54 protein-coding genes (2 of these 54 only partly in view) are annotated in these 57,157 nt (G+C 67.4%); 31 read left to right on the top strand and 23 right to left on the bottom strand.

The window, feature by feature from the left end; all coding sequences use genetic code 11:
• Nucleotides 1–3,585 carry the 5' portion of a peroxidase family protein gene (locus ACZYZE_RS14490; protein WP_463908398.1) on the bottom strand. It extends 1,923 nt beyond the left edge of the window, so the window shows 3,585 of its 5,508 coding nt (coding positions 1–3,585); the start codon lies at nt 3,583–3,585; its stop codon lies off the left edge, out of view.
• 378 nt (nt 3,586–3,963) lie between these two features.
• Between ACZYZE_RS14490 and ACZYZE_RS14495 the strand changes: the two genes are divergently transcribed.
• Complete coding sequence (locus tag ACZYZE_RS14495; RefSeq protein ID WP_463908400.1) at nt 3,964–6,315, top strand: FdhF/YdeP family oxidoreductase; 2,352 nt, start codon at nt 3,964–3,966, stop codon at nt 6,313–6,315.
• A gap of 253 nt (nt 6,316–6,568) precedes the next feature.
• Here the strand turns inward: ACZYZE_RS14495 and ACZYZE_RS14500 are convergent, their stop codons facing one another.
• Nucleotides 6,569–6,886 (bottom strand): DUF6457 domain-containing protein, encoded by a 318-nt coding sequence (locus tag ACZYZE_RS14500; RefSeq protein ID WP_459318019.1) that lies wholly within the window; start codon nt 6,884–6,886, stop codon nt 6,569–6,571.
• Between the two features lie 126 nt (nt 6,887–7,012).
• Nucleotides 7,013–7,993 carry a LysR family transcriptional regulator gene (locus ACZYZE_RS14505; RefSeq protein WP_459318020.1) on the bottom strand — a complete coding sequence of 327 codons (981 nt, stop codon included), beginning with the start codon at nt 7,991–7,993 and terminating at the stop codon, nt 7,013–7,015.
• Between the two features lie 120 nt (nt 7,994–8,113).
• Between ACZYZE_RS14505 and ACZYZE_RS14510 the strand changes: the two genes are divergently transcribed.
• The 11 genes from ACZYZE_RS14510 to ACZYZE_RS14560 all read left to right on the top strand — a co-directional run bounded on the left by ACZYZE_RS14510 (nt 8,114) and on the right by ACZYZE_RS14560 (nt 19,140).
• Nucleotides 8,114–8,992 (top strand): FAD binding domain-containing protein, encoded by an 879-nt coding sequence (locus ACZYZE_RS14510; protein ID WP_459318021.1) that lies wholly within the window; start codon nt 8,114–8,116, stop codon nt 8,990–8,992.
• 5 nt (nt 8,993–8,997) lie between these two features.
• Nucleotides 8,998–9,552, top strand: coding sequence for a (2Fe-2S)-binding protein (locus ACZYZE_RS14515; protein WP_463908402.1), 555 nt, complete (start codon nt 8,998–9,000; stop codon nt 9,550–9,552).
• Entirely contained in the window at nt 9,549–11,942 is a 2,394-nt protein-coding gene (locus tag ACZYZE_RS14520; RefSeq protein ID WP_463908404.1) for an aerobic carbon-monoxide dehydrogenase large subunit, read from the top strand. The genes ACZYZE_RS14515 and ACZYZE_RS14520 overlap by 4 nt, the downstream gene beginning before the upstream one ends.
• Nucleotide 11,943: 1 nt before the next feature.
• Entirely contained in the window at nt 11,944–12,870 is a 927-nt protein-coding gene (locus ACZYZE_RS14525; RefSeq protein WP_463908406.1) for an XdhC family protein, read from the top strand.
• Entirely contained in the window at nt 12,854–13,495 is a 642-nt protein-coding gene (locus ACZYZE_RS14530; RefSeq protein ID WP_459318025.1) for a nucleotidyltransferase family protein, read from the top strand. Before ACZYZE_RS14525 ends, ACZYZE_RS14530 begins: the two co-directional genes overlap by 17 nt.
• Nucleotides 13,492–14,415, top strand: a complete 924-nt coding sequence (locus ACZYZE_RS14535) for an AAA family ATPase (protein ID WP_463908408.1) — start codon at nt 13,492–13,494, stop codon at nt 14,413–14,415. Before ACZYZE_RS14530 ends, ACZYZE_RS14535 begins: the two co-directional genes overlap by 4 nt.
• Nucleotides 14,416–14,449: 34 nt before the next feature.
• Entirely contained in the window at nt 14,450–15,658 is a 1,209-nt protein-coding gene (locus tag ACZYZE_RS14540; RefSeq protein WP_463908410.1) for a vWA domain-containing protein, read from the top strand.
• Nucleotides 15,658–16,419, top strand: a complete 762-nt coding sequence (locus ACZYZE_RS14545; protein WP_463908412.1) for an SRPBCC family protein — start codon at nt 15,658–15,660, stop codon at nt 16,417–16,419. The genes ACZYZE_RS14540 and ACZYZE_RS14545 overlap by 1 nt, the downstream gene beginning before the upstream one ends.
• Entirely contained in the window at nt 16,412–17,539 is a 1,128-nt protein-coding gene (locus ACZYZE_RS14550; RefSeq protein WP_463908413.1) for an XdhC family protein, read from the top strand. Before ACZYZE_RS14545 ends, ACZYZE_RS14550 begins: the two co-directional genes overlap by 8 nt.
• 52 nt (nt 17,540–17,591) lie before the next feature.
• On the top strand, nt 17,592–18,257 hold the full coding sequence (locus tag ACZYZE_RS14555; protein ID WP_463908415.1) for a DUF5134 domain-containing protein: 666 nt from the start codon (nt 17,592–17,594) through the stop codon (nt 18,255–18,257).
• Nucleotides 18,258–18,519: 262 nt separating this feature from the next.
• Nucleotides 18,520–19,140 carry an L-threonylcarbamoyladenylate synthase gene (locus ACZYZE_RS14560; protein WP_463908417.1) on the top strand — a complete coding sequence of 207 codons (621 nt, stop codon included), beginning with the start codon at nt 18,520–18,522 and terminating at the stop codon, nt 19,138–19,140.
• 28 nt (nt 19,141–19,168) lie between these two features.
• Here the strand turns inward: ACZYZE_RS14560 and ACZYZE_RS14565 are convergent, their stop codons facing one another.
• Entirely contained in the window at nt 19,169–19,456 is a 288-nt protein-coding gene (locus ACZYZE_RS14565) for a hypothetical protein (protein ID WP_463908419.1), read from the bottom strand.
• Between the two features lie 286 nt (nt 19,457–19,742).
• On the bottom strand, nt 19,743–20,681 hold the full coding sequence (locus ACZYZE_RS14570) for an AfsR/SARP family transcriptional regulator (protein WP_463908421.1): 939 nt from the start codon (nt 20,679–20,681) through the stop codon (nt 19,743–19,745).
• Nucleotides 20,682–21,105: 424 nt separating this feature from the next.
• On the opposite strand from ACZYZE_RS14570, the gene ACZYZE_RS14575 reads away from it, so the two are divergent.
• From ACZYZE_RS14575 to ACZYZE_RS14585, 3 genes are all read left to right on the top strand, one after another.
• Nucleotides 21,106–21,369: a hypothetical protein gene (locus ACZYZE_RS14575; RefSeq protein WP_463908422.1), complete on the top strand. Its 264-nt coding sequence runs from the start codon at nt 21,106–21,108 to the stop codon at nt 21,367–21,369.
• 565 nt (nt 21,370–21,934) lie between these two features.
• Nucleotides 21,935–22,441 carry an HtaA domain-containing protein gene (locus ACZYZE_RS14580; RefSeq protein ID WP_463908424.1) on the top strand — a complete coding sequence of 169 codons (507 nt, stop codon included), beginning with the start codon at nt 21,935–21,937 and terminating at the stop codon, nt 22,439–22,441.
• 237 nt (nt 22,442–22,678) lie between these two features.
• A complete protein-coding gene (locus ACZYZE_RS14585) occupies nt 22,679–24,160 on the top strand; it encodes a sensor histidine kinase (protein WP_463908426.1) in 1,482 nt (493 codons plus the stop codon).
• On the opposite strand, the gene ACZYZE_RS14590 is transcribed toward ACZYZE_RS14585, so the two are convergent.
• Together ACZYZE_RS14590 and ACZYZE_RS14595 are read right to left on the bottom strand one after the other, a co-directional pair.
• Nucleotides 24,108–24,818, bottom strand: a complete 711-nt coding sequence (locus tag ACZYZE_RS14590; protein WP_463908428.1) for a response regulator transcription factor — start codon at nt 24,816–24,818, stop codon at nt 24,108–24,110. The genes ACZYZE_RS14585 and ACZYZE_RS14590 overlap by 53 nt on opposite strands.
• A gap of 150 nt (nt 24,819–24,968) precedes the next feature.
• Nucleotides 24,969–25,217 carry a hypothetical protein gene (locus ACZYZE_RS14595; RefSeq protein ID WP_463908431.1) on the bottom strand — a complete coding sequence of 83 codons (249 nt, stop codon included), beginning with the start codon at nt 25,215–25,217 and terminating at the stop codon, nt 24,969–24,971.
• Between the two features lie 381 nt (nt 25,218–25,598).
• On the opposite strand from ACZYZE_RS14595, the gene ACZYZE_RS14600 reads away from it, so the two are divergent.
• Nucleotides 25,599–25,901 carry a DUF4193 domain-containing protein gene (locus ACZYZE_RS14600; RefSeq protein WP_056426952.1) on the top strand — a complete coding sequence of 101 codons (303 nt, stop codon included), beginning with the start codon at nt 25,599–25,601 and terminating at the stop codon, nt 25,899–25,901.
• Between the two features lie 120 nt (nt 25,902–26,021).
• Nucleotides 26,022–28,268, top strand: a complete 2,247-nt coding sequence (locus ACZYZE_RS14605; RefSeq protein WP_463908433.1) for a putative bifunctional diguanylate cyclase/phosphodiesterase — start codon at nt 26,022–26,024, stop codon at nt 28,266–28,268.
• Nucleotides 28,269–28,409: 141 nt separating this feature from the next.
• Here the strand turns inward: ACZYZE_RS14605 and ACZYZE_RS14610 are convergent, their stop codons facing one another.
• Nucleotides 28,410–29,405 carry a pirin family protein gene (locus ACZYZE_RS14610; RefSeq protein WP_463908435.1) on the bottom strand — a complete coding sequence of 332 codons (996 nt, stop codon included), beginning with the start codon at nt 29,403–29,405 and terminating at the stop codon, nt 28,410–28,412.
• 86 nt (nt 29,406–29,491) lie between these two features.
• On the opposite strand from ACZYZE_RS14610, the gene ACZYZE_RS14615 reads away from it, so the two are divergent.
• Nucleotides 29,492–30,163 (top strand): alpha/beta hydrolase family protein, encoded by a 672-nt coding sequence (locus ACZYZE_RS14615; RefSeq protein ID WP_463908437.1) that lies wholly within the window; start codon nt 29,492–29,494, stop codon nt 30,161–30,163.
• A 34-nt stretch (nt 30,164–30,197) separates the two neighbouring features.
• On the opposite strand, the gene ACZYZE_RS14620 is transcribed toward ACZYZE_RS14615, so the two are convergent.
• Nucleotides 30,198–31,481 (bottom strand): class I SAM-dependent methyltransferase, encoded by a 1,284-nt coding sequence (locus ACZYZE_RS14620; protein ID WP_463908439.1) that lies wholly within the window; start codon nt 31,479–31,481, stop codon nt 30,198–30,200.
• Nucleotides 31,482–31,683: 202 nt separating this feature from the next.
• Between ACZYZE_RS14620 and ACZYZE_RS14625 the strand changes: the two genes are divergently transcribed.
• A complete protein-coding gene (locus tag ACZYZE_RS14625; protein WP_463908441.1) occupies nt 31,684–31,977 on the top strand; it encodes a hypothetical protein in 294 nt (97 codons plus the stop codon).
• Between the two features lie 391 nt (nt 31,978–32,368).
• A complete protein-coding gene (locus ACZYZE_RS14630) occupies nt 32,369–33,265 on the top strand; it encodes an amidohydrolase family protein (protein WP_463908443.1) in 897 nt (298 codons plus the stop codon).
• A 15-nt stretch (nt 33,266–33,280) separates the two neighbouring features.
• Here ACZYZE_RS14630 and ligD read toward each other — a convergent pair whose 3' ends face one another.
• The 9 genes from ligD to ACZYZE_RS14675 all read right to left on the bottom strand — a co-directional run bounded on the left by ligD (nt 33,281) and on the right by ACZYZE_RS14675 (nt 40,484).
• Nucleotides 33,281–34,303: a non-homologous end-joining DNA ligase gene (gene ligD / locus ACZYZE_RS14635; RefSeq protein WP_463908445.1), complete on the bottom strand. Its 1,023-nt coding sequence runs from the start codon at nt 34,301–34,303 to the stop codon at nt 33,281–33,283.
• A gap of 82 nt (nt 34,304–34,385) precedes the next feature.
• Nucleotides 34,386–35,309, bottom strand: coding sequence for an ABC transporter ATP-binding protein (locus ACZYZE_RS14640; RefSeq protein WP_463908447.1), 924 nt, complete (start codon nt 35,307–35,309; stop codon nt 34,386–34,388).
• Nucleotides 35,310–35,314: 5 nt separating this feature from the next.
• On the bottom strand, nt 35,315–35,506 hold the full coding sequence (locus ACZYZE_RS14645) for a hypothetical protein (RefSeq protein WP_463908449.1): 192 nt from the start codon (nt 35,504–35,506) through the stop codon (nt 35,315–35,317).
• 10 nt (nt 35,507–35,516) lie between these two features.
• Nucleotides 35,517–35,957, bottom strand: coding sequence for an ABC transporter permease (locus ACZYZE_RS14650; RefSeq protein WP_463908452.1), 441 nt, complete (start codon nt 35,955–35,957; stop codon nt 35,517–35,519).
• Nucleotides 35,958–36,179: 222 nt separating this feature from the next.
• A complete protein-coding gene (locus ACZYZE_RS14655; RefSeq protein ID WP_463908454.1) occupies nt 36,180–36,629 on the bottom strand; it encodes an ABC transporter permease in 450 nt (149 codons plus the stop codon).
• Between the two features lie 42 nt (nt 36,630–36,671).
• A complete protein-coding gene (locus ACZYZE_RS14660) occupies nt 36,672–37,301 on the bottom strand; it encodes an extracellular solute-binding protein (protein ID WP_463908456.1) in 630 nt (209 codons plus the stop codon).
• 539 nt (nt 37,302–37,840) lie between these two features.
• The gene (locus tag ACZYZE_RS14665; RefSeq protein ID WP_463908458.1) at nt 37,841–38,614 is read right to left on the bottom strand and encodes a type 1 glutamine amidotransferase domain-containing protein; all 774 of its coding nucleotides are present in this window, start codon (nt 38,612–38,614) and stop codon (nt 37,841–37,843) included.
• 535 nt (nt 38,615–39,149) lie between these two features.
• Nucleotides 39,150–39,380 carry an ArsR/SmtB family transcription factor gene (locus tag ACZYZE_RS14670; protein WP_463908460.1) on the bottom strand — a complete coding sequence of 77 codons (231 nt, stop codon included), beginning with the start codon at nt 39,378–39,380 and terminating at the stop codon, nt 39,150–39,152.
• Between the two features lie 90 nt (nt 39,381–39,470).
• Nucleotides 39,471–40,484, bottom strand: a complete 1,014-nt coding sequence (locus ACZYZE_RS14675) for an isopenicillin N synthase family dioxygenase (RefSeq protein ID WP_459318057.1) — start codon at nt 40,482–40,484, stop codon at nt 39,471–39,473.
• A gap of 193 nt (nt 40,485–40,677) precedes the next feature.
• Between ACZYZE_RS14675 and ACZYZE_RS14680 the strand changes: the two genes are divergently transcribed.
• From ACZYZE_RS14680 to ACZYZE_RS14700, 5 genes are all read left to right on the top strand, one after another.
• Nucleotides 40,678–41,946, top strand: coding sequence for a 3-hydroxyacyl-CoA dehydrogenase family protein (locus tag ACZYZE_RS14680; RefSeq protein WP_463908462.1), 1,269 nt, complete (start codon nt 40,678–40,680; stop codon nt 41,944–41,946).
• A gap of 77 nt (nt 41,947–42,023) precedes the next feature.
• A complete protein-coding gene (locus tag ACZYZE_RS14685) occupies nt 42,024–43,205 on the top strand; it encodes an acyl-CoA dehydrogenase family protein (RefSeq protein ID WP_463908464.1) in 1,182 nt (393 codons plus the stop codon).
• 9 nt (nt 43,206–43,214) lie between these two features.
• Nucleotides 43,215–44,876, top strand: a complete 1,662-nt coding sequence (locus ACZYZE_RS14690; protein ID WP_463908466.1) for an AMP-binding protein — start codon at nt 43,215–43,217, stop codon at nt 44,874–44,876.
• 33 nt (nt 44,877–44,909) lie between these two features.
• Complete coding sequence (locus tag ACZYZE_RS14695; protein ID WP_463908468.1) at nt 44,910–45,593, top strand: TetR/AcrR family transcriptional regulator; 684 nt, start codon at nt 44,910–44,912, stop codon at nt 45,591–45,593.
• Nucleotides 45,594–45,674: 81 nt separating this feature from the next.
• Nucleotides 45,675–47,195 (top strand): CYTH and CHAD domain-containing protein, encoded by a 1,521-nt coding sequence (locus ACZYZE_RS14700; RefSeq protein WP_463908470.1) that lies wholly within the window; start codon nt 45,675–45,677, stop codon nt 47,193–47,195.
• A gap of 70 nt (nt 47,196–47,265) precedes the next feature.
• Here ACZYZE_RS14700 and ACZYZE_RS14705 read toward each other — a convergent pair whose 3' ends face one another.
• The 3 genes from ACZYZE_RS14705 to hrpB form a co-directional block, all read right to left on the bottom strand.
• Nucleotides 47,266–47,484 (bottom strand): three-helix bundle dimerization domain-containing protein, encoded by a 219-nt coding sequence (locus ACZYZE_RS14705; protein ID WP_459318063.1) that lies wholly within the window; start codon nt 47,482–47,484, stop codon nt 47,266–47,268.
• Nucleotides 47,485–47,577: 93 nt separating this feature from the next.
• Complete coding sequence (locus ACZYZE_RS14710) at nt 47,578–48,087, bottom strand: universal stress protein (RefSeq protein ID WP_463908472.1); 510 nt, start codon at nt 48,085–48,087, stop codon at nt 47,578–47,580.
• 215 nt (nt 48,088–48,302) lie between these two features.
• A complete protein-coding gene (gene hrpB / locus ACZYZE_RS14715; RefSeq protein ID WP_463908474.1) occupies nt 48,303–50,948 on the bottom strand; it encodes an ATP-dependent helicase HrpB in 2,646 nt (881 codons plus the stop codon).
• 157 nt (nt 50,949–51,105) lie between these two features.
• On the opposite strand from hrpB, the gene ACZYZE_RS14720 reads away from it, so the two are divergent.
• On the top strand, nt 51,106–51,465 hold the full coding sequence (locus ACZYZE_RS14720; protein WP_463908476.1) for a DUF1508 domain-containing protein: 360 nt from the start codon (nt 51,106–51,108) through the stop codon (nt 51,463–51,465).
• A 240-nt stretch (nt 51,466–51,705) separates the two neighbouring features.
• Entirely contained in the window at nt 51,706–52,611 is a 906-nt protein-coding gene (locus ACZYZE_RS14725; RefSeq protein ID WP_463908478.1) for an MBL fold metallo-hydrolase, read from the top strand.
• On the opposite strand, the gene ACZYZE_RS14730 is transcribed toward ACZYZE_RS14725, so the two are convergent.
• On the bottom strand, nt 52,608–52,811 hold the full coding sequence (locus ACZYZE_RS14730) for a hypothetical protein (RefSeq protein ID WP_459318068.1): 204 nt from the start codon (nt 52,809–52,811) through the stop codon (nt 52,608–52,610). The two genes, ACZYZE_RS14725 and ACZYZE_RS14730, sit on opposite strands and share 4 nt — an antisense overlap.
• A gap of 347 nt (nt 52,812–53,158) precedes the next feature.
• Here ACZYZE_RS14730 and arsB point away from each other — a divergent pair, with 347 nt between their 5' ends.
• Nucleotides 53,159–54,256 (top strand): ACR3 family arsenite efflux transporter, encoded by a 1,098-nt coding sequence (gene arsB, locus ACZYZE_RS14735; protein WP_463908479.1) that lies wholly within the window; start codon nt 53,159–53,161, stop codon nt 54,254–54,256.
• A gap of 33 nt (nt 54,257–54,289) precedes the next feature.
• Nucleotides 54,290–54,709: an arsenate reductase ArsC gene (locus ACZYZE_RS14740; protein WP_459318070.1), complete on the top strand. Its 420-nt coding sequence runs from the start codon at nt 54,290–54,292 to the stop codon at nt 54,707–54,709.
• A gap of 88 nt (nt 54,710–54,797) precedes the next feature.
• Here the strand turns inward: ACZYZE_RS14740 and ACZYZE_RS14745 are convergent, their stop codons facing one another.
• The gene (locus ACZYZE_RS14745) at nt 54,798–55,520 is read right to left on the bottom strand and encodes a DUF2306 domain-containing protein (RefSeq protein WP_463908482.1); all 723 of its coding nucleotides are present in this window, start codon (nt 55,518–55,520) and stop codon (nt 54,798–54,800) included.
• 108 nt (nt 55,521–55,628) lie between these two features.
• Here ACZYZE_RS14745 and ACZYZE_RS14750 point away from each other — a divergent pair, with 108 nt between their 5' ends.
• On the top strand, nt 55,629–56,369 hold the full coding sequence (locus ACZYZE_RS14750) for a TetR/AcrR family transcriptional regulator (protein ID WP_463908484.1): 741 nt from the start codon (nt 55,629–55,631) through the stop codon (nt 56,367–56,369).
• Between the two features lie 420 nt (nt 56,370–56,789).
• On the top strand, nt 56,790–57,157 hold the 5' portion of the coding sequence (locus ACZYZE_RS14755; protein ID WP_463908486.1) for a dienelactone hydrolase family protein. 277 nt of this gene lie beyond the right edge of the window; 368 of the gene's 645 nt are visible here — the first part of the coding sequence; its start codon is at nt 56,790–56,792; its stop codon lies off the right edge, out of view.

Consider the following 57,157-nt stretch of genomic DNA (forward strand, 5'->3'; position numbering starts at 1 on the left):
GTCCCGGACTCCGACCGTCAGGATGTCAAGCGGCGGGATCGGAAGAGCCAAGTCGGCGTCCTGCGGCTGGGGGTCGCCGAGGCCGATTTCCCAGTCGTAACCCGAGGCTCCGGCGACCTTCTCGACGCCAGGACCGGCCACGCCGACGTCGTCTCCGCCCTCCATGTCGTAGTCGTCGTCACCGCCCTGGCCGATGAGGATGTCGTGTCCCGGCTTCTGCGAGTCGTCCAGGAAGAACAGGTTGCTGCTGTCCCCGATCATGAGGTCCGGTTGATCCCCGCCCTCTTCCCAGTCGTCGCCGCTGTCGCCGAAGGCGGCATCGATGCCTTGGCCGAGGCTGATGAAGTCGTCACCGACTCCACCGAAGGTTTCGTTGGCGTTGGCCCCACCGTTCGTGAAGTCCTTGCCATCTCCACCCATGATGATGTCGAGGCCCGGTCCGGCGTCGATGGCATCGTTACCGGGACCGCCCTTGTGCACGTCGTCGCCGGCAAGGTCGGTGATGATGTCATTGCCTTCGCCGCCGAGCGCGACGTCGGCTCCGTCACCACCTTCGATGACGTCGTTGCCGAGGCCGCCCCAGAAGGTGTCGCTGTCGTTTCCACCGTAGACGCGGTCCACGCCGGCAGTGCCGTTGTAGACGCTCTGTCCGTTGATCCCGGAGGGATCGACGGTGTTCCGCGCACGATACTTGATCGTCCCGTCGGCCATGCGGATCAGCAGGGCCGGCTCGTCACACTCAGACGATGTGTCATTCGCGACGGTGTTCCCGAAGGACGCAAAGCCGGCAGCGGTGCCGGCCAGGTTCTTCAGCTCGAACTTGCAGTCCGCCGTGGCAAATGAGTCGGCCTTGAGACTGCGAGCGTTTGTGTTGCGCATCATCAGTTCGGCGAACGAGTTGCCCTCGAGCTGTGCCCTCAGGTTCATGCCCGGGGTGCGCGCCAGATAGTAGAAGCGGTCGCCGTTCTGCAGATCGGTCAGCTGGTTCTCGAACACGTAGTTGAAGGTGCTGCCCAGCAGGCCCCCGAACACCACCGTCTGCTCCGCGAGACCGCCGACCCAGAGGTCGACGTTGTCGAGGCCGGTGATCGACTGGGTGCCGTTGTTGGCCCAGGCGTCCGTGCTGTTCATGAACGCCGCAGCATCGGCGGGAGCAACGTCCCCGGCAAGGACATCAGGGCTGACAATCGCCCGTGCAGCCGCCCGCCGGGAGGCGATGGTTGCCGGTCCGTCGTCGGGGGTACCCAGAGTGGCGTCCGGACCGGCGTCCGTGAGGATGGTCGGGTGCTGACCGTAGGCGGCGACGAAGTTGACGAGCGACTTCGGGTGCTTGATGCCTTCCCCGAAGTCGATCCAGTTGGTGTAGGGCTTCAGCTGGCCGTCGTTCGTCGAGTTGAACAGCTCCCGGCGAAGTGCATTCAGCCGCGGGACGCCCTCGGACCGGGCCCGCGCCATGTTGATCGTCGCCAGGTCCAGCGGCAGACCCAGCAGGTTGTTGCGCAGCGTCTCGGTCACGAACTCATCGAGTTCGTTGCCGACCTGGTCGGACATGCCCATGATGAGGCTGCCTGCAGCCTCTTCGGAGGTCAGAGGACCGGCAGGGCCACCATCGGTGTACTCCGGAGGGTTGAGGAACCCCTCGAGCAGGGAGATGTCGTTCTGACTCCCCAGGATATCGTCGGAGGTGCCGAACTCATTGTCGGGACCGGGGCGGTCCTCGTTCCTGCGGGAGATCGTATCGGTCAGCATGGAGTGACCGAAGCGGTACACGGCGTGAGCAAACTCAGCCTTGACCGCCGGGTTGAGCTCCGTCTGAGTGAACGCAAACGCCTCGAAGGGGTTAATCGCCGGCTGGATCTTGCGGGCGAACTCCTCGAAAACGAGGTGCTGGTACTCCATCTCGGTGATGAACCGTGCCGCCTGGAAAAGACGCTCACCGTTCCAGCCGTCCGCGCCCAGCGCCGACTGCCACTGGGCCAGGGCTGCCGTGCCGCTCGCGGAAGTATCGTTCGTCAGCACGTTCTTGATGTCGCCGACCAGCCGGTCGTGCTCGGAGTGGAAGATCTGGTGGATGGCCGTGAGCCCGATGTTCTCGTTGACGCGCCCGTCACCTGCGGCAAAATGCGCGTTGAGCATCTCGTCGTCGTACGTACCGGCGGGCTGGTTGGCGAAATCGGCGGAGGCAACGTTGTCAGCGTCCGGAACCGGGGCAACCCGAGGAGTGCCCGGGTTGTTGTCCGTGTCCTGCGGGGACGGGTCCGCATTGTGGGCGATGTCAGTCAGGAACGGCGTGTCAAAGTACCGCACATTGGCCGGCACCGGCACGGGGACGGCAATGTTGCCTTCCACCAGGCCAGTCGCGGTGACGTACTGAGGAAGCCCGCTGGGACCGGGGATGAACTTGCCGTAAGGGTCCGCAGCGATCATCGGGATGTTCGTGACGTCCTTGTCCTCGAGCTTGAGACCAAGGAAGATGGCCGCCTGGGACTTGACTGTGGCCCAGGTGGCCATGCCGTTCGCCGTGGGGCCGGCTACGCCACCGAGCAGCTTGCCCGTTGAGACCGGCTTGCTGTCGGCGTTGTTGATGTACTCCCGGACGAAGACCTGGTGGGAAGAGTGGGAAGTGTAGGTCTGGCTCTGGTCGACCAAGGGCGAGTCAGTGTTGGTCGCATTCTGGATATCGTCAGCACTTTCGTCGGCAGGTGTCGCCGGGTTGTCGCCCGTGACACCGTCCGGACCGGGCTGGTTCTTGCCCCGGGTCAGCACCATAAAGCGCAGGTTCGGGTTCAGGTCATCGGCGTTGCCGACGATGTGGTCCGGACCGGCGATGAGCGGGTCGTCGGCCTTCAGCGGAACGAAGACAGTGCCGCCGCCCTTGACGGTCTGGTCCACGCCGTGGTCGAAGAACTGGCCGAACAGCGTGAACATCGAGTTGTAGGGCGGCGAGAGTCCGACGTCCGTGGTCACGTTCGGGACGAACAGTGTCTCGTGCGACGGAGTGCAGTTCGCCGGAGCAGCTTCCACTGGCGGCGTGGCCAGCGGATCCGGATCGGTGGTGCACGGGACGACGCCCGCGTTGCCCTGGGTCCGGACAGGGAATCCGGCCGCTGCCACCGCGGCCGGGTTGGTCGAGGTCTGGTCCACGATCAGGTTACTGATTACGCGGGGCTCGGAGTCGAAAACATTGCCCTTCTTCTGCGCGTATGACGTCGGTTGGGAAGGGCCGAACGCAGGAGGTGAGTTCTCGGCGCTCGTGAACACCGGAGTGGCGAGACGTGGGAAGGTCTGATCCGCGGCGCCGAACGTCTCCTGTCCGGCCAACAGGTTGTTGCAGGATCCGTCCACCGTCCGCAACCCCTGGGACACGAGGGGGCTCGCGATTTGGTCGGGACCGGTACCCACGAGGGCCCCACACGGGCCGGTGGCCGAGGTGGTGTTGGCCACGTGCGCCTCAGCGATCTTGATCTGCTTGAGGATGAACGCCAGATCGGACGGTGTGACGGTGAAACCCGCACCCGTCGGGGCCACGACGGCGTTGGCCGTCACCGCCGTCGTGGTGAGTCCGAGGAAACTGAGCAGAGCCATTGCTGTCCCTGCCGCGACTAAGCGGGTCGGAGTGCTAAAGACACGTCTTTGGCCCTCCGCCTTCGTGCATGCGAACACATTCATAACGCACCTGCCTCTTAGAGTGAATGATGGTGCAAGAGTGCAGGGCGGCACTTCGGGAAAACTTGGATCGGCCGGGCGCCTTCCGGGGCCGTCCCCGTGGCCGGCCCAGCGTGCCGCGGTCCGCCGTGGGCCGCGGAGAGACTCCGGTTTGGAACTGCAGTCCCGCCGTCGACACTTCTCCCCTGCGGCGCTCCGGGCCAACTGATAGGCCCACGACAGGCAAAAAGGTAGTGTGCTTATTGTCAGAGGAGCGCGCCGGCCGGAACAGCCGGCGTCCGCAGAAGGGAAGTTCACGTGACCCGTAAGAATCCGCAGGTTGAGGAAAACGACGAAAGAGACCTCGTGGTTGGAGACGGCCCAAAGGACTGGGCGGCCGGGATCCCGGGGGTGCTGCACTCCATGAAGCCCGCGATCGAACAGATGGGCCTGAACCGCACGCGCAAGACCGTCCTGGCAATGAACCAGAAGGACGGCTTCGACTGCCCCAGCTGCGCCTGGCCGGATCCGGGCCACCGCAAGGCGTTCGAGTTCTGTGAAAACGGCGCCAAAGCCGTCACCTGGGAGGCGACGCCGGTAGTCATCGGCCCGGACTTCTGGGCGGAACATTCCGTGAGCGAACTGCGGACCCGCTCCGAGTACTGGCTGGGCATGCAGGGCCGGCTCACCGAACCGGTGCACAAGCCGGCCGGCGAGGACCACTACAAGCCGGTCAGCTGGTCCGACGCGATCAGGATCATCGCGGACAAACTCACGGGCCTGGACTCACCCGACGAAGCCGCCTTCTACACGAGCGGGCGCACCTCGAACGAGGCTGCTTTCCTGTACCAGCTGCTGGTCCGCGGCTACGGCACCAACAATCTTCCGGACTGCTCCAATATGTGCCACGAATCCTCGGGCTGGGCGATGGGCCAGACCATCGGCATTGGCAAGGCCACCGTCTCCTTTGACGACTATGCCAAAGCGGACCTGATCATCGTCATGGGCCAGAACCCCGGCACCAACCACCCCCGTATGCTCACCGAGCTCGAGGCGTGCAAGGAGAACGGCGGGGAAATCGTCGCCGTCAATCCGCTCCCCGAGGCGGGCCTGCGGCGCTATAAGAACCCGCAAAAAGTCAAGGGCATCATCGGCCGCGGCACGGAGATCGCGGACCAGTTCCTGCACATCCGCATCGGCGGTGACATGGCCCTGCTGCAGGCACTCTCCAAGCGCGTGTTCGATGCCGAGGCCCGGAACCCGGGCACCGTGCTGGACCACGCCTTCCTGGCCGGGCACTGCGAGGGCCTGGCGGAGCTCAAGGAGCACCTCAGCGAACTGGATGAGCAGGCAGTGCTGGAAGCGACGGGGCTGAGCGCCGGGGACATCGATGAGCTCGCCGCCCGCTATCTGAAGGCCGACAAGGTGATCATCACCTGGGCCATGGGCATCACGCAGCAGAAGAAGGGCGTGGCGACCATCAAGGAGATCATCAACCTGCTCCTGCTGCGCGGCAACATCGGCAAGCCGGGTGCGGGCGCCTCCCCCATCCGCGGCCACAGCAACGTCCAGGGCGACCGCACCATGGGCATCTGGGAGCAGATGCCGCAGTCCTTTATGGAGGCACTCGGCGAGGAATTCGACTTCGAGCCGCCCCGCGAACACGGTGTCGACGCGGTGGAGACCATCAACAAGATGCGCGACGGCGGGATCAAGGCCTTCGTGGCACTCGGCGGCAACTTCGTCGGCGCCATCTCGGACACCAATGCCGCCGAGGCCGCCATGCAGAACACCGAGTTGTCGGTCCAGATCTCCACGAAACTCAACCGGTCCCACACGGTGACAGGCGCGGAAGCCCTGATCCTGCCCACCATGGGCCGGACCGAGATCGACATCCAGGAGTCGGGGCAGCAGTTCGTCTCCGTGGAGGACACGGTCTGCGCCGTCCACCCGTCCTGGGGCACCGTTGAGCCCGTCTCGCACCATCTGCTGTCCGAGCCGGCGATCGTCAGCCGCCTCGGCAAGGCGCTGGTCGGTGACAGGATCAAGGCCGATTGGGGCGGCTTCGAGAAGAACTACGACCTGATTAGGGACCATATTTCGCGGGTCGTGGGCGGCTGCGAGAACTACAACGAGCGGATCCGGCAGGAGGGCGGCTTCATCCTGGCGAACGGTCCCCGGGACTCACGCACTTTCCCGACGCCCACCGGCAAGGCCGTGCTCACGGTCAACGAACTGGAGCATGTGCAGAGGCCCGAGGGCACGCTGATCCTGCAGAGCATGCGCTCCCACGATCAGTTCAACACGACCATCTACGGTCACAACGACCGCTACCGGGGCATCAAGAAGGGCCGCCACGTGGTGTTCGTGAGTCCGGAGGATATCGCCGAGCTGGGCCTGGCCGACGGGTTGTTCGTGGACATCCGCGGCGAGTATAAGGACGGCGTGGAGCGTGTGGTCCGCAAGTTCCGGGTGGTCTCCTACCCCACCGCGCGCGGGTGTGCGGCCGCCTACTACCCCGAGGCCAACGTGCTGGTGCCGCTGAACCATACGGCCGAGGGCAGCAACACCCCGATTTCCAAGGCGGTCATTGTCCGGCTCGAGCCCAGCCTTGACCAGACGCCGGACGGCTCCGCACCCGTAGCCCCAGGGCCGGCCCGCTTACGGTAGGGCACAGGACCGGGAACCCCCGCCGGGGACATGCCCAGTGCCGGTCGCGGCCACTGGACATAGTGCCAACATGTCCATCCCTGCGGCCAGGCGGAGGGCATGTCCCGCGGGGTCCATCCGGCACTCGTCTCGGGCATGTCCAGTGCCGGTCGCGGGCACTGGACATAGTGCCAACATGTCCATCCCTGCGGCCAGGCGGAGGGCATGTCCCCCACAGCGGGCGGAAAAACCTGGCCTGGCGGCGCGTGGCTGGCTACTGGGCCCGCTTGGCCCAGCCCTTTTCGTCGGGGCCGCCGGATTCGCCGTCCTCGCACAGCTCGAGGACCTTGTTGGAGGCGGCGTGAACGGCTTCCTGGGTGCCCTTGCGGCCGTTCGTGGAGGCGGTGCCTGCGGCGTAGCCGACGATGAACGCGCTGATGGCATCCGCGTGCGGCCCGACAGCTTTCACGGATTCCTCCGCGACCTGGACGATCTTCTCGTGGTCGACTTCCAGATCAAGAATCTGCAGGGCCTGGATCAGTCGGCTGCTCCAGAGCCGCAGCGAGCTGTCTTCATCCCGGGGCAAAGTCATTACTACTCCTCTTCGTGGGGGCGTGAGTCGATCGTCTATCCCTCAAGGGGTAGCACCGACACCGCCGTTCTGCAACGCGACACGGGACCGCCCGGCATTCGGGAACAGATGCAGCCGCCACCGGCGCTAGCTCCACAGCGCGACGTGGAACTTCGATCCCCGGCGCTCGAGCCCGCGCGAGCCTCCGGGGGCGACCATGGCCGCGGTCGCGTCGGCGGTACTGACGAAGCGCTTAAGCGTCTGCGCCATTGTGGTAGTCCGGCGATGGTCGAGAGTGCTGGCCCACCACAGGCCTGAGACCGGTGTCCCGACGACGGGGATCCGGACCAGGGCACCGTTCTGGATCTCTGCCCGGACGATGTGGCCGAGCGCCAGCATGATGCCCTCCCCGGCCCGCACGGCGGCGAGAGCGTCGGTCTCGCTGCTGAGCCGGATAACGTCCGGTGCCACCGCCATCGACGCCAGCCAGCGGCCCTCCTCTGTGCTGTCCTGGATCCCGGCCGGTCCGGCAAACCACGGCCGGGCCAGCAGTTGCGTCACCGCAACCGGGCCGTGCAACCGGCCCAGCGGATCGGCCGGCGCCGCGACGAAGGCACGCTGGTAGCGCAGGAACGCCGTGGACTCCAGGCCGAGCTCCGTCACTGCGGTGCCGGCGGGCGCCGTCGGCCGCGCGCCCAGGGCAATGTCATAGGCGCGCTCCTGCAGGAGGGAGGCAAGGTCCTGCGCGGACTCGACGACGACGTCGACGGCGGCACCGGGGACTCGTGTGGTGAACAGGTCCAGCAGCCGGCCGGCGGCATGTTCGGCGAAGGACGGGGTGGCGACGATCTTGAGCTGCCCGGCGTCGTTCTTGGCGTTGGAAACCTCCCAGCGGGCCTGGTCGGCAAGCCCGATGATGTCCTGGGCGTAGTCGGCCAGGGCCCGGCCGCCGGGCGTCAGGGCAATCCCGCCCGCGGCGCGTACGAAGAGCGGGTCACAGAGGTCCAGCCGGAGCGCGGCCAGGGCGGAGGACACGGCCGGCTCGCTGACGCCGAGGGCCTCCGCGGCAGCGTGAAGGGAGCCCAGCCTGGCCACGAGGGCGAAGGTGCGGAGTTGGCTTAATGTCATCGACACAGCGTCATAACCTTTCGCTTATGACGATATTGACACTCCGTATCAGGCGGCGCAAGACTTGCCTCAAATCGGTGCTGCGCGACGTCGCCAGCGCCCTGGAGTGAGGTAGGGACTATGCAGATTCCGGCTCCATTCGACTATGTGCGGGCCACCTCAGTGGACAACGCGCTTGAACTCCTCTCGCGCCATGGCGCGGAGTCCAGGGTTGTCGCGGGCGGCCACAGCCTCCTGCCCATGATGAAGCTCCGGCTCGCCCGGCCCGAGTGGCTGATCGACATCAACGACCTTTATGAACTCGACTTCATCCTCCGCGACGGCGACACGCTGCGGATTGGTGCCATGACCCGTCACACCACATTGCTGGAGTCGGACGAGGTCGCCGGGATTTTCCCCATTGTCCGGGACGCCGAACGGGTCATCGCCGATCCGGTTGTCCGCAACCGCGGAACGATCGGCGGTTCACTCTGCCAGGCCGACCCGGCCGAGGACCTGTCCACAGTGTGCGATGTCCTGGGCGCGGAGGCAGTCATCCGCGGGCCGGGCGGCGAGCGCATCCTTGCCATGGCCGATTTCCACCGCGGCCCCTATGAGACGGCGGTGGGACAGGACGAGCTGCTGTGCGAGCTCCGCTTCCCGGTCCGTCCCCGCTCGGGCAGCGCCTACGAGAAGGTGGAACGCCGGGTAGGCGACTGGGCTGTCGGCGCGGCCGGCGCCGCCGTTACGCTCGCCGGGGACGGTACGATTTCCGACGCCGCCGTCGGACTCACCGCCCTCGGCCTGGACCACACCGTCGCGGAGGCCGCCACGGTGCTCCGGGGTCAACGGCCCGCCGAGGAGCTGTTCGTTGAGGCCGGGAGGCTGGCGGCGGCTGCCTGCGATCCGGTGGACGACCAGCGGGGCCCGATCGACTACAAGCGGCATCTCGCCGACGAACTCACCCGGCGGGTATTGCGGCTTGCCTGCGCCCGCGCCGCCCAGACCCAGGAAGGCTGAAGCGGATGCAGATCAGCATGACCGTGAACGGCAACGAAGTCACGAACGACATTGAACCCCGTGTCCTCCTCGTCCATTACATCCGCGAGGTCCTCTGCCTGACCGGCACCCACTGGGGCTGCGACACCACCAACTGCGGGACCTGCGTGGTCCTGATGGACGGGCAGCCGGTGAAATCCTGCACCGTGCTGGCCGCCATGGCCGCCGGGCACGACATCCGCACCGTCGAAGGGCTCGCCAGCGGCGCAACCCTGGACCCCGTCCAGCAAGGCTTTATGGAGGAACACGGGCTGCAATGCGGCTTCTGCACCCCCGGCATGATGCTGACAGCCCGCGCCTTGCTGGACAAGAATCCGCATCCGGACACCACCGAGATCCGGCAGGCCATTTCGGGACAGATCTGCCGGTGCACCGGCTACGCCACGATCGTCCGCTCCGTGCAGTGGGCAGCGGAGCACCCGGCCGGCGCAGACACCGCGAGCGCGGACACCGTCGGTGAAGCAATCGATGGCACGGACACGGTGCTCCCGGACATTCAAGACGCAGAGGTGAAGGCATGACCGTCATCCACGAACGGCCCAGCAACCCGGCGGCCGGCGACGAGGACCGCCCCATCGGCTACGGCCGAATCCAGCGCAAGGAAGACCCGCGTTTCGTCCGCGGCAAGGGCCACTACCTGGACGACATCGTCCTGCCCGGTATGCTGCACGGCGCCATCCTGCGGGCTCCTGTGGCGCACGCCCGGCTCGTGTCGATCGACACCACCAACGCCCTTGCCCATCCGAAAGTCCTTGCCGTCATCACCGGAAAGGACCTGCTCGGCCTCAAACTCGCCTGGGCCCCCACCCTCTCCGCGGATGTCCAGGCGGTCCTCGTGACGGACAAGGTTCGGTTCCAGGGGCAGGAGGTCGCGTTCGTCGTGGCCGAGGACCGCTACGCCGCCCGTGACGCCCTGGAGCTGATCGACGTCGAATACGACGTCCTGCCCCCGGTGATTGACGCCCGGAAGGCCCTCGACGCCGATGCCCCCGTGATCCGCGACGAGATCGAGGGCCGGACGGACAACCGCATCTTCGACTGGGAAATGGGAGACAAAGCCGAGACCGAGGCCGTGTTCGCGAGCGCCGACGTCGTTGTCAGCCAGGAGATCGTCTACCCCCGCGTCCATCCGGCCCCGATGGAAACCTGCGGGGCCATCGCGGACTTCGACGCCGTCGACGGCAAGCTGACGCTGTACGAAACCACCCAGGCCCCGCACGCCCACCGCACCCTGTTCGCGATCGTCGCCGGCATCCCGGAACACAAGATCCGTGTGGTGTCCCCGGACATCGGCGGCGGCTTCGGCAACAAGGTCGGCATCTACCCCGGCTACATCCTCGCCGTCGTCGGCTCGATCGTCACCGGGCGGCCGGTGAAGTGGGTGGAGGACCGGTCGGAGAACCTGATGTCCACCTCGTTCGCCCGCGACTACATCATGCAGGGCGAGATCGCCGCCACTAAGGACGGCAAGATCCTCGCGGTGCGGACCAACGTGCTGGCGGACCACGGCGCGTTCAACGCCACCGCCCAGCCGACCAAGAACCCGGCCGGCTTCTTCTCCATCTTCACCGGCAGCTATGACCTGGTGGCCGCTTACTGCAGCGTCACGGGCGTGTACACGAACAAGGCGCCGGGCGGCGTCGCCTATGCCTGTTCCTTCCGTGTCACCGAGGCCGTTTACCTCGTGGAGCGGATGGTGGACATCCTTGCCCGCAAGCTGGAGATGGATCCGGCCGAACTGAGGCTGAAGAACTTCATCAAGCCGGAACAGTTCCCCTATGCCAACAAGACCGGCTGGGTCTATGACTCCGGCAACTACGAGCCCGCCATGCGGCTGTCCATGCAGATGGCCGGCTACGACGAGCTCCGGCGTGAGCAGAAAGAGAAGCGCGGGCGCGGCGAGCTGATGGGGATCGGAATCTCCTTCTTCACCGAGACCGTGGGCGCCGGGCCCCGCAAGCACTTCGACATCGTGGGCCTCGGCATGGCCGACGGCGCCGAGCTACGCGTCCACCCCACCGGCAAGGCCGTGGTCAGGCTCTCGGTGCAAAGCCAGGGCCAGGGCCACGAGACCACCTTCGCCCAGATCGTCGCCGAGGAGCTCGGCATCCCGCCGGAAGACATCGACGTCGTCCATGGCGACACGGACCAGACACCGTTCGGGCTTGGCACCTACGGGAGCCGCTCGACGCCGGTCAGCGGCGGCGCCGTCGCCCTTGTGGCGCGGAAGATCCGCGAAAAGGCGAAGCTGATCGCCGCCGCCATGCTGGAGACCCGGCCGGAGGACCTCGAGTGGGAGAAGGGGCGCTGGTTCGTCAAGGGCGACCCCGGCGTCGGGAAGACCATCGCCGAGATCGCCATGGGCGCCCACGGCACGGTTGCCCTGCCCGAGGGGGTCGACGGCAACCTCGACGCCGAGGTGACCTACGACCCGCCGAACCTGACGTTCCCGTTCGGAGCCTACATCTGCGTGGTCGACGTCGATCCCGGCACCGGGCATGTCAAGGTGCGGCGCTTCATCGCGGTGGACGACTGCGGCACGCGCATCAACCCGATGATCATCGAAGGCCAGGTGCACGGCGGGCTGACCGACGGCGTCGGGATGGCCCTGATGGAGATCATCGAGTTCGACGCCGACGGCAACTGCCTCGGCGGGTCCTTTATGGACTACCTGATCCCCACGGCCATGGAGGTGCCGGATTGGGAGACCGGGTTCACCGTCACCCCGTCCCCGCACCACCCCATCGGCGCGAAAGGCATCGGGGAGTCCGCCACGGTCGGCTCGCCGCCGGCAATCGTGAACGCGGTCGTTGACGCGCTGGCGCCCTACGGGGTGGCACATATGGACATGCCCTGCACCCCGGCCCGGGTCTGGGCCGCCATGCAGGGCCGCGCAAGGCCGCCGATCTGACATGGCCCCGACCGTTGAGTCCCTTACGGCCCGGGCGAATGAACTCGCCTCCCGCCGTGAGCCGTTCGTGCACGCCACGGTGGTCCGCGCCCAGCGGCCCACCAGCGCCCACGCCGGGGATACCGCCCTGGTGCTTCCCACCGGGGAGATCCAAGGATTCGTGGGCGGAAACTGCGTCGAAGCGTCGGTGCGGGAGTACAGCCTCCAGGTGCTCGCGTCCGGAGAACCGCTCCTGCTCCGCGTGATCCCCGGCGAGCCCTCGCGCAGCACCGAGGAGGGCGCCGCCGAGGTCTCGAACCCGTGCCTCAGCGGCGGCGCCATCGAGATCTTCCTGCAGCCGCGCATCCCCGCGCCCCGCGTCCTGGTGGTCGGCACGACGCCGGTAGCCCAGGCTCTCGAGACGCTCGGTTCCGGCGTCGGCCTGGCCGTGGAACTCACCGACGGGGAATCGGCGTCGCCCCGGGCAGACGATGCGGCACTGATCGTTGCCTCCCATGGCAAGGCCGAGGAGGTCGCCCTCGAGGCAGCCCTTCGAGCCGGAGTGCCCTATGTAGCGCTGGTGGCCAGCGCGACGCGGGGCGCCGCAGTGCTGGACTCGCTCGAGATTGACGCGGAACAGCGCTCACGGGTCTTCACCCCGGCCGGTCTGCAGCTCGGGGCCCGTACCCCGGGCGAAGTAGCCCTCTCGATCCTGGCCCAGCTCATCCAGGAACGGGCCAGGACCCGGCACGGGGCACCACCCGCCGCGCCGGTTGCCCCGGCCGAAGCGGCCCCCGGCACCGCGATCGACCCGGTCTGCGGAATGAGCGTCGCCGCCGCGGAGTCGTCGCTGCATGTTGTGCACAACGGGGTCACCGTGTACTTCTGTTCGCCCGGCTGCCGTGCCGCTTTCCGCAAGGATCCGGAGCATTATGCCCTTGGCACCTGAGCCGTCACCCCCAATACCCAGGACCGCCGGCCTGATCCTGGCGGCCGGAGGATCCCGGCGTCTCGGCCGGCCCAAGCAGCTGCTGCCCTACGGCGGTGGCGTACTGCTCGAGGCCGTCCTGGCCACCGCCCGGGACTGCGGCTTTGAGCAGACGGTCCTGGCGCTGGGAGGCGCGGCCGCGGAGGTGCAGCGCAGTGTCGACACGAGCGGATGCGACATTGTGGTCAACCCCGACTTCGGTGAAGGCTGTTCCTCCTCCGTTGCCACAGGAATGGCCGTGCTGCACCCGGACACCGATGCCCTGGTCCTCCTTCTCGGGGACCAGCCGGGGGTCAGCGCCGCGAATGTGCGGGCGCTCCTTGACGTGCTCTTCACCGGGCCGCCGCCAGACCGGCCCGGCATCGCGGTGTGCCGCTATGACGATGGCCTGGGCCATCCCCTGGCGTTTTCCAAGGCGCTCCTGCCCGAGCTGTCGGCCCTGCACGGCGACAAGGCGGTCTGGAAGCTGCTGGAACAGCGGGCGGACGACGTCGTCGAGCTGACTGTGCCCGGCTCCGTCCCGCTGGACGTCGACACGGAAGAGGACTACCGGCGAATCCTGGCCGAGCGGGACGGTGTGCTGTGAACACGGCGGCGCGGACCGGCGCGGAGGAGGACGTGCAGCGCAGGGTTCCCGATGTCCCCGCGCTGATGGCGGCGCTGGACAAGAACGACTACCTCGCCGACGTCGGACTGGCCACGGCGCTGTTCCTCGCCGTCCGGCTGCCGCAGCCCATCCTGCTGGAGGGCGAGGCCGGCGTGGGCAAGACCGAGGCCGCGAAAGCCCTGGCAGAACTCCTCGATACACCGCTGTACCGGCTGCAATGCTACGAGGGGATCGACGCCGGTGAGGCCCTCTACGAGTGGAACCATCAGCGGCAGCTCCTCGGAATCCGGCTGGCCGAGGTTCACGACGCCACCGTGACCGAAGCCGATCTGTTCAGCCCCGAGTACCTGCTGCGGCGGCCGCTGCTCCAGGCGATCGAGCATCCCGGCCCACGCCCGGCGGTTCTGCTGCTGGATGAGATTGACCGGGCCGACGCCGAGTTCGAAGCGTTCACCTTTGAGTTGCTGGCCGAGGCCGCTGTCAGCATCCCTGAGCTTGGCACCATCCGGGCCACCCATCCGCCGATCGTGATCCTGACCTCCAACCGGACCCGGGACCTGCACGATGCCCTCACCCGCCGCTGCCTGTATCACTGGATCGACTACCCCGGACCGGACCGGATCGCGGAGATCGTGCGCCGCCGGGTGCCGGCCAGCAGCGGCCCGCTGGCGCTACAGGCCGCGGCCGTCATCACGAAACTGCGCGGACTGGACCTTGCCAAGCCCCCGGGGATCTCGGAGGCCATCGACTGGGTGTCCGCCCTCGCCGTGCTGGGCATCAATCGCGTTGACGCCACGACGGCGGAGCGGACCTGGGGCTCGATCGTCAAGAACCGGGATGACCTGGAGCTGGTCGGCGCCCGCGGGGCCGACTGGCTGGTGGACGGCACCGGTGGCTGAGGCCGTGCCACCCCCGGCGGTGGAGACAGCCACCTTGTCCGCTGCCTTCATCACCGCGCTGCGCCGCGCTGGGCTCTCCTGCTCCCCGGACGGTGCGGTCCGGCTGGCCGAGGCCCTCCGGCTTGTCCCTCCGAGCGACGTCGAAAAGCTCTACTGGACGTCCCGGGTGGTGCTGGTGTCCACGCGCGGGCAGCTCCCGGTGTTCGACGCCGTCTTTTCGGCCGTGTTCCGCGGCGGTTTCGACCCCGCCGCCCAACCCGCCGGTCCCGGGGCGCCGGCCGCTGCGCCGTCGGCAGGGTACGACGAGGCCCGCACGAGGCCCTCCCCCGCAGACAACCGCGCTACCCAGGCTGCCCCCGCCCGGCAACAGCCGCATCCCGCGCTTGCCTCGGCCGGGCCGGACAGTTCCGGGGACCGTGACACTGCCGAGCGGAAAGCCGTCCTGGCCATGGCCTCGGCCGAGGAGCACCTGCACGGGATGGCCTTCGCGGAGCTTTCCCCCGAGGAAGTCCTCGAGATCAGGCGGCTGGCGTCCCGGCTGCTGCTCGCGACGCCAACACGGCTGAGCCGCCGCACCCGAAAGTCCGCCCACAGCAGCGCCCGGCTGGACGTCCGCGCCACGGTCCGCGCGGCCCGGCGCTCCGGCTCCGACACCACCCGGCTGCTCTACGCCCGGCGTCGTGAGCAACGGCGCAAACTGGTGATGCTGTGCGACGTCTCGGCCTCAATGGAACCGTACGCGCGGGTCTTCGTGTCGCTGGTGCAGGGCGCGGTGGCCACTGCCGGGGCCGAGGCGTTCGTGTTCTCCACGCGCCTGACCCGGCTGACCCGGCAACTGTCGCTGCGCGATCCTGACGAGGCGCTGGCCCGGGCCGCCGCTGCAGCCCCCGACTGGGCCGGAGGCACCCGGATCGCCGACAGCCTCCGCCGTTTCGTGGACGAACACGGCCGCCGCGGGCTGGCGCGCGGTGCGGTGGTCGTGATCTTCTCGGACGGCTGGGCCCAGGAGGATCCGGGCCAGGTGGCGGCGCAGATGGCCCGGCTCCGGCGCCTGGCATACCGGATCGTCTGGGTGAACCCCCGCAAGGCGGCTCCCGGCTACGAGCCGCTGGTGGGCGGCATGGCGGCGGCCCTGCCCTACTGCGATGCCTTCGTTAGCGGACACAGCTACACGGCTTTGACCGAGGTGGCGGCCGCAATTCGCGGCGACGGCCACTCATCACTTGAGAGAAGGACGGGCTAATGCAGATTGACAGCACATTCTCGGTAGTCGCACCGATCGACAGGGTCTGGGACGCCCTCATGGATTTCGAACGTGTGGCGGGCTGCGTGCCCGGCGCCCAGATCCTCAACAAACTCTCCGACGACGCCTACCAGGCCGGCATGACCGTGAAGCTGGGCCCGGTGAACATGCAGTACAAGGGCCTGTTGAACGTCATCGAGCGCAACGCCGCCGAGCACCGGGCCGTCCTCGGCGGCAAGGCGCAGGAAACCCGCGGCCAGGGCACCGCCGCGGCTACGGTGACCCTGTCGCTGACCGAAGAGGCCGGCGGCACCACGAAGGGCACGGTCGGCGCCGACATCGCGCTCTCCGGCAAGGCTGCAGCGATGGGCAAGGGTGTGATCGGCAGCGTCACCGAACAGATGATGGCCCTCTTCGCCAGCAACCTGCAGGCAATGCTCGCGGAGCCGGCCCCGGCGGCAGAAGCTGCCCCGGCCTCCCCGTCCGCCCCCGCGGATGTCGCCGCGCCCGCTCCCGCCGCTGCCGCTTCGGCTGCGGCAACCACGACGGCAACCACGACGCCGTCGTCCCCGGCTCCCGCCGCCTCCGGCAGCCTCGACGCGCTGAGCCTCGCGAAAGGCATCGCGGCGGACCAACTCTCCAACCCCGGCAAGGTCCTGGCCATCGTGGCGGTCGTGGCCTGCGTGGCCTACTGGGCCGGCCGGCGGTCGGCGTTCCGGGTGATCAAGCTATACGGAAAGCTGAAGGCCGCCGATGCGTGATGTGCTCGCGGCCCTCATGTCGGGCTGGCAGAAGGGAAGCACCGCGGGCCTGGCCACCGTTGTGAGTACGTTCAAGTCCGCCCCGCGGCTCCCCGGGGCGGCCATGCTGGTCACCGCGGAGGGCGAAGCCGCCGGCTCGGTTTCCGGCGGCTGCGTCGAGGGCGCGGTGTACGAACTGGCAACCCGGGTCAGGGAGGATGGCACACCGGTCCTGGTGCGCTATGGGATCAGCGACGACGACGCCTACGCCGTCGGCCTGACCTGCGGCGGGATCATCGACATCTTCGTCGAGCCGGTCTCCAGGCGGAGCTTCGCGGAGCTGGACGCTGTCAGGGACGACATCGCCGCCGAACGGCGGGTGGGGGTCGCCACAGTGATCGAGCACGCGGACAGCGGCTGGCTTGGCCGGCACCTCGTTGTGCGGCCGGACGGCTTCGACGGCAACCTCGGCTCCGAACGGGCCAACCAGGCCGTGGGCGATGACACCCAGGGGCTGCTCGCCGCGGGCCGCTCCGGGGTCCTGAGCTACGGGCTCGACGGCGAACGGCTGGACTCCGGGATGCGTGTCTTCTTCGCCAGCTACGCCCCGCCGCCGCGGATGCTGGTCTTCGGGGCGATCGACTTCGCGTCGGCGCTCGCCCGGCTGGGAGCCTTCCTGGGTTACCGCGTCACGGTATGCGATGCCAGGGCGATCTTCGCCACCCCGGCCCGCTTCCCCGACGCGGCCGAAGTCGTCAACGCTTGGCCCCACCGCTACCTGTCCGAGCAGCTGGACAAGGGACTCGTGGACGAGCGGACCGTGCTGTGTGTCCTGACGCATGATCCGAAGTTCGATATCCCCTTGCTGGAAGTGGCTCTGCGCGGCAGCCCGGTCGCCTTCATCGGGGCCATGGGATCTCGGCGGACCCATGAGGACCGGATCTCCCGTCTGCGAGAGGCAGGACTCGGCGACGATGAGTTGTCCCGGCTGCACAGTCCGGTGGGGCTGGACCTGGGTGCCCGTACGCCCGAGGAAACCGCCGTGTCCATCGCCGCCGAGATCATCGCGAGGCAATGGAGCGGGAGCGGGGAACCCCTGCGGCAACTCGACGAGCGGATCCACCACGACGAGCTGCACTGATCCGGCACTGGTGGCCGGGCCGTGTGGATGAGGCAGGAGCGATGAGGTAGCGGTGATTGCCGACGAAGCCCTCCGCTGGGCCATGGCCGCGCTGCTGCTGGGAGCGGCGTCCTATGCGGCGTTCCGGGCCGGCAGGAATCAAGCGCCGGCCGTGCGGGTCGACTACGGGCTCCATGCCCTGATGATGACCGCCATGATTCTTATGCTCTTCCCCGGCGTCAGCGGCCCTGCCCTTCCCCAGATACTCGTGTTTGTGCTGGCCGCCTGGTGGTTCGTCATCCGCGCCGCGGCCCTGGCCCCGCATGGTTCCGAAGGGGTGGCTGGTGCCGAACCGGGACACTCCGGCCGCGGCCGGCCCCTCTACAACGCCCTCGCTATGGCCGCCACGGCATACATGCTCGCGGCCATGGACCTCAGCCGGGCGCACGGTGCGGAAGCCGGCGGTGCCGGGGCTGGCGGAGTCCCGGGTCAGACGGCGCATCACATCGGCGCCGCTGGCTGGCTGCCACTGCCGGGATCAGGACAGGACTGGTCCAGCCGGCCTGCGCTCATCCTGGCCGTTGTCTTTGGGGCGGCCGGAGCCGCGTGGGCCGTGCACCTGCTCCGGGGGCTCCGTCCTCACGCCCTCATGGGCCGGGGCCGGGGCCGGGGCGACACGATCCTGGAACTCGTCGGGGCGGCGTCGATGGCGGTCATGTTTGCGGCGCTCGCAGGCTGACGCCGGCGACGTCGTCCGGCCAGTGGACGTGGCGAGCGAACTTGAGCCGGGCGAAACTGCGCGGGCGAACGACAACGCGGGCGAACGGCGTGTGCTGCACCAACGGTGGCATCGAGGCCGCACTGGACCACTGCGACGTCGCAACTACGGCTGCGCTCAGCCACGAGATCCACGGCGTCGTTGTCGGTATTGCCGTCAGCTCGAGAAGCGGGTTCGGCCAGCGCCGAGGCGGCCGGACCGCCGTCGGGCGTAAGCTCGTGGGATGGCGAGATACTTCGATGTTCATCCCGAAAACCCCCAGGCGCGCTCCATTCTCCAGGCGGTCGAAATCGTGCGGGGAGGCGGCCTCATCGCCTATCCCACCGACTCCTGCTACGCCCTGGGCGCCCAGTTGGGGAACAAGGATGCCCTGGACCGGATCCGGGCGATCCGCCACCTTGACAACAAGCACCACTTCACGCTGGTCTGCAAGGACTTCGCCCAGTTGGGCCAGTTCGTGCAGATCGACAACGATGTGTTCCGGAGCATCAAGGCAGTGACGCCTGGCAGCTACACGTTTATCCTGCCCGCCACGAAGGAAGTTCCACGGCGGCTGCTCCACCCCAAGAAGAAGACCGTCGGAGTGCGGATCCCGGAAAACCACGTAGTCCAGGCCCTGCTGGCGGAGCTGGGCGAGCCCCTCCTGTCCAGCACGTTGCTGTTGCCGGATGAGGAAGAACCGCTGACGCAGGGCTGGGAGATCAAGGAGCGGCTGGACCACGTGGTCGACGCCGTGATCGACTCGGGCGACTGCGGGGCGGAGCCGACCACCGTCATCGACTACTCCAGCGGCGTGGCAGAAATCGTCCGGCGCGGCATGGGCGACCCGTCCCGCTTCGAGTAATCGTTTCGGGAAAAACTGCCCGACGGCCCTATACGGGTGCGGTGCCCGCAGGTGCCCCGCCGCGCTGCTGCCGGTTCCGCAGCCAGCGTTGGGTCAGGTCAATGGCGGCCAGGATTCCGGCGACCGGCGAGAGGACGGCTGCGCTGTAGACGAACAGCAGCCACGTGATCGTGATCAGCAGCGTCTGGTTGGTGCTCAGCAGCGACAGTCCGCCGAACAGCCCCAGAGCCCAGAACAGGACCACGCCGGACAGCACCGCCGCAGCGGGAAAGTACTCGTTCGTGACGGCACTTTTCAAAGTTCTCAAGGTTTTCATGGACCCTCCTCCTGCCTCGCGGTGGGGAAAAGTCCGCCGGGCTCATACTAAGTATGGGCCCCGTCGGGACCGGATTTTCGACGAATGCGGACCACGTGATCAAGCTAACTCCGCGACGCCCGCGGCGCTCAATGCCGGCGCCCGGGCGGCCCGGATTGGAGCATGGAGCCCGAGGTGCTGTCCCCTGTACGCGGACCCACGACGGCGTCCGGGGCCCGCCGCGGCCCGCGTGCCCCGCCGGCAGCTGGCGCGGCCTTTCCCGGCGCCTGCCCAGGGGAAGGCTCGTTCAGACGGCGGCGCGGACCCGCTGAAGGAAGGAATCCAGGACCCGGCCGGCATTCTCCTGCATGCGGCGTGAATCCGGCACCCCCGGCTGCGGGCACTTGGGACCATGGAGCCGGTCACCGAGGTAGAGCAGTGCGGCCAGGACCTCGGAGAGCTCGGTGTTGCCCTCGGCGCGCTGCCGCAGGAGCCGCAGGTGCGCTGCCCGGAGGGCTGGTCCCGGTGCGCAGCCAAGATCGCGGTCGAAGAGCCGTCGGCAGCGGTCGTAGGCTGAGAGGCCCTCAACCGGGAGCCCCGCCTGTTCGTAGCCGGCCACAAGCACCGTCCATGCCCGCTCGTTGAGCGGCTCGGAGCGGACGGCCGCCTGGGCCAGCTGGATGGCGACGTCGGGTTTGTCCAGGAAGGCGGCGGTTTCCGCCGCGAAGATCTGGGCTGCCACCTTTTCGGCCGCATGGCGCGTCCGGGCCTCGTCGGCCCAGTCGGCCACCAGCTCGAATCCGAGCAGCGGCTCGGCGGCGAGTTCCAAAGCCTGAAGCAGCAGCGCGTGCGCCTCGGCTGGCGCGGACTGGCCTGCAGCGCGCACCAGCCGATGGAAGTTCGACAGGTCCAGGTCCACGAGCTGCGGATCCAGGACGTAGCCGCTGTTAGCTGTGCGGAGCGGTCCTGTTTTGGTGTGGCCGGGCTGGATGGCCCGCCGGATGCCGCTGACGTAGCTCTCCAGGGTGGCGACGGCGCCGTCAGTGGCGCTGGCACCCCAGAGGATTTCGATCAGACGGGTCTTGGAGACGGGCGTCCCCAGATTGAGCAGGAGAATTTCAAAGATGTGCCGGGGCTTGCAGCCGCCCATGTCTGCGGCGGTGAGCGTCGTCCCTTCACGGTTGATTTCGAATGTTCCGAAAAGCCTTACCGAAATGGCGGGTGATGAACCGCTTAAATGTTCCACGATGTTCTCCGATTTCCCCAGGTAAAACGAACCCAATCGCAATTTAGGGAGCCGAATCCTCAACGGAACTATGCAGTGCTGAGATGCTGTTCCTTCCGGCTTCCACTGAAACCGTGACATGCCAAAAGGGGCACAACAAGCAATGAAACTACCCGTTCTTTACTGAAAGGAAAAGTCGGGTACACCGGGAAGTACTGCCGAGTAAGCGGCGGAACGGATTTTGCAAGTACTTGTCCGGCCTGCCAAGTAGCGCTACGCCGCTGGGAGTTGCGGTATCAAGTACCAGCCCGTCGGGCGGCAAGAACCGACGATAGCGCAGCCCAGGCTGCTTTCCTCCCCGGATCCGCCCTGCCAGCTTTTCGAAAGGGCCCGCCCGTACGGTCGGAGCGGCCGGCAGTTCTCTCCAGCGCAGGAAGGCGCGGACATGAGTCACGCAATTCCGAGGGGAGCCCTCGCCATGACCTCGGTGTGGACAGACTGCCCTCATGGTTGGACCCTTGATGACTCCTACGCCAGGCTTGGCGGCGTGATCCGCCGGATCACGGACCGACGGCGGCCGGCCCGCTGGTGCGGACCCGGAGACTACGCAGAGGATCTCCTGACCGCGGGCGCCTGGCGAAATCCATTTCTGGACGCGGCATCCCCGGGTGCACCGAAGTCCCCGCGGATTTCCATCTACAACGGCTAATTGCTGTCCATAATGCGCCCAATTAGGGTCAACACGAGCGCTGTTTCGCTGGAATACCAATATCCCCGTTGAGAATCTTCATCTTCATGCTGTGACGTAAAATTCAGCGTTCCGGCGTGATTTCGGTCATCTCTTCAGGGACGGCCACGGCGCGCAATTCGATCCCGTCGCGCGGTACGGCAAGCTCCAGGGCGCACCAATGGCCTCCGCGAATAGCAGCTTTTGCAGGTTCTCGGCATTTGCCACGGTTTTCTGCCCAGTGCCAACACCCAAGGGCACATCGCCGGCCAAGACCGGCCCCGGCGGCGGCGGTATTCATGCCCCAGGGGGCTGCCGACGGCAAGACCGCGCGAGGAGGTGTCCGTCGGAGGTAACAGGACACCGGATCCGGGGCCGGATCCTGCCGTTGTGTCCGGCGCCGGCGGACATCTCGATCGCCGCGACGTGGGCGTGAACGTCATCGCAACGCTCCCGGATGTCCGGGCACCGGGTTGTGGTTCACGCCGCCGGCCGTCCGCCGCTAGGCTCAGGAGGAGACCAGCCTTTCAGCCACAGGAGAACCTTCGTGAACCCAGTGTCCGCTTCAACCGATCCGATGCCTCCGCTGGGCCTGAGCTGGGGCATCAAACGGAGCTTTATCGACTACATCGGCAGCCTGCCGGACGGGTCTGTTTCGGCGGCCGACGGCGCCACTGTGCTTGAATCGGGCCTGTTCTGCTTCGCCGCCGCCGCCGCCTCCGACTACGACGCCGCCCGCGGGACAGGTGTGCTGCGCTTTCTGGGCGATGTCCGCCTCTCCGGCCACCACGGGATGCTGCTGGTCCGGCTGCTGGATCCCTGGATCACTTTCAGCGGCGGCAGCGGGGTCCTGTCCATCAGCACCGGTGACGGCGGCGGCCAGGACCGCACGACCGTAGCCTTCGTGCGGGCCGCGGCGCCCATCGACGTCGCGGGATCCCTGATTTGGGAGCACGTGGACGTCGTCATCTCGCCGGAAGGATCGGAGCTGTTCGACGGCCAATACGCCGCCGGCCAGCCGATGGACCCGCTTTTCATCCGCGTCAGGATATAGGCGCCGCCGCCGTTCGCCGGGCGCACGATGACCGGCCGCACACTGGTTGAGGAGAGCGTGCGGCCGGTAGCCTGTCGTGGTTCGGGAAACGCGTCCCGTATCCAGTTGAACTTCGTCGTGTACTAACTGTGCCTGATAGCACCTGAGAGGACGCTGAGAAGCAGGGGTCCACGCGGGCGTGAAGAAAAGTGCCCTTCGGCTGTTGTCCGGAGCCCGCCGTTGCCCCATTCTTGGAACATGGACCAGGCCCCGTCCGATTCCGCGGACGTTCGGCCCCAGCGCGGCCGGAACCGCTGGGGCGTGCGCAAGCGCGCAACCGCGACCGCCGTCGCCGTCGTGGCGATGGCGCTGCTGGTCGGTGGCCTGATCTGGCTGGTCCTGCTGCAGACCACACTGACCGCGTCGACCGAAGCGTCGGCCCGGCAGAAGACTCAGGATGTCATCGCCCAGCTGGCCGTGGACCAAGACATCGAGGATGCGATCGAATACATCCTTTCGACCGGATACGCGGGCCAGTTCGTTCAGCTGCTGGGTCCCAATGGTGATGTCGTGGCGGGTTCCGAGCCCAAGATCGCTGTCAAGCCCCTGTCGGCCCTTCGTCCGGGACCGGGACAGACCGTGGTCCAGGACGTGTCCAGCCTCCCGAACATCGGCAACAACGACGACTTCCATGTGACCGCTGCCGGCACGCGGCTGGGCACCATGGACTACACGATCGTCGTCGCCTCCTCGGCGCAGGTCCAGGCTGACACGGTCGCCACGGTGGCCTGGCTAATGCTCGCCGCCATGCCCCTCCTGCTGGCCGTCGTCGCCATCGCCATGTGGTTCCTGGTGGGACGGTCCCTGCGCCACGTCGAAATGATCCGGGGGCAGGTGGCGCGGATCAACGCCGAAAGGCTCGACGGGCGCGTCGACGTCCCGCCCACGAGGGACGAGCTGCAGGCCCTCGCCCAGACCATGAACACGATGCTGGACCGGCTGCAGGCCTCGGACCGTGAACAGCGGCAGTTCGTCTCCGATGCCAGCCATGAACTGCGCAGCCCCCTGGCGACCCTGAGCGCGGGCGTGGAGATTGCCGCCGCGGATCCGTCCGGTGCGATGTGGATCCAGATGAAGGACGTCCTGTCCGGCGAGACAGCCCGCATGCGCTACCTTGTGGAGGACCTGCTGACGCTGGCCAAAGCCAACGACGGCGGTCTCAGCATCGAGTCCGCGGATGTGGACCTGGACGACGTCGTAGAGCAGGAAGTCCGCCACCTGCGCTCGGCGGGGCAGCACCAGGTCACGGCCGATCTCGCCCCCGTCAGGATCAAGGGAGATGCCCGGCGGCTGGCGCAGGTGCTGCGCAACGTGCTCGACAACGCGGACCGCCATGCGCTGTCGCGGATCAGGATCAGCCTCCGCACCGGCCCCGAAGGAGCCGTCGTGTCAGTCGACAACGACGGCGATCCGATCCCCGAGGCGGAGCGGCAACGGATCTTCGAGCGGTTCGTCCGGCTCGACGAGAGCCGGTCCAGGGAAGGCGGCGGCAGCGGACTCGGCCTGGCCATCGCGGCCGGGATCATGGCGGCGCATCACGGGACCATCCGGGCCACCGAGAGCCAGGCAGGTGACTGTCGTTTTGAAATGGTGTTCCCGCTGGCCGAGATCCCGGTTCCCTCCCCGGTCACGCCCCCGGCTGCCGCCCTGCCGCGCGCTCAGGGATCCGGCCGGCACTAAGCAGATACCCCATCCCCCGCACCGTGGCCAGGCTGTTCACTCCGAACGGGGCGTCGATCTTGCGCCGGAGGTAGCCGATATAGACCTCCACCACGTTGTCCCCGCCGTCGAAGGCGGAGTCCCAGACGTTGTCCAGGATCTCCGTCTTTGAGACGATCTGGTCGTGCCGGCGCATCAGGTACTGCAGCAGCCCGTACTCCCGCGCCGTAAGGCTGATCAGGGTTCCGCCCCGCCGGACCGTGCGGTCCACCGGGTCCAGGGTCAGGGTACCCAGCGTCAGCACGACGGGCCGCTCGGGAGCTCCGCGGCGGATCAGCGCCCGGATCCGAGCCACCAGCACCAGGAAGCTGAACGGTTTTGTCAGGTAGTCGTCGGCGCCGAGGTCAAAGGCGTCCGTCTGGTCATATTCGCCGTCCTTCGCTGTGAGCATCAGCACCGGAGTCCAGACCTTCCGCTGCCGCAGTTCCTTCAGGACGTCATAGCCGTTCTTCAGCGGCAGCATGAGGTCGAGCAGGATGACGTCATAGGCGTTCTCGGTCGCGGCAGACAGTCCGCTGACTCCGTCGTGGGCAACGTCGACCACGAAGCCCTCGTGCACCAGTCCCCGGCGTACCGTCTCTGCCAGGACCTTCTCATCCTCCACCATCAGAATCCTCATCGGGGGACTCCTCTCCTCAGAGACAGTATGCCGCCTCCGGGCCTCCTCTTCCGCCTCAGGACCACGTTGATGCAGCCGTCTTCCCCTCTGGAACATCTCAGAGGCGGAAGCGGCACCGCCGAGCGGGACGGACCGATCGCCCCCGCCGGCCTAGGGAAGCTCCGCGGCGGATCCGAAGAGCCAGCCCGTAACATCACTGCGCAGGACCAGATGCGGGCCCCCGGTGAGGCTGACGCTGCCATTGGGAACGTAGTACCCGCGCCCGGCGCCCGGCCCGCCGGCGGCCCGGTCCAGCGCATCGGTGAGGTGTCTGGGCAGGTGCCCCTGGGGGCCGAGGGCCCGCAGGCCATCAAGTTCCTCCGGGGTGAGCCGCCCCAGCACTGCAGCAATATCGGCCATATTGGATCCCTTCTGGCGGATGGTGCCTGAGGAATCAGCCTAGGCTCGGGGCATTAACACGGTGTGAAATCCGGACGACGATCACGGAACAGATAAGCAAGGGCAGTCAGAGTGGTCCTGCCGTGTTCGAAAGAGAGTGTGCCCAGGATACGGGTCCCCGCGCGGCGACCGTCCGGCCTTCCGTCACCGCTTCTGTGCAGTGAGGCAGTTCAAGGGTAGGCTTCCGGGGCGTGCCGCAGCCGGCACGGATCCTGCCCCCCCCAATCGACGGTGTCGCGAGCGTCACTGCACGCATGGCCCCTACACCCGGCAAATTAACGGTTGGATGCTGTACCGTTCAATCCCGGGAAACTCAGAACAACGGAATCGAGAATCAACCAGGTGGCAACCGACTATGACGAAGTTCGATCCGACGTCGCGGAATCACGCAACGCCTCTCTGGAGGCCCTTCGCTCCGCGAATGCGCCGGACGCCCGCAGCGTCACCCGTGAGCTCGATGAGGCTGACACCTCTGAAGGCGTAGAACTGCCGGGCGCGGACCTGTCCGGCGAGGAATTGACGGTAACCGTCATTCCGCAGAAGGAAGACGAGTTCACGTGCTACTCGTGCTTCCTTGTCCGGCACCGCTCCCAGCTCGCCCGCGAGAAGGCAGGCCACTCGTACTGCGCTGACTGCATGAGCTAACGTCACGTCCGCTTCACAAACGCGCCACGACCCCGGCCGACATGTCCGGCGGGAGGGCGTTCGGATACGCTCCTCATTGACGATGCGGCACGTGCCGGCACGCGGCCGGAGGCGGGAATCATGCGGAACTGGACCACCAAACCGGAGGGCCAGCCTCCGATCGCTGCTGACGCCCCCGCTGACGGCCAGTATGTTACCGAAAGCTCCGGCACCGGCACATCCGGTACCGGGGCTTTCGACGTCGGCCCCGGCGCCGGACGCGCCAGGCGCACCTGGAGCCTGAAGCGCGAATGGTCCAAAGCCTTCGCCCTTATGCTGGTGGCACTGCTGGTCGGCGCCTTGGCCACGATTGTTGGGGTCCGGGGCGTTATGGACCAGGTCCAGGAGGCAGCCGCGCAGCTCCACCGCGAGTCGGATATCGTCGCGGAACTGCGCTCCGCCCTTGATGCCCACGAACAGACCGGTCATCAGCTCCTGTCCGACACTCCGGCCGACCGGACAACGTTCCTCCAGCAGCAACAAGACATCTCCGGCCGCTTCGATGACGCCGTCCGTCTCCTGCCGGCAGAGCGGGACATGCAGTCCATGGCGATCACGGCCCGGGCACAGTGGCAGAACGGCCTCGCGGAACACGGCCTGTGGGGCAGCCAGGTGCAGACCCTTGCAGGAAACCGTGTGGCCGGGTCTCCGGCCCTCGCCGCGTCCGGTGCCGGCGTCCGTGCGCTGCTGGACGGAATCCAGCGCGCAGCCCTTGAGTCGATGGACGCCGGCCTGGCGTACAGCGCCGAACTCCAGCAGATCGTGATCGCGGCCCGCAGCGCACTCTTCGGGCTGGCCGCGGCGGGTGTGGTGTATTTCCGGAGCCGGATGGTCAAATTCCTGATCCGGCCCGTGGAAGGCCTGCACCACGGCGTGCTCAGGCTGCAGTCCGGCGACTACAGCCACCGTATCGACGTTATCCGCCGCGACGAGCTCGGCGAGCTGGCCGAGGCCTTCAACGCCATGGCCGCGACCGTCCACGACAGCCATGCGGCTCTGACCCACCGGGCCACCCATGACTCCCTCACCGGGCTGGCCAACCGCGCGGCGTTGACGGAACGCCTCACGGCGTCGTTCAAGCCCGGCGCGGACCGCCGGTCCCGGCACGAGGGGCTGCTGATCATCGACGTCGACGATTTCAAGGACGTCAACGACTCACTGGGGCACGAAGGCGGCGACGCCCTGCTGATCCAGCTCGCCGGACGGCTCCAGGGCTGCGTGCGCTCCCAAGACCTTGTCGCCCGCCTCGGCGGCGACGAGTTCGCAATCGTGGTCATGGACGACGGCGACAGTTCCGTCACCGGGGAGATCGCCGAACGGATCCATGACGCGCTCCGGGTGCCGTTCCCGGTCGGCGAAGTCCGCCTCAAGGTTTCCGTCAGCATGGGCGCTGCCCAGAGACGGCACCAGACCGGCGACCCCGCAGAGCTGCTGCGGCAGGCTGACTTCGCAATGTACACCGCCAAACACGGCGGCAAGGGCCGCTATCAGCTCTTCGACGCCGAGGGCTACGACAAGATGGCGTACCGCGCTGTCCTCCGTGCCGATCTGGCCACGGCGGTGCCCGCGAGGCAGCTTCGGCTCGAATACCAGCCGGTGGCCGATCTGCGTACCGGGGAGATCCTTGGTGTTGAAGCCCTGGTGCGCTGGGAACATCCCACGCTCGGGCGCCTTGAGCCGGCCGAGTTCATCTCCCTTGCCGAAGAGACCGGGGATATCGATGCGATCGGCTGCTGGGTGCTGACCACCGCGAGCCGCCAGGCCGCCGCCTGGCGCAGATCGATAAGCCACTGCAAAAACCTCTGGGTTTCCGTCAACCTCTCGACGCATCAACTGCCCAGCCGCCGGAACCTGGCCGCGATCGAAAGCATCCTGTCGGATCCCGCAGCCCAGGCGGACAGGGTGGTCCTCGAAGTCACGGAAACAGCACTCGCAAGCAGCGTCGACGGCGGTGTCACCGCACTCCGCCGGTTGAAAAGCTTCGGCGTCCGCATTGCCATCGACGATTTCGGGACTGGGTTCTCGTCACTGAGTACGCTGGCGGAGCTCCCAGCGGACATCCTGAAGATCGACCGCTCGTTCCTGTCGGGGCAAGGTTCGGATGCGGCGTCGGCGGCCATGCTCGAAGGCATCCTCGGCCTGGCCCGGAAGCTCGAGCTCGATGTGGTCGCGGAGGGCATCGAAGACCCCGCACAGCTGGCCCTGCTCCGTGGCCTGGGCTGCCGCATGGGGCAGGGTTACCTCCTGGCCCGGCCCGGTTCTTCCCCGGTAATTGAGGCGCTGCTCGCTTCGGGCGCCCGGCTCCAGCCGGCGGCCGGCGCGGCATAGGCCTCGTGCCGGCGCCAGTTCGCTGCTGCGGGCGGACCCTAGAGAGTAGTAGGCGTTCGTCACGAACGGGGTGGGACACGCGCCAGACCTTTGGGCCGCCGATCCCAAGGGCCAGACCCCGCAACAGCTAAGACCCCCGGGTCAGCCGCGGGGGCGCATCCGGACGGTAGGGAGAACCGGTGCCGGCAGCGGTGCGGGATCCCCCGCCGGGAAGGTGCCAAAGCGCGGGCGGCCGACTCCGCCGCTGGCCTCGGCCCGGATTTCGGCGCCGATCTCGGCCTGCCATTGGGCCCGGTACTCGACGATCTCCTCGTGGCTGCGGCCGACAAAGTTCCACCACATCACGATCTTTTCGCCGAGGGGTTCCCCGCCGATCAGCAGCAGGCGCAACGGTTCGACGCCGGCGGTCAGGGTCAGCGAGGCGCGTCCGGCCGGCAGGTAGGCCAGGTGGTCCTTGGAGACGGGGTGCCCGTCCAGGCCGGGGGTTCCCTCATCCACCAGCACGCCGTGTTCGAAGCCCGCTTCGATGTTTAGCGTCAGTGTGGCCCCGGCGTCGAGGAGGATCTCGGCCCCCAACAGGGGAGTGTGGGTGGTGATCGGCGACGTGGAGCCGGCCAGGGACCCCAGGAAGACACGGATCGTCCAGCCTTCCCCGCCCAGAGGTTCGGGGCGGTAGTGCTCGAACGTGGGTTCCATCTGGCGGGCGGTGTCCGGCAGGGCGACCCAGAGCTGTGCGCCGTGCAGGACCCGGGTGGCAGGAGTTGAGAACTCTGAGTGGCTGATTCCGCGGCCGGCGGTCATCAGGTTGACTTCGCCCGGCCGCACGGCGGCGTGGAAGCCAGCCGAGTCGCGGTGTTCGATCTCTCCGGTGAAGAGCCAACTGACAGTCTGCAGCCCGGTGTGCGGGTGCCGTGGAACTCTCATACCGCCGGTCTCCCCGATACGGTCCGGGCCGTAGTGATCCAGGAAGCACCATGCCCCGATCAGGCTGCGCTGGCGCTGGGGAAGGGTACGGCGCACATCCATCGCCCGCGGGCCGCCCAACGGAACCTGCCGCGGAACCAGAATTTCCACACCACCGCAGCTGGTGTCGGCCTCGCAAAGGATTTCCTGGGGGGCAACTTCGGTATTGCTCATGAGGACAGCCTAGCGCCGCCCAAACACCGCGGCCCGGGTCCGGTCCACGTACGGCGGATGCCGGTGTCACCGGGCATCATGGATACATGGCCACCCCCGAGTTCCCCATCAGCTTTACCGTCGGCGAGACCGTCGTTTCGGGTGTCTACGCCCGGCCCGACAAGCCGTTCGCGACGCTCGTCGTGGCCCACGGAGCAGGAGCCGGGATGGAGCACCCGTTCCTGGCCGGCTTCACCCGGGCGCTGAATGAGGAGTCCGTCGCGACCCTCCGATTCAACTTCCCCTACCGCCAGGCCGGCCGGAAGTTCCCGGACCGTCCGCCGGCGGCGATCGCGGCCTGGCGCGCCGCCATGGACGAGGCCGCCGCCCGGGCGGCCGGCGAGCCGCTGTGGGCTGCCGGAAAGTCATTCGGCGGACGGATGGCCTCGATGGCCTCGGCAGATGGGATGCCGGCCGCCGGGCTGGTCTACCTCGGTTACCCGCTCCACCCGCCGGGCAAGCCGGAGAAGATCCGCGATGGGCATCTCTACGGGCTGACCCTGCCCATGTTTTTCCTGCAGGGAACACGGGATCCGTTCGCGGCTCCCGGGTTGCTTGAGGCAGTGGTTGCCCGGATCGGCCCCTCTGCCACCCTGGAGTGGTGTGAGGGCGGCGGTCACACCTTCGAGGTGGCGGGCAAAACGCGCAGTCCGGAAGACCTCGGGGCATCGCTGGCGGCATCCGTGGCAGCGTTTATTAGGACGCACGGCAACGGCTGATCCGGTCCGCCGCGAAGGGCAGCCCGGCGTCCTCTCAGCTCCAGTTGCTCCTGCGCAGCGGCGGTTCGGCGCCGCCGGCCCGCTGCACCAGGACTTGGTTGACGCCGGTTATACCGGCTTCGAAGCCAAGGGCGCTCGCAGCCATGTAGAGCCGCCACACCCGTGCCCGCCCCTCGCCCGCCACTTGCGCGGCCTCCGTCCAGTGTTCCTCCAGATTCTGTACCCAGGCCCGCAGAGTCAGGGCGTAGTGCCGGCGCAGCGCCTCCACGTCGAGCACCTCAAAGCCTGCGGCCTCCAGTGCACCGACCGTCTCGGCGAGGCTCAGCATCTCGCCGTCAGGGAAAACATACCGCGGAATGAAGGAATCCGGGTCCGGGTCGGTGGGTCCTGCGTTCCAGGAAATGGCGTGGTTGAGCAACCGGCCGCCGGGCCGCAGCAGTCCGTGCAGGCGGGAGACATAGGTGGGCATCTGCTCGCGGCCCACGTGTTCTGACATCCCGATGGAACTGATCGCGTCGAACGGCCCGTCGTCGACGTCACGGTAATCCTGGACCCTGATCTCCACCCGGTCGGTCAGCCCGGCGTCCGCCACCCGTTTGCCGGCGAGCGCCGCCTGCTCCGTGGACAGGGTGACGCCGACGACGTCGACCCCGTAATTCTGGGCGGCGTGCAGGGCAAGGCTGCCCCAGCCGCAGCCGACGTCGAGCAACCTCATGCCCGGCCGGAGCCCCAGCTTGCGGCAGACGAGGTCGATCTTCGCTTTCTGGGCCGCGTCCAGGCCGGTGCCTGGATCGTTCCAGACCGCGCAGGAGTAGACCATGGACGGGCCGAGGACGAGGGCGTAGAAGTCGTTGCCGACGTCGTAGTGGTGCGAGATGGCTGCGGCGTCGCGCCTTTTGGTGTGCCGCAGGCCGGCGCGGACGGCCTTTGCTTCCTCCGCCGGCGGCGCCGGGTTCGGTCCCAGCGCCCCGAGCCGGACCGCAGTGGTGAGGATCGTCCCGAGTTCGCGGGCCGTGGGCCGGCTGAAGGGGCCGGGCTCGGCGAACTTCCCGGCCGAGCTCAGTGCGGCGAACGCCTCGAAGACGTCGCCGGGGGCGTCTATGTCTCCGGCAACGTAGGCGCGGCTGAGGCCCAGTTGCCCGGGTGACCACAGGATCCGGCGCAGGGCCCGCGGCGACCGGAACACAACCACCGGCGCACCGGCCGGCCCGGCCTCCGAGCCGTCCCAGGCCTGAAGCCGGAGCGGGATCTCCTTGGTGCCCAGGACAATGGCCAGCGCCTCGGCCAGCCGTGATGCCGCACCCCTCGTTGCCGTCATGACCGCTGCCTCTCTTCCGGTGGCGTCTCTTGGCCCCAATCTATTCGCAGCCCCCGCATTCCAACAGGGGCCAGACGTCCCTTAATTCGGCAGAATTCCGCCCGGTGCAGCCGGTCTCTGGCGCGCACCGGGTCCGGAGCCTATGGTGATTGGTATGTCGGAAGCTCTCTCGTCTCTCGCGGAGTCGTTCAGGAACGTAGGTGTGTCCAGGGCGTACGGCGCTCCCGTGCAGGTGGACGGTGAAGAGCTGATCCCGGTGGCCCTGGTCTCCTTCGGATTCGGGGGCGGCGGGAGCGACGACGCCGACGGCGAGGGCAATCGCGCCGGCGGCGGTGGCGGCGGCGGCTTTGTGCTCCCCTTGGGAGTCTACGGCCGCGGCGCGGGCGGGAACGTGGTGTTCCGCCCCAACACCATCGCGCTGCTCGCGGGGCTGGTTCCCGTGGTGTGTGCGGTCGGGATTTCCGTGCGCGGGATCCTCCGGACGCTTCGGCGCTAGCGGGCTTGTCCGGCAAGCCGCTAGAGGTTAGCAAACCTCACGGGTCTGCCTATCCCGGTGCGGGGGCTCCAGAACCGGCACATTGTGACGGGCTGAAGCCACCATGCCTGACAGGCACGGTGGCCTCTGATCACCAGCGCGTGCGCCCGCCTGTCAGGGAAGGCTTTGCGGGTGGTCCTGGCTCCCGGAGTAGCTCGTCCGGCATGACTGCGAATATCGCTGCGGATTCGGCCCCGCGACATCCCGATGGCCCGGCGCTACGCGAATCCCCGCAGCGCCGGGCCGTTTCCGCGTCACGGGAGCATTCGCGCAGCGGAAACCACGGGATGGCACACTGGGTGTGGGCCGTGCCAGTGGACTGTGTGGCCGGACGAGGTGGAGGGAAGCCCAGATGGAGCCGATGCACGACGATGATGTTCCGCGGTGGTGGGAAGCACTCGGGCTCCCGGGCCTGATCGACATCCATACGCACTTCCTGCCGGAACGGATGCTGCTGCGGGTCTGGGCCCACTTCGACGAAGCCGGACCGCTGGTCGGCCGCCCCTGGCCGATCACCTACCGCTGGGACGAAGAGAGGCGGCTGGCGCAGCTTCGCCGGCTGGGTGTCCGTCACTTCACAGCGCTGACCTACGCGCACCGGCCCGGGATGGCGGCGGACCTCACCGACTTCGCGCTCAAGCTGGCGGCAACCGAGGCGGACTGCGTTCCCAGCGCAACGTTCTTCCCCGAAGACGGCGTTCTGGAGCAGGTTCAATCGGCGCTGGAGCGCGGCGCCCGGGTGTTCAAGATCCACGCGCAGGTAGGCGGTTTCGACCTGCGCGAGCCGGTTCTCGACCCGGTCTGGGGGCTGCTGGCCGAGTCGGGCGTGCCGGTGGTGGTGCATGTGGGCAGCGGACCCGTTCCGCGGCCCGGGTTCACCGGCCCCGACAAGCTCGAGGGCGTAATGCGCCGGCATCCCGGGCTGACCGCCGTCGTCGCCCATCTGGGGGCACCGGAGTATGCCGAGTTCCTTGCCCTGGCCGAGACGTACCCGCGCCTGCACCTGGACACAACCATGGCGTTCACGGACTTCTTCGAGGCCGCCGCACCATTCCCGAGCGAACTGCTGCCGCGGCTTGCGGAACTGCCGGACCGGATCGTGCTCGGCAGCGACTTCCCGAATATCCCCTACCCCTACGCCCATCAGCTGGAATCGCTGGAACGACTGCGCGACCAGGAGCCGGCGCTCGACGACGACTGGCTGCGCGCCGTCTGCTGGTTCAACGGCAAGCGGCTGCTCGGGGTGTAGCGCGGAGAGTGTCGCCTAGTCCTTGTTGCGCGCCCGGCTGGGCTGGACCCGCGGCGGTTCGCCCGGCATCTTCGGGAAGTCCGGCGGAAAAGGCAGCTCCCCCAGCCCGGCGGCGAGATCCCGCTCCCACCAGCCCATCAGGACTTCAAGGGTGCCGGCGGTGGAGTGCATCTCCGCCCAGGGGTCGCCGATGGTCCTGAGCCGCTGTGGGACTGTGAGGATAGTGAAGTCCTGGGTGTCGGCGTTCTCCAGTTCGTCCCAGCCGATCGGGCAGGAGACCGTGGCGTTCTCCAGGGCCCGCGGGCTGTAGGCCCCGGCCATCGTACGGTCGCGGTTCGCCTGGTTGAAGTCAACGAATATCCGGGTGCCGCGCTCCTCCTTCCACCACGCGGTGGTGACCTTCTCCGGCATCCGGCGTTCCAGTTCGCGGGCAGCCGCGATGACGGCATGGCGTACGTCGAGGAACTCGCGGCGCGGCTCGATGGGGGCAAAGACATGCAGCCCGCGGTTGCCGGACGTCTTGATGAAGGAGGTCAGTCCCGCCTCGGCGAGGACGGACCGCAGTGCCTGGGCGGCCGGGATGGCGTCCTGGAATCCGGTGCCGGGCTGCGGGTCAAGATCGATCCGCAGCTGGTCGGGATTGTCCGTGTTACCGGCCCGCGAAGGCCAGGGGTGGAACACGATCGTGTTCATCTGCACCGCCCAGACCGCGGCTGCGACCTCGTCCATGACCAACTGGGGGTGCGAGCGGCCGCTCGGATAGACCACGGTCACGGACCGCACATAGTCCGGCGCCCCCTTGGGCGGATTCTTCGAATAGAACTGTTCGCCGCCGATGTTTTCGGAGAACCGCTGGAGGGTGACCGGCCTATCGCCGTTCGCCGCCAGGAAGGCATCCCCGACGTCGACGATGTAGCGGGCGAGGTCGAGCTTGGTCAGGCCCAGCTTCGGCCAGAGCACCCGGCCCGGACTCGAGATCCGCTGTTCCCGGGTGCCGTGCGGGCTGCTGACGGCGAGCGTGGTTTCTTCCCTGGCCATGGGGACAAGCTACTCCAGGCAAACCCGCAACCCAATAGCTTGCCCCCATGTCACGGGGTATCCCCCGCCCGGGCGTCCCGGGTCAGGGTTCCAGAACCAGCAGCTGGGCCTTGTCCGGATCCCAGCCCACCCATAGCTCCTCATCCGGCAGCATAGCCGCACCGTTCTCTGAACTCAGCTCGCGCAGCTGGAGTTCATGTCCGCCGGCCGTGAACCGGTGGCGCACAGTAGCGCCCAGATTCGTGGAGGACACCAGCGTCGCGGCGCAGCCGTTTGGGGCAGCAGCACGAGGGCTGAATTTGAGGTGCTCCGGGCGGATGGAGACGGCGTACTTCTCGCCGCTGGCGCCGCGGTCCCTGACCTTCGCCAGGCCGAGTCCGCCGAGATCCACAACAGCTTCCGCCCCATCGCGCTCAACGATGGTGCACGGAATGAGGTTGGTGTCGCCGAGGAAATTGGCCACCCAGTCCGTGAGGGGGTGGTTGTACACCTCCTCCGGCGGCCCGGACTGGACGATTTTCCCGTCCCTCATCACCACGATCCGGTCCGACATGGCCATGGCCTCGTCCTGGTCATGCGTCACGAACAGCACGGAGATGCCCAGGCTTTTCTGCAGGGTCTTGATCTCCTCCTGCATCTGCTCACGCAGGCGCTTGTCCAGGGCTGCCATCGGCTCGTCCAGCAGGAGGGCCGCCGGGTTGACGACCAGGACCCGGGCCAGCGCCACCCGCTGCTGCTGCCCGCCGGAAAGCTGGCGCGGCTTGCGGTCGCCCATCGTGCCCAGGCCCACACGGTCCAGGGCCGCCGCGGTCCGCTGCCGACGCTTGGCACGCGGAACTTTCCTCATGCGGAGCGCAAACTCCACGTTTTCCAGCGCGCTCATATGCGGAAACAGCGCATAGTTCTGGAACACGACGCCCAGGTTCCGTTCCCGGGGCGGCAGCGTGTCCACGGGCCTGCCGTCGATGAGTACTGAACCGGCGGTGTGTTCTTCAAACCCGGCCACCATCATCATGGTGGTCGTTTGCCGGATCCGCTGGGGCCCAGCAGGGTGACGAACTCCCCCGGCTGGATGGTGAGGTCCAGCTGGTCCACGGCAACCACGTCGCCGTAGCTTTTGCTGACCTGGCGGAGCTCAATGGCGCCTGCGGCGGTGCCTCCCGGGCGGAGGGTTGACTCCGCGGAAATTGCTGGTGCGGTCATCGACTTTCCTTCACTTTTGTGCGGACACGGCCAGGGGCAGCATCCGGGCTGAGGAGCGGCGCTTGAGGACAAACATGACCTGGAGAAGTAGTCCAACGGTCGCCACGCTGACCAGCAGGGCGGACGACACCGCGATTTTCGGGGTCAGGTTGAACTGGATATCCGTGAACATCTTGACCGGCAAGGTAGTGGCGCCCGGGGACTGCATCAACAGGGACATCACCGTCTCGTCAATGGAGACCGAGAAGGCGAAGAGCGCCCCGGAGATCAGGCCCGGCAGGATGACGGGCAGATACACGTGCCGCAGGACCGACAGCGCACCGGCCCCGAGGCTCTGCGCCGACCGGACCAGCGCCGGGTTGAGCCCCGCGAGGCTGGCACGGGTGGTCAGGTACACGTAAGGAGTTGCGATCACTTCGTGCGCCAGGCCGATGGGAACGATGCTGCCCACCATGCAGCCCGGCGGCGGAAATGCCGGGCACGCTCAGCGGCAGCGTGATCCACCGGAAGACCGCTCCTTCCCGCGCTCCCAGGGAGCGGGCCGCCAGTCCAAGCCTGTCATCGATGGACGTCAGCGAGGAGAAGATCGGGAACACCGCGTACGGCAGGAGACAGTGCACCACGCCGACGATCACAGCGAACCGGTTGTGCAGCAGCGGGATCGGACCGCCGGTCAGGCCGATTCCCTGAGGAACGCATTCACAATCCCGTTGTCCTGCAGCAGGACCGCCCAGGCGAAGTTTTTCACCAGGATGCCGGTCCAGAACGGCAGAAGCACGACGGCGAACAGGATCACCCGGGCGACGTTCCCGGAACGCCACATGACCATGGCGATGATGTAGCCGAGCACCACCGTCACGATGGTGCTGGCGAGGCTGATGGTGAGGGTGTTGACCAGCGCGCGCAACACGAGCGGGTCCTCGAGGACCCGCCGGTAGGCGTTCTCGGCAAAGCTTGCTCCGACCATTTTGCCCAGCGGCGTCAGGAACAGCACGACGTCGAAAGCAAGGATCGGGGCCAGCAGCAGCCACCAGCCGCTGCGCCGCCGTCGGGGTGCGGCATCAGCGGAAGGAGGCGCACCACGGCCCCGCGGCCGGGTCCGTTCCAGAGTTGCGTTGCTCATCTCAGCTGGCCTGCCAGAGCTTGAACTGCTGCTCGGTCTTCTTCAGGTTCTGCGACCACCACTTGTCGTCGCGGACCGGGGGCTGGTGGGAAGTGTGTCGGCGACTTCCTTGGGCAGCTTGGACAGGGCCGGGGTGTTGGCCAGGGTCAGGTTGGTGACCGTGTCGAACGCGGCGCCGGCCTCGGCGTCGTTGGACATGAAGTTCATCAGCTTGAAGGCGGCTTCCTTGTTCTTCGCCCCCTTCGGCACCACGAAGTAGTCGCCGGCCAGGACGGCGTTTTCGGCGGAAAAGTTCAGTTTCGCGCCGTCGTTGCGGGCGGCGTTGATCCGGTTGTTGAAGCTGGTGGAGAGCGAAACCTCGCCGGAGGTGAGCTGCTGGATCGGCTCCTGGTTGGTTGCGTGGTAGAGCAGGCGGTCCTTGCCGGGGTGGTGCCCCAGGACCCGCAATGCGCGGTCGACGTCGAGCGGGTAGATCTTGTCGAACGGGACACCGTCGGCCAGCAGCGCGGCTTCGAGCACTGAACTGTCGGAGAGCTGGTTGTATACCGAGCGCTTGGTGTTGTCTTTGTCCTGGTCGAAGAACTGCGCCCAGTCTTTAGGGGCCTGCGCATCGGGGATGACCTTCTGGTCCCAGGACGTCGCCGGACTGGACCTGCGCTTTGAGGGCCGCAAGGCTGGTGTTGGCCAGCAGGGTGGTCTGGATACCCGACTGTTTGGAGAACGGATCCAGGCTGGTCTGGGTCAGCTGGTCGTTGTAGGAGCGGCTTTGAGGAGCTGCCTGCGGTCATAGGGAGTGGAACGAAAATCTGTCACGGCGGGAACTGTCTCTCGTTGGCCGTGCTGGCCGGGCACGCCAAAAGACGATGTGCCCGGGGGTCGCGGGCATGGTGCGGGTGAGTGTGGTGCAGGGTCGTCAGAAGAAGTGACAGCGGCGGTTCGCGCGCACCAGCGGTAATACCCTGAACCGGCGCAGAGGTTCCGTGGGAGCGGCGAGGATCCCGGGCTATGGGAACCAGGGACTCCGGGGCAACGGCCAACGGAATCCCCCGTCCTGATGTGCTGAGGTGGCCGTAGGGGTGGCCATAGATCGTGGAGCGCCGAATCTGACGCAGGTCGGCCAGGCGTTGGACAGTGTGGTTGCCGGCGCACTTACGACAACGGACGGCCACCCCATTGCCGGGGTGGCCGTCAGTTTCAGTGCGCGGTTGGTGTTAGTGCTCTTCCGCGGCAGCCTTCTTGGCGTTTTTCTCGGCGTCCTTCTCGGCGCGCAGAGCCTCCGCCCCGTGCTGTTCCTCGGCTTTTTCCTGGTGGATGACCGCTGCGAAGAGCTTCTCCATCTCCTTGGCCACGCCGGCGGCTGAAGCCGGGTTCTGGCCGGTCACCAGCCGGTCGTCAACCACAACTTTCTCCTCAAAGACATCAGCGGAGACGTGGGTGGCGCCCTGTTCCTCAAGTCGGTCTGCCAAAAAGAATGGGATGACCTTGTCCTTCCCTGCGGCAACCTCCTCGTCGTTGGTGAAGGCGGCCACCTTCCGGCCCTCGACGAGGCGAAGCCCGTTCTCCAGCTCCACGTTCAGCAGGCCGGCCGGTCCGTGGCAGACCGCACCCACCAGGCCGCCGGCGTTGTAGACGCTGGCCACCAGATTCTGCAAGCCTTCGCTGTCCGGGAAATCCCACATGGTGCCGTGGCCGCCTACGAGATAGACGGCGTCGTACTGTTCGGGATCAACGACGTCGACGCGGGCAGTGTTGTAGAGACCGGCACGCGTGGCCTCGTCCTCCGTGAAGGCCACCTGGATGGGATCTTCTGAGTCCACCTCGTCGCGCGGGGGCTGGCCACCCTGGATGGACGCGAAGTCGACGAAATGCCCGGAATCCTTGAAGACCTTCCAGGGATGTGCAGCCTCGGCCACGTTGTAGCCGGTCTTCTCACCCGTATCGCCGATCTCGGAAACGCTGGTCAGTACCATGAGAATTTTCTTCATAAAGTGCTCCTATCGTCTGAATCCCACCCTACGCCCAGCCCTGGTCAGGCCCTACGGGGGCCTCCTCGGCCGCAGCCAGATATCCATGTTTAGCCATATGAGCCCAACGAACCGAGGAACCCACCGTCACCACGCGTGATCGGCATAGCGCGGATCTCCCGAGCGTCTGTCCTCAAGACCTTACTGCGGCGGGTAGTAGAAATGCAGCCCCACCAGCACACCCGCCGGGTCAGTTATGTAACAGGCCTTCCCCATCTGGCCGAGCCCGAACGCAGGAACGACGACGGCGCCGCCGTTGGCCTCCACCGCGGTCAGCGCCGCGTCAAGATCCGCGACGCGAATGACAGGGACACTCCTCGGTTGTCCGTCCCGCGAAGGGAGATCGCGCTGTCGACCCCGCTCGCCTCCCCGTGCGGAGCGACGAGATACTCCGGTGCCGCGAAGGGCTGCGGGTCCCAGCCAAACACGGCCCGAAAGAACTCCGCCGACGCTGAGTGATTGGGGCTGTTGAGTTCCACGAAATACACGGGTTCGGTCATGTGATTCCCTTCACTACGGCAGGGCGGGAGGGAGGGCGGGTCAGCGACAATGAGGGCGCGTCGGCCCGGATATCCAAGAGCGCCCGGACCCAGATTTCGACGTCCATCAGGGTTTCGGGATTCAGCTCGTTCCGGCGGTTGCGGCCTGCGCTGGTCGAACGGACAGGCCCCGCCTGGACCAGGATGCCAAGGTGCTGGGAGGCCGCCGGGCGGCTGACCGGAACCACCTCCGCCAGCTGTCCGGAGCCTATCTGTAAGCATCTGCTTACACAATGGTGGCGCCACGCGTCCTGGCGGATCATCGCGCCGTCGGCGCGTCAGCCGTCGAGCAGGTCCGCGTGGTGCGCTGCGACGACATTCGGGTGGGCCCGGAGCCGGTAGCGCAGGGCGTTGTCCCCGTAGGTTTCCAGAATCGGACTGTTGGTCGGGTCAACAGACAGTCCGCGGGCCCTGGCCTGGAACTCCGCGCTCACCGCAAGCTGGGGCATGGTCGCGTCCAGCGCCGGATTGTAGAAGAACGGAAGGGACATCCGGTCAGTGCCCCGCAGTGGCGAAATCACGCGGTGCAGGGTTGCCTTGAGGTAGCCGTTCGTGGCCAATTCGAGCATCTCGCCGATGTTGACCACGAAGGTTCCAGGCACCTGGGGGGCGTCAATCCATTTGCCCTGGTAGTCGACCTGGAGTCCACCCTTTCCGGGCTCCACCAACAGCAGCGTCAGCACGCCGCCGTCGCGATGGGAGCCCACGCCCTGCTTGGGCTCGGGGTTGGATTCCCCCGGATACCGCACCACCTTAAGCAGAGGGAAAGCCCGCGCTGCGAACGCCGCGTCGAAGGTGTCCTCCGGAGCCCCGAGGGAGACCGCCACGGCCCGCAGGAGCGTCAGTGAAATGGCGCTCAGCCGCTCGGTCCACTCCGAGACAATGGCCCGCATTTCGGGCAGGGCCGCCGGCCACAGGTTGGGCCCCTCGAGGCGCCAATAGTCCGCGACGCCGGAACCGGGCTCCACGGTCTCGCGCTCGACGCCGATGTCGATCTGCTCGCGCCAATCGACGGCACCGTCCGTGATCTCGCCGCCGACCCGGGTGTAGCCGCGGAACTGCGGGCTGTGGACATTCTCGACGGCGAGCTTCTGGTCTTCGGGCAACTCGAAGAAGCGGCGGGACACCTCGAGGACGGCGTCCGTCAACTCCTGGGGGACGCCGTGGCCGGCCAGATAGAAGAAGCCGACCTCATGCATGGCGTTGCGCAGGTCATCTCGAAACAGGGATGCCTCCGCCGGACCTGCATTCAATCGGGAGAAGTCGAGGACGGGCAATGTTTCGAGTGGCAACGTCGTTAGTCCTTTTCAGTGAACTTGGCAAGCTGGCGCCTGTATTAGCTCCAATATTACGGATCAGGGGACGCCGCGGCCCACTAACGTGTCGAAATGAGACATCCCGGCCGGCCGCGCCGCCGAGTCCGCCGGCTATCCCTGAAACTCAGTTTCCCTTGACTTGACACTGAGTTTCACGTAGAACGGTGGAATGCTACCTGACACCGTCGTTAAGAGCCCGCTCGCGAAAGCAGGCGGAGATCCCTGTCCTCTTCCCGGGAGCTGGGCCGGCAGCTACGCGGCGGCGCTGCTTGCCCCTGAGGGGCGGCGCCCGGCGCTGGTCCCCGGCATCGAACCGCGTCCTGTCCGCAGCGTCGGGGTGATCGGCGCCGGGCTGATGGCCAGCCAGCTCGCCATGGTCTTTGCCCGGCAGCTGGGTGTTCCCGTCCTGATCACCGATCTGTCCACGGCCAAAGTCGACAGCGCCCTGGCCTGGATCACCGCCCAGCTGGACAAGCAGGTGGTCCGGGGCCAGCTCAGCGGGCCGCAGGCTCGGGAGGTCGGCGGCCTGATCCGCGGCACAGAGGACAAGCACGACTACCGGAACTGCGACGTGGTCATTGAAGCCGTCTTCGAGGAACTGGGTGTCAAACGCGCCGTCTTCGCGCAGATCGAGCCGTTCCTGCGCCCTGATGCGCTGCTGCTGACAAACACCTCGTCCCTGTCCGTAACGGCGATGGGCGGGGAACTGGCCCACCCGGAACGGCTGCTGGGGTTTCATTTCTTCAATCCGGTGGCGGTGCTCCCGCTCGTGGAAATCGTCAGGACCAACGTCAACGACGACGTTAGCCTCGCCACCGCGGCGTCGCTCGCCCGGCTGCTGGGCAAGACCGCGGTCCTTGTTGCGGACACACCGGGCTTCGTCGTGAACCGTATCCTGACCCGGCTGTTCTGCGAATTGTTGCAGCTCATCGACGCCGGCTCCGATCCTGAACTGGCGGACCATGCCCTGGACCCGCTCGGGCTGCCGATGACGCCGTTGTCGCTGCTGGGATTCATCGGCCCGGCGGTGCAGCTGCACATCTGCGAGGCCATGCATGCCGCCTACCCTGACCGTTTCCCTGTCAGCACCAGCCTGGCCGCCATTGCGGAGGCCCGGCTGCGCGGGTATCTGGACAAGTCCGGTGCGGTGTTTCCCGAGGCGGCCGCGCTGCTGCCGGCTGCCGGCGCCGGCGGTGCGGCCCCGGTTCCGGATGCAGCCGCCATCCGGGCTCGGATCCTTGATGCCCTGGCGGAGGAGGTCGGACTGATGCTGGCCGAGAAGGTGGTCGCGGGCCCGGCCGACGTCGACCTCTGCATGCTGCTCGGCGCCAACTACCCCCGCCACCAGGGCGGCCTCACACCGCTGCTGGACCGGAGCGGCGCGTCCCGGCGCGTCTGGGGAGGAGATTTCCATCCTGCCCCGGCACATGCCGACTAGCTTCCGGGCGCACCCGTCCAATCCTCCAAGGCGCCCCGGCGCCGCTCATGAACCACTCTCCCCAAGGATGCCTGCACATGCCCGACTACGACGTCGCCGAACCACTGGATACGGACTACTACGCCGTCTTCGCGAACATCCCCGCCCCCGACCGCGCAGCGTGGGCCCGGGCCCGGTCCTTTATCGGCGAGGCCCTGCCGCAAATGAACGACTTCTGGGAACGCGCCGAGTTCCCGGGCCACCTCGCTAAGCGCATGGGCGATCTGAACCTGCTGGCTGACGGAATTGAGGTGCCGGGGCTGGAGGCCATGTCGCCGCTGGCCGCCGGGCTGATCAACATGGAGGTCTCCCGCGGGGACGGTTCGCTGGGCACAGTGATCGCGGTCCAGGGCGGCCTTGCGCTGCGCTCGATTGCCCTGTTTGGGTCCGAAGAGCAGCGGGCTACCTGGCTGGGGCCGTTGGCCCGCGGCGAAATGCTCGGCGCCTTCGCCCTGACGGAACCGGACCACGGCTCGGATTCCGTGGCACTGGAAACGACCGCCACGCCCGACGGCGAGGACTACGTCCTCAGCGGCGAGAAGAAGTGGATCGGCAACGGCTCCGGCGGCGATATCACGGTGGTCTGGGCGCGCGACGACGCCGGGAACGTCCGCGGTTTTCTCGTGGAACAGGACCGTGCAGGTTACGAGGCCGAACCCATTACCGGCAAGGCCTCGCTCCGTGCCATCCACCAGGCACGGATCAGGCTCAACAACGTCCGCATCCCCGGGGCCAATCTGCTCCCTGGCACGCGGACCTTCAAGGACGCCTCGGCGGTCCTGGTGGCCACCCGCCTAGGGGTGGCCTGGTCCGCCCTCGGCCACGCCACCGCAGTGTACGAAGCCGCCTTAAGCTACGCCACGCAGCGCACCCAGTTCGGCAAACCGCTGGCGAAGTTCCAGCTGGTCCAGGACCGGCTGGCCTACATGCTCTCCGAGCTCACCAGCATGCAGCTGCACTGCGTCCACCTGGCGGGACTGGACGCAGCCGGGCAAATGCGCCCCACCCAGGCCTCGATGGCGAAATACCACAACACCCGCAAGGCCCGCGAGCTGGCGTCCATCGCCCGCGACATGCTGGGCGGCAACGGCATCCTGCTGGAAAACCACGTGATCAGGCACCTGCTGGACATCGAATCCATCCATACCTATGAAGGCACACAAAGCATTCAGACCCTATTGATAGGCCGCGATGTCACCGGACATAGCGCCTTCGCCTGAGGATTCGCCATGACCACCATTGAGCTTCCCAACGAAACCCCGTTGAGCCCGCTGCGGTTCCTGCAGCGCTCCGCCGAAGTGTTCGGACACAAAACGGCGATCCTCCACGGTGACCGCTCCTACACCTACCGGGACTTCGCTGCCGAAGCCCAGCGTCTGGCCAAAGTAATCAAAGCCAGGATCAGGCCCGGCGATCGGGTGGCATTCCTGTGTCCCAATATTCCGGAGCTCCTGATTGCCCATTTCGCCGTCCCCCTGGCCGGGGGCGTCCTCGTGGCCCTGAACTCGCGGATGACAGCCCGGGAACTCCAGTACATCCTGGAGCATTCCGAAGCCAGGCTCCTGTTTGCCGATTCCGAACTGCTGGGCACCGTGGCGGGGCTGGACCTGGACCTGACCCAGCTGCTCGACGTCGTCGAGGTGCCGGACAGCACGGTCGGCGCTGCAGGGGTTGCCGCGGCGGTTCCGGCGGGGTTTTCCGCGACGCAGTATGCGGACTTCCTCGCCGCGGCTGCGGGCGGGGAGGCCGATCTTCCGTGGGGCGTCGAGGACGAACGCTCCCCCATCACCCTGAACTACACCTCCGGCACCACGGGCAAACCCAAGGGTGTGCTGTATTCGCACCGCGGCGCGTATCTGAACTCCCTCGGTGAAACCATCCACAACCACTTCACCGGCGACACGCGCTACCTCTGGACCCTTCCGATGTTTCACTGCAACGGCTGGTGCACCACCTGGGCCGTGACTGCGGTGGCGGGCGTCCACATCTGCCTGAGGGCGGTGCGCGCGGACAGCGTCTGGGACGCCATCGACACGCTCGGCGTGACCAACCTCTGCGGCGCACCCACGGTCTGCAGCATTATCGCCGAGGCGCCCCGGGCCCACGCCTTGAAGGCACCGCTGCGGATCACGACGGCGGGAGCGCCGCCGTCGCCGTCGATCATCACCTCCCTGGAGTCAATCGGGATCAGCGTGGTCCACGTCTACGGGCTGACCGAGGTGTACGGGCCTTACACGATCTGTGAGTACCAGGCCGAGTGGGACGATCTGTCCACCCAGGACCGGGCCGTCAAGATCTCCCGCCAGGGTGTGGGGATGCTGCAGGCGGAAACGGCGCGCATCGTGGACCTGGACATGCGGGACGTGCCGGCCGACGGCGCCACCCTGGGCGAGATTGTGCTGCGCGGCAACAACGTTATGCTCGGCTATTTCAAGGATCCCGAGGCCACGGCCGACGCCTTCCGGGGCGGCTGGTTTCACACCGGCGACCTCGGCGTGATGCATCCCGACGGCTACCTCCAGCTCAAGGACCGGGCCAAGGACATCATCATCTCCGGCGGGGAGAACATCTCCACCATCGAGGTGGAGCAGGCCATCATCAGCCACCCTGCGGTGCTGAACGTGGCCGTGATCGGCGTCCCCCATGAGAAGTGGGGCGAACGACCGGTGGCCTTTGTGATCCGCAGCGGCTCCAGCCCGGTGACGGCCGAGGAAATCCGCTCGCACGTCAAAGGCCTGCTCTCCGGGTTCAAGGTCCCGGACAGGATCATCTTCCCCGACGAACTCCCCCACAACTCCACCGGCAAGGTCCTGAAGTCGAAATTGCGCGCCCTCAACCTCACCGCCGCGGAAGTCACCGCCCCGGAGCTCAGCAGGGAAGCCACCACGTGAGCGGGCAGGGCGACGCGCTGCTACTGTACCGGGATGGCATCAATGGCTGATTTCCGCACCGACGTGGCCGAAGCCGCCCTGGATCTGTTCACCGACACCGGCTACGACGCGACCAGCGTGGACGACATAGCCCAGTCGGCGGGCATCTCGCGCAGCACTTTTTTCCGCCAGTTCCGCGCGAAGGAAGACGTGATCTTTGCCGACCACGAAGCCTTGCTGGCGGAGCTGACCGCGTACCTGGCGGGGAGCCATGCCGATCCGTGGGCGGCCGTCTGCCACGCCGCGACGCTGGTCTTCGGGAAGTTTTCGGCACGCCGCAGACAGGCCCAGAAGCGCTACTACGTGGTGCAGGCGGTGCCCGCACTCCGCGACCGGGAAACAATCATGGTCTCCCGCTACGAACGGCTCTTCTCGGACTACCTCCGCCAGGCGCTCCCCGGCACATCAACCCTTGACGCCATCCGCTTCGCAGCCGCCGTGACGGCCACGCACAACTATGTTTTGCGCGAAATGATGCTGGACTCGCCCCTGGGCTCCCTCCAGACCCTGGACCACGAGTTGCGGGAGCTGCGCAGGATCTTCGGCGTGCTGCCGCAAGGCGACGCCGCTGCCGCGCCCGGCGGGGACGATCTGGTCGTGGCCGTCTTTACCCGCTCGACCCCCACCGACGAGATCGCCCGCCGGATCCAGGACCTACTCGACGCCGGCGCGAACTGACGGTACCCCAAATCCGTGTTTCGTCCGCTGATGGGGGCTTTAGACTCGGGCGCTCCAGAGCCACCCGGCTTAAGCTGAGGAATGGCGGTCTCCGAAATACTCGAAGTGGAACGAAAGTACGACGTCGGCGAATCTGACGAATTGCCGTCCCTGGCCTCGTTGCCGGGGGTGGAACGGGTCGGGCCTCCCGAGGACGAGGCCCTTGACGCCGTCTACTTCGATACCGCTGGGCTCGCGCTGGCCTCCCGCCGGGTCACCCTGCGCCGGCGTACCGGCGGCCAGGACGCCGGATGGCATTTGAAGCTCCCCGTGGCTGCCGGGAAACGTCGGGAAATTCGTGAGGCGCTGGGCAGCGATCCGGCGTCGGTACCCCAGCGGCTCAAGCAGCTGGTGCGCGCCCACACCAGGGATCAGGACCTCGTGCCGGTGGCACGGTTGAAGACCCGGCGCACCGTGCTGCGCCTTTTCGCCGCCGATGGAACCGCTCTCGCCGAGTTCAGCGATGACCGGGTGGATTCGCAAACCATCGTGGAGCCGCGGGGACAAACCACCTGGCGCGAATGGGAACTCGAACTCATCGACGGTCCCAAGCGGCTCCTCAAGGCCGCCGACACCCTGCTCGCGGCCACGGGCCACCTCCCGGCAGCGCTGCCATCTAAACTCGCCCGCGGCCTGGGCGCCCTGTACCCTCCGGACCGCCTGTCCGTTCCGAGCCCGCGGCGGAACGGACCGGCCTCGGCATTGCTCGTGTCCTGCATGAGCCATCAGATTGAGGCCCTGAAAACACAGGACGCGGGCGTCCGGGAAGCCGCCCCGGACGCCGTGCATCAGCTTCGGGTGGCCGCGCGGAGGATGCGATCAGCCCTTGCGACCTTCCGAAAGCTCACCGATCCGGGAACTGCCGGGTTGCTCCGGGCGGAGCTTCAATGGCTGGCCGGCGCTGTGGGGGCCGCACGGGACACAGAGGTCATGCGGACTCGGCTGCTGGACCTGATCAGCGCCGAACCACCGGAGCTGTTGCTGGGCCCGGTTGCCCGGCAGATCGAGGAGCACTTCGGTGCTGCCTCCCACGCGGCCCACGAGGCGGGCCTCGCTGCACTCGACAGCCAGCGCTACTTCCGCCTTCTGGATTCGCTCGATGGCTTCCTCGCGGATCCGCCCCTGTCCGAAATTTCCCGGAAGAAAGCCCATGGGACGGTGGGCCGCCTCGTCACAAGGGAAGGCAAACGCCTCCGGAAAGCGGTACGTGTCCTCGACATGGATTCCACAACAACGCCCGGGGACACCGCACTTCATGACGTCCGAAAGAGCGCCAAGCGGCTGCGCTATGCGGCAGAAGCGGCGCGTCCGGTTTTGGGGAAGCGGGCAATCGCGGTTGCGCGGGCCGCGGAGGACATCCAGGAGGTTTTGGGTGAGCACCAGGACAGCGCAGTCACCCGGGAACTGTTGCGCGAGCTAGCGGCCCAGGCACAGGCTGCCGGCGGCAACGCGTTCAGCTACGGGCGGCTGCATGCGCTGGAACAGTCGCGCGGAGAGGAAGCCCGGGCACGGTTCTTCCGCACCTGGCGCAACTCTCCGCTGCAGCCCCTCGACTCGAAATAGACACCGGCCGCTCCAGCACCGTGTCCAGACCCGACGCCGGGGCCGGGCAAAGGCCGCGGCCGAAAGGGATCTAGTGGTCAGGCGGCTGGCTGGCGTACTCGCGCCGGAGCCGGGTCCGGGCTGCGTGTTCAATCAGGGTCGGGATGTAGATTCTGATCCGGCCGGTGTCCAACGATTCGTATTCATCCCCGACTATGCCGGCGATATGCGTCCGCGGGGCGTCCGGGAAACGGACTGCCAGCCGGTCAACGACCTTACGGACAATGGTTTCCTTCTCCGGTTCGCTCACAAGACCAGTGTGCCCTCGTTGATATTTGGCGTCAATCAAACCGGCTCAGAAGACGTCGCGCAGGGTTGCACTTTCACGCCGCGGGACAACCTGTCAGGACCCCCGGTGGGGCACGACCAGAATGGGCCTGGGTTGCACACGGGTCAGGGACACACTGACCGATCCCTCCAACAGCCGGCTCATGGCGGCCAGCCGCCCGGAACGCTGCCCGCCAACGATCAGCACCGACGCATCCGTGCTCTCCGCCAGCCTGCCAAGGGCCTGGGCAACGGCCCCGTTCAGCACCCTGAAGGACCATGCATCGCCCGACTGCCCCAAGATCGTCTGGAGTCCTTCACGAACCTGGCGGGAGGGGAAGTCCGACTCTGTCTTGAAGGCCGGATCCAGGGAGACACCGGCCCGTGAACCGGCAGGTTCCCACTCCGTAAGGTAGCTTCCAGGGTCCACAAATGCGCAAATCAGGTGTGCGTCGAGCATGGCTGCCAGGCCCGCGCCCGCCCGGATCAAGCGCTCAGACGGTTCCCACGCCACCCCCAGCACAACTGGGCCGTCGAACCACCCGCGGCCAGCCGCGGCCGGCGGGAAGTATCCCGAGGAACCCATCAGCGGAGTCCTGCACCGGGTAGGGGGCGGCGCCGCCCGGCGCCGCCCCCGCCGTGAACCGGCGGGGCGGAACATCTATGCTGCGCTGCTGCCAATACGCCCATAATTGTCAGGATAGCCATCGGCCGCAGGCATGCCCAGTGCATTGCCGCCACAGGTCGGGAATGACTGGAAGCATCACCCCGATGTCCGGACCATGGCTCAGCCGATCGGAATCAGCTCCTAGGCTTGGTCCTCGCCGTCGCCGTCGCCGTCCACGGGTCCACCGGCCAGGGGTGCCGGGGATAGCGTCCCCGCATCTCGGCGCGGACCTGCGCGTAGGGTCCGGACCAGAAGGAGGCCAGATCATCTGTCACTGCCAAAGGCCGTCTGGCCGGCGAGAGCAGATGAAACAGCACGGCAATCCTTCCGCCCACGAGCCGCGGCGTCTGGTCCCAGCCGAAACACTCCTGCAACTTGACCGCGACGACGGGACGGCCGGCCTCGTCGCGCACATCCGGATAGTCGATCCGCACCCACGAACCGCTCGGCACTTCGAGGCGTTCCGGCACCAGGTCCCCCAGCCTGGCCGCGTCAGGCCACGGAAGCAGCCGCCGCAGCGGATCGGTCAGCTCGATCCCGCTTGTGGCGGCCCCGCCGGCCAGGGCCTCAAGTTCCGGCGCCAGCCATTCGTCCAGCCGTGCCAGCAAGGCGGGCTCCGAAACGTCCGGCCAGGGGTCGCCGAGTACCCGGTGCAGCAGCGCGAGTCGGCGGCGCAAGGCGTCTGCCGCCGTCGACCATCCGATCGTGCCCAGCCCTTCTTTCGCCAGCGAGCGGGCCACCGCGGCGCGTCCCTCCGCGGCGGTGGCCCGCACCGGCGTCGAGGACAACATGATCGCACCCAGCCGGCGTACCCGCCGGGCCGTGACCCGGCCCTGGCTGAACCGCGCCTCCACGGTGCCACTGAGCAGGTGGCGGGCGGCAGCCTCTGCCGTGTCCGGGGTCAGAGGCGCCGCGGAACGGATGACGGCACCGGTCCCTGCCGTGTCGCGGCCCTGGGCGCGTGAGACTTCGGCGACGGCCAGCCACTCGTGCCCTGACAGGGAGCTTCCGGCCGGCAGTCCAGCGCTCGTCCCGGAAGAGAACAGGTAACGCTGCGGCCCGTCGCCCGGGACAAGTCGCGCCACCCGGTCCGGGAATGCCAGCGCGACGACGAAACCGATCGCCTCCGCTGCGGCAACCGATGCCGTCGCCGGACCGGGTGCGATGCCGGTGCCCTCCCGGCGCGCTATCGTCTCCATCCGCCGGACGTCCTCCGCCCAACGCCGGGATGCCGGATCCTTGCCGGTCCGCAGCGCGGACAAAAGACGCGCGAGGTCGGCACCGGGGGCACGCTGGTCCCCTGAAACGAGGGCGACAATTTCCGCCGCGGCGCGGTTGCCCACGGCGGCGGCGCCGTCCAGCAGGGCCCGGGCGAGCCGCGGGTCGGCGGGTATCCGGGCCAGGGTCTTACCCAGGTCCGTTGCGTGGCCGTCCGGTTCCACTGCGCCGAGTTCACGCAGCACCTCACAAGCCTCATCCATGGCCGCCCTGGGCGGTGCGTCCGGAAGGGCCAGGCCGCGGCCGCCGGGCGATCCCCAGCAGGCCAGCATCAGGGCGGCAGCGGTCAGGTCAGCGACCGCAATCTCCGGCGTGCGGTGCGCGGGTGCGGCACCAAAGGTCCGCTGGTCGTAGCAGCGGACCGCCCGCCCGGGTCCCTGGCGGGCGGCCCGGCCGGCGCGTTGTTCGGCGGAGGCCCGGGAACAGGACACGTTGACGAGGCCGGACATCCCGCGGCTCGCGTCGCGCCGCGGCTCGCGGGACAGGCCGGAGTCGATCACCAGCCGGACACCGGGGACGGTCAGGGAGGATTCGGCGAGCGCGGTGGATACGATGATCCGGGCGGTCCCGCCGGCTTCCCGCCCCGAGACGGCGCGGTCCTGCTCCGCCGGGCCGATCTGACCGTGCAGCTCCAGCACCTCCGCGCCGACCCTGCTGCGCAGGCGGGTGGCCACATAGGACACTTCCCACGCCCCCGGAACGAAGACCAGGGCATCGATATCCCCGCCGCCTGCGAGCGCCGATGTGTGGGCGGCCGCGGCAGTATCCGCCACATGGTCAAGGAAGGCGCGTGTGACTCCCCGTTCATCCAGCCGAGGCACAGACGCTGGCGCCCATTCGATGTCCAGGGGATACAGCGCGGACGGGCAGTCGACGACGGGCGCCGGTCCGCCGCCGTCGTGGTCCCCTATCAGGGCGGCGAAGCGGGGCGCGTCCAGGGTGGCGGACATGGCGACGAGCGTGAGGTCACCGCGCAACTGGCGGACCTCCCCGAGCATGCCCAGCAGCAGGTCGGTCTCCAGTCCGCGTTCGTGGACCTCGTCGATGATCACCGCCTCCGTTGCGCCCAGGCCGGGGTCGGCGAGCAGTCGGCGCAGCAGGATGCCCGGGGTGACGAACTCAATCAGGGTGCCCGGACCCGCATGGCGTTCCCCGCGGACCGTGTAGCCGACGCGGTCACCGAGACGGCTTCCGTCCAGCGCGGCCAGACGCCGGGCGGCCGAGCGGGCGGCGACCCGCCGCGGCTGGGTCACCACGATGCGGGGGCCGTTGCTCCCTGCGGCGTACCCGGACGCGATGTTGGCGAGCAGCGGCGGCACCAACGTGGTCTTGCCCGTGCCGGGGGGTGCCTGTACGACGGCCGTTGCCGCCGGCCCTCCCGCCCGCAGCGCGGCGGCGAGCTCCGCCAGCGATTCCGCGAACGCCAGGCCGGCGCCAATGGCAGCCACGTCGAAGGGTCCGTGGGCGGCGGCGGGATCCAGTGGGACGGGCGGAGGAGTCACCCGTCCATTGTGCCTACAAAGTCCGGAACCGGCGCTCGCCCCGTTCCTTGACCTTGCCGGTTGCGGGCATGGGACACAAAGAGCCGGAGCGCGTGGGCGTGCCGTATAGTCATCAGAAGGTCAGGAAGCGGCCATGGAATATCACCGTGGAGCCAGCATGCCGAACCAATCCCTTCCCTCTGAGTCCCGCAGGGGAACAGTGAACCCACCCGGCCCGGCCGAGTTCCGGCGCCCGGATGATTGGGTCCGGTCGGTCCCCGCCCCCAAGGGCGTGCGTAGCTCCTCGCCGGGTACCTTCGAATTGGTGCGCGCCGACGGCGGGGTCCTGGTTCAGCTCCTGGACGGTGCCGGGGCGCTGCTGGCCTTCTCCGAGACCTATAAAGACATGGCCGCCGCCGTGAAAGGCGTTGAAGCCATGCGGGACTGCGCGGCAACATCCCACATCTCTGACCGGACAGCCCTCACTCCGGAGCCCTCCGGAACGGCCGGAACCGCCGGCGGGACAGCGGAGCCGTGACGGCGCCGGCACGGCTCCGGCGGCCCCCGTGAACCCACGCAATGCCTGTGTGAACAGTGTGCGGCCAGGAATGCGTCCCTAGGATTCGGGGCCACCGGGCGCGGGCCGGCTGCCGATCACCATTGGGGGTGACCGGGAGCCGCGCTGCAGCCCGTCATAGACGAGTGGAATCCGGCATTCGTCGCTTGTTCCGGAGTCCGCGAAGACCGGTGGCCCGCAGGTCAATGGGACAATACCGCTGTGAACGAACTTGATCTCGATGTGCGCTGGTATGCGGGCGAGCGGTCCTACCGGGCCAGCGCCGTGCCGCCGATCCAGGTCCATGCGGCCACGGAGAACACCATCATTCTCCGGCAGAGCATGGCGGACAGTTTCGAGGCGCCGTTCCTCTACCTGATGTTCGGCTCGGACCGCGCACTGCTTCTTGACACCGGCGCGACGGCGGACGCCGTAATTTTCCCCCTCCGGGAAACCGTCGACGGGCTCATCGGCAGGTGGCTCATCGACCATCCCAGAGCGGGCTATCAACTTGTCGTCGCCCACTCGCACGCGCACGGTGACCACGTCGCCGCGGACGGGCAATTCGCCGGCAGGGCTTTCACCCGGGTAATCGGTCACACCGCTGACGACGTTGCCGCGTTCTTTGGCATCGACCGCTGGCCACACGGCGCGGCACTGTTTGTCCTCGGTGGACGGGTGCTTGAGGTGATCCCGACCCCGGGCCACCATCCCTCGGCCATCGCCATCTACGATCAGGCCACCGGCCTTCTTCTGACCGGAGACACCGTATATCCGGGCCGCCTCTATGTACAGGACTTCCCGGCCTTTCAGGCGTCGCTTCGCACCCTCTGCGAATTCAGTGCGACGCATCCGTTGACAGCGGTTCTTGGTGCCCACATTGAAATGTCGACACAGCCGCGCCGGGACTTTCCGCGCGGCTCCACCTGGCACCCTGCCGAGGCACCCCTTCCACTGACAGCCCGGGACCTGCAAACAATCAGCGACGCGGCAGCAACAGTGGCCGGCCGTCGCGGGGCACACCGGTACCCCAACTTCATCATCTGGAATGGGCCCTGCCGCCGGGAGGCTGCGGTCCATTTCGGCCGGCTCCTCCTGTTCCGTGCCTTTGGCCGCGTTTTCAGCTAGCTGGCCGGCGTCACAACGTCTTCCAGCGTTGACCTGTCGAAGAATCGGACCTCGCCCGTTGCCTCGAAGTACACCGGAACTACTGAAGTGCTCGGGTCCTTCGAGGTTTCGTAGATCTCGGGCGCACTTCCGTGTTTGCGCGCAATGGTACCTATCAGATCAGTGCCGCGAACCCGGACGGTTCGAAATTTGTAGCTCATGGGGACCCCTTCGTCAGATAAGGCACACCCTACTCCTGCTGCGTTGCCCGGCATTTGCCAGGTGTTTACACGCCGGGACCTGCGAGGCCTCACGGGCCTGACGCCGTTTGCCACCCGCATGATGCTCTGATCCATGGCTCGTTCGACCGGAGCAGGAGGCCAACACCGCTGCTGCCATCGCCCATGCCCGGGCCGGCAGGCCGCGTTGGGCACGGGTTCCAGAGTTTCAGCAGGGTTCATCGTCAAAGCGCCCACAGATTGACATTCATCGATATGGTTGGGAATACTTCATATCGACATTGATCAATCTTTCGTCCGGCAGCACAGCTGAACAGCACAGGAGTCCCGTGAGCACCCAGACCGACCCGACGCCCACCCTTGATGGCGGGGCTGCCGTCGTTGGCAAACTCTCTACCCTGGACCGCTTCCTGCCGGTGTGGATTGTTGCCGCCATGGTCCTGGGCCTGCTGCTGGGCAGCTTCATTCCGGGGCTGAACACCGCACTCGAGGCGGTCAAGGTCGGGGAGGTCTCACTGCCGATCGCCGTAGGGCTGCTGGTGATGATGTACCCGGTGCTCGCGAAGGTCCGGTATGACCAGGCGCACCGCGTCGTCGGTGACCGCAAACTGATGTTCACCTCACTGGTCCTGAACTGGGTCCTGGCGCCGGCGTTCATGTTTGCCCTGGCCTGGATCTTCATCCCGGACCTGCCCGAATACCGCACGGGGCTGATCATCGTGGGCCTGGCCCGCTGCATCGCCATGGTGATGATCTGGAATGACCTCGCTTGCGGCGACCGCGAGGCCGCGGCCGTGCTGGTGGCCATCAACTCCGTTTTCCAAGTCATCGCGTTCGGAGCCCTCGGCTGGTTCTACCTGCAACTGCTACCCGCCTGGCTGGGCCTGCCCACCACCAGCGCTGATTTCTCGTTCTGGGCCGTCACCGCCTCCGTCCTGGTATTCCTGGGTATTCCGCTTCTGGCCGGATTCCTCACCCGCACCATCGGCGAAAAGGCTAAGGGCCGCGACTGGTACGAAGGAATATTCCTGCCGAAGCTGGGCCCGTGGGCGCTGTACGGCTTGCTCTTCACCATCACCCTGCTCTTCGCCCTGCAGGGCGGCACCATCGCCTCCCGCCCGCTCGACGTGGTCCGGATCGCCCTGCCTCTGCTGGTCTACTTCCTGGTGGTCTTCGCCGCCGGGATGCTGATCGGAAAGTGGCTGGATCTTGGCTACGCCAAGACCACCACGCTCGCGTTCACCGCCGCGGGCAACAACTTCGAACTCGCCATCGCGGTGGCGATCGGCACCTTCGGCGTCACCTCCGGGCAGGCCCTGGCCGGCGTCGTGGGCCCCTTGATCGAAGTCCCCGTTCTTGTTGCACTGGTCTATGTGGCCCTCTGGGCCCGGAAACGCTACTTCACTTCCCCCGCCGCGTCCCTCTAGCCGCCCCATCCCCGCAATCCCCAGGAGACCCCAATGAGCACCGAAACCGCCAGGAAGCCTTCAGTCCTCTTCGTCTGCGTCCACAACGCCGGCCGATCCCAGATGGCCGCCGCCTTCCTCACCACCCTCAGCGGAGGGCTGATCGAGGTCCGCTCCGCCGGTTCCCAGCCCGCCGACAACGTCAACCCGGCCGCCGTCGAGGCCATGGCCGAACTCGGTATCGACATGTCCGCCGAAATCCCCAAGGTCCTCACCACCGAAGCGGTCAAGGAATCCGACGTCGTCATCACCATGGGCTGCGGCGACACCTGCCCGATCTTCCCGGGCAAGCGCTACGAGGACTGGGAACTCCAAGACCCGGCCGGCCAGGGCGTCGAGGCCGTCCGCCCCATCCGCGACGACATCAAGGCCCGCATCGAGGACCTGATCGTTTCCCTCACACCCGCCACGTAGCACCCCTAGGGGTATTCAATAGCTAAAGTTGGGGCGCCGGCAGATCGGCGGTCGCGGCCACCCGCCAGCGCCCCCACGCGGCGGCCCGTCATCGTGGAAGCCCGGCACCGGCCCCGACGGATCGGCCAACGGACCGGCCGGCAGGACGGGGCTTCCGCATGGACAGCCGGGCGCGTCGATGGATGATGTACTCGGCCACCGCGAGGTTGATCACCCAGGTCGCCGCCATCAGCAGGGCCCTGGTCACCTCGTCGGGTGTGCCCACGAGCAGCATCCAAGGAAGGATCACCAGAACCTGGGTTCCCGCGGCGACGCCGATTGCATAGCCGCGGGTCATCCAGGCGCTGTGCCGGACGAAATCCCGGCGTCGGATCGCGACGACACCCAGGACGATGCTCACCAGCATTGCCGAGCCGAAGAACAGCCGGATCGGGACGTCGGTGTCGCCATCCGGGAGGGGGTAGAAGGCCGACATCCACAGGCCGGAGAGTGCAGCGAAGAGGCCTGCCGGAATCAGGATGCTTCCGGCGATGCGGTGCCAGCCGCGCCTGCCGCGCAGCGCGGGAACGAACTGGAAGGCGCCAAGGAGGCTGTAGACGGTGACGCTGACAATGTGGATCACCACAGGGATAGGGGAGGCAAAGAACCGCGCGTTCTGCGGCGTGATGGCGGCACCCCCGGTCAGCTCCGTCAGCCGCGATGCCCCGGCGATCACCGGAATGAGGCTGAGGAGAATCAGGGCGGCAGGCACGGGCCACTGGGGCCCGGGGTGCCTGGCTGGCCGGAGGGCGGTGCTGGGCTTTGTTGTCATTGGCCTGGTCCTCAATTCAGATGGTGTACGGCGTACACCCAATGGACGCAACGGTAGGTGTACGCAGTACACTTGTCAAGAGGGGGCCGCTAGGGAAAGGTTGTCGGGATGACTCAGCAGCTGGAGGCCACCCGCCGCACGCCCTTAAACCGGGAGCGCGTGCTGCAGGCCGCCGTCGCACTCGCTGATGAAGTGGGCTTCGAGCCGCTCAGCATGCGCAAGCTCGCCGAGGAGCTCGGCGTGGTGCCGATGGCGCTCTACAAGCACGTCGCAAGCAAAGAGGAGCTTCTCGACGGGATGGTCGCGAGCCTCATCGGCGAGATAGATCCCCCGGTTACCGATTCGGACTGGAAGAGCGCCGTGCGGTTGCGGGTACTCTCGGCGAGGCGGGCACTGCAGCGGCACCCGTGGGCTCGTCAGGCGATCGAGTCCCGAACCAACAAGACGCCCGCCGTCCTTGACTACATGGAATCCTTCACCGGCATGTTCCTGACCGGCGGTTTCTCGGCCGATCTCACGCACCACGTGATGCATGCCATCGGCGGCCGGATGTGGGGCTTCACCCAGGAACTGTTCGAGGACCCTGCAGTCCCAGCGGGACCGACGGCGGAGTCCCTGGCGGACGTGCCGCCGGAAGCCCAGGCCGCCATGTTCCAGCAGATGGCCGCGCGGTATCCGAACATCGTCGCGATCGCCACGTCCATGGCCCACGACGAAGGATCGGTCGTCGGGCACGGCTGCGACGACCAATTCGAATTCGAATTCGCCCTCGACCTGCTCCTCGACGGCTTTGAGCGGCTGCACGAGCAGGGCTGGTCGTCTCGCCGGGCCAAGTCGGACGGCAGCTAGGCGGCGGGCCAACAAGGCGCGCCTTGTCTGATCCCTTGCTTGACTAGGGACTTCGGAGGAGGATATGCGCACACTCCAGGAGGCCCTTCATGACCAAGCTTGGCAAGTTTGAGAAGTACCTGATCGAGGAATTCTTCGACGACTACCGTTCCGGCGCCATGAGCCAGCGCACGTTCACCCGCCGGGTGGCGTTCATAACCGGCAGCATGGCCGCGGCATCTGCCGCGATGCTGCTGGTGGGTTGCACACCGGAAGAAGTCCCGCGCAGCACCGACCCCATGCCAACCCCCAGCACCTCGTCGTCGGGCGTGGGGACCGGCGCCGCCTCCGCCGGCCCGGTGCCGGGGGCCAGGAGCCCCCTCTCCGTTCCTGACGGTGCGCCGGGTCTCGAGACGGAAACGGTGCGGTCCAGCCGGCGGGATGGACATCAGCGCCTACCTCGCCCGGCCGGAGGCAGGTTCACCCGGCCCAGCTGTGCTGATCTGCCACGAGAACCGCGGGCTGACTCCGCATATCGAGGACGTGGCACGCCGCTTCGCCAAGGCCGGATATGCCGGCCTTGCGCTGGACCTGCTCAGCAGGGAAGGGGGCACCTCGAAGCTGGACCGCGACGCCGTCCCCGGGGCACTGACGGCGGCCGGCGCCCAACGCCATGTCTCCGATTTCTCCGCGGCTTTTGATTACCTGCAGTCACAGGACTTCGTCGACGGGGGCCGGATCGCCATGACCGGATACTGCTTCGGCGGGGGCATCACCTGGCAGTCCGCGACGGAACTGCCCGGGCTGAA

This window comes from Pseudarthrobacter woesei (assembly GCF_055412745.1).

Coding starts and splice junctions, on each gene's coding strand:
- ACZYZE_RS14500 (WP_459318019.1), bottom strand. CDS start 6,886: ATGACTTTGCCCCGGGATGAAGACAGCTCGCTGCGGCTCTGGAGCAGC.
- ACZYZE_RS14530 (WP_459318025.1), top strand. CDS start 12,854: ATGCCCTTGGCACCTGAGCCGTCACCCCCAATACCCAGGACCGCCGGC.
- ACZYZE_RS14545 (WP_463908412.1), top strand. CDS start 15,658: ATGCAGATTGACAGCACATTCTCGGTAGTCGCACCGATCGACAGGGTC.
- ACZYZE_RS14730 (WP_459318068.1), bottom strand. CDS start 52,811: ATGAGCTACAAATTTCGAACCGTCCGGGTTCGCGGCACTGATCTGATA.
- ligD (WP_463908445.1), bottom strand. CDS start 34,303: ATGGCCAGGGAAGAAACCACGCTCGCCGTCAGCAGCCCGCACGGCACC.
- ACZYZE_RS14615 (WP_463908437.1), top strand. CDS start 29,492: ATGGCCACCCCCGAGTTCCCCATCAGCTTTACCGTCGGCGAGACCGTC.
- ACZYZE_RS14700 (WP_463908470.1), top strand. CDS start 45,675: ATGGCGGTCTCCGAAATACTCGAAGTGGAACGAAAGTACGACGTCGGC.
- ACZYZE_RS14550 (WP_463908413.1), top strand. CDS start 16,412: ATGCGTGATGTGCTCGCGGCCCTCATGTCGGGCTGGCAGAAGGGAAGC.
- ACZYZE_RS14620 (WP_463908439.1), bottom strand. CDS start 31,481: ATGACGGCAACGAGGGGTGCGGCATCACGGCTGGCCGAGGCGCTGGCC.
- ACZYZE_RS14510 (WP_459318021.1), top strand. CDS start 8,114: ATGCAGATTCCGGCTCCATTCGACTATGTGCGGGCCACCTCAGTGGAC.
- ACZYZE_RS14575 (WP_463908422.1), top strand. CDS start 21,106: ATGAGTCACGCAATTCCGAGGGGAGCCCTCGCCATGACCTCGGTGTGG.
- ACZYZE_RS14665 (WP_463908458.1), bottom strand. CDS start 38,614: ATGAAGAAAATTCTCATGGTACTGACCAGCGTTTCCGAGATCGGCGAT.
- ACZYZE_RS14560 (WP_463908417.1), top strand. CDS start 18,520: ATGGCGAGATACTTCGATGTTCATCCCGAAAACCCCCAGGCGCGCTCC.
- ACZYZE_RS14685 (WP_463908464.1), top strand. CDS start 42,024: ATGCCCGACTACGACGTCGCCGAACCACTGGATACGGACTACTACGCC.
- ACZYZE_RS14745 (WP_463908482.1), bottom strand. CDS start 55,520: ATGACAACAAAGCCCAGCACCGCCCTCCGGCCAGCCAGGCACCCCGGG.
- ACZYZE_RS14520 (WP_463908404.1), top strand. CDS start 9,549: ATGACCGTCATCCACGAACGGCCCAGCAACCCGGCGGCCGGCGACGAG.
- ACZYZE_RS14590 (WP_463908428.1), bottom strand. CDS start 24,818: ATGAGGATTCTGATGGTGGAGGATGAGAAGGTCCTGGCAGAGACGGTA.
- ACZYZE_RS14605 (WP_463908433.1), top strand. CDS start 26,022: ATGCGGAACTGGACCACCAAACCGGAGGGCCAGCCTCCGATCGCTGCT.
- ACZYZE_RS14720 (WP_463908476.1), top strand. CDS start 51,106: ATGCCGAACCAATCCCTTCCCTCTGAGTCCCGCAGGGGAACAGTGAAC.
- ACZYZE_RS14690 (WP_463908466.1), top strand. CDS start 43,215: ATGACCACCATTGAGCTTCCCAACGAAACCCCGTTGAGCCCGCTGCGG.
- ACZYZE_RS14585 (WP_463908426.1), top strand. CDS start 22,679: ATGGACCAGGCCCCGTCCGATTCCGCGGACGTTCGGCCCCAGCGCGGC.
- ACZYZE_RS14740 (WP_459318070.1), top strand. CDS start 54,290: ATGAGCACCGAAACCGCCAGGAAGCCTTCAGTCCTCTTCGTCTGCGTC.
- ACZYZE_RS14750 (WP_463908484.1), top strand. CDS start 55,629: ATGACTCAGCAGCTGGAGGCCACCCGCCGCACGCCCTTAAACCGGGAG.
- ACZYZE_RS14680 (WP_463908462.1), top strand. CDS start 40,678: ATGCTACCTGACACCGTCGTTAAGAGCCCGCTCGCGAAAGCAGGCGGA.
- ACZYZE_RS14695 (WP_463908468.1), top strand. CDS start 44,910: ATGGCATCAATGGCTGATTTCCGCACCGACGTGGCCGAAGCCGCCCTG.
- ACZYZE_RS14525 (WP_463908406.1), top strand. CDS start 11,944: ATGGCCCCGACCGTTGAGTCCCTTACGGCCCGGGCGAATGAACTCGCC.
- ACZYZE_RS14710 (WP_463908472.1), bottom strand. CDS start 48,087: ATGGGTTCCTCGGGATACTTCCCGCCGGCCGCGGCTGGCCGCGGGTGG.
- ACZYZE_RS14505 (WP_459318020.1), bottom strand. CDS start 7,993: ATGACATTAAGCCAACTCCGCACCTTCGCCCTCGTGGCCAGGCTGGGC.
- ACZYZE_RS14515 (WP_463908402.1), top strand. CDS start 8,998: ATGCAGATCAGCATGACCGTGAACGGCAACGAAGTCACGAACGACATT.
- ACZYZE_RS14630 (WP_463908443.1), top strand. CDS start 32,369: ATGGAGCCGATGCACGACGATGATGTTCCGCGGTGGTGGGAAGCACTC.
- ACZYZE_RS14565 (WP_463908419.1), bottom strand. CDS start 19,456: ATGAAAACCTTGAGAACTTTGAAAAGTGCCGTCACGAACGAGTACTTT.
- ACZYZE_RS14645 (WP_463908449.1), bottom strand. CDS start 35,506: ATGACCGCACCAGCAATTTCCGCGGAGTCAACCCTCCGCCCGGGAGGC.
- ACZYZE_RS14655 (WP_463908454.1), bottom strand. CDS start 36,629: ATGAGCAACGCAACTCTGGAACGGACCCGGCCGCGGGGCCGTGGTGCG.
- ACZYZE_RS14610 (WP_463908435.1), bottom strand. CDS start 29,405: ATGAGCAATACCGAAGTTGCCCCCCAGGAAATCCTTTGCGAGGCCGAC.
- ACZYZE_RS14595 (WP_463908431.1), bottom strand. CDS start 25,217: ATGGCCGATATTGCTGCAGTGCTGGGGCGGCTCACCCCGGAGGAACTT.